Annotated in this window: 66 protein-coding genes (2 of these 66 running past the window's edge); 57 read left to right on the top strand and 9 right to left on the bottom strand. The window is 54.5% G+C overall.

What is annotated here, in order from left to right; translation table 11 throughout:
- The 4 genes from V3851_RS01430 to V3851_RS01415 form a co-directional block, all read left to right on the top strand.
- A protein-coding gene (locus tag V3851_RS01430; RefSeq protein WP_331844708.1) for a cytochrome c biogenesis CcdA family protein crosses the window boundary here: on the top strand, positions 1-672 show its 3' portion. 42 nt of this gene lie to the left of the window's left edge; only the last 672 of its 714 coding nucleotides appear in the window; its start codon lies off the left edge, out of view; it ends in the stop codon at positions 670-672.
- A 99-nt stretch (positions 673-771) separates the two neighbouring features.
- Positions 772-1,197 (top strand): transcriptional regulator MntR, encoded by a 426-nt coding sequence (mntR, locus tag V3851_RS01425; RefSeq protein WP_331844707.1) that lies wholly within the window; start codon positions 772-774, stop codon positions 1,195-1,197.
- Between the two features lie 185 nt (positions 1,198-1,382).
- Positions 1,383-3,023, top strand: a complete 1,641-nt coding sequence (locus V3851_RS01420) for a family 10 glycosylhydrolase (RefSeq protein WP_331844706.1) — start codon at positions 1,383-1,385, stop codon at positions 3,021-3,023.
- Positions 3,024-3,092: 69 nt separating this feature from the next.
- Positions 3,093-4,061, top strand: coding sequence for a patatin-like phospholipase family protein (locus V3851_RS01415; RefSeq protein WP_331844705.1), 969 nt, complete (start codon positions 3,093-3,095; stop codon positions 4,059-4,061).
- On the opposite strand, the gene V3851_RS01410 is transcribed toward V3851_RS01415, so the two are convergent.
- Positions 4,058-4,384, bottom strand: coding sequence for a hypothetical protein (locus V3851_RS01410; RefSeq protein ID WP_331844704.1), 327 nt, complete (start codon positions 4,382-4,384; stop codon positions 4,058-4,060). The two genes, V3851_RS01415 and V3851_RS01410, sit on opposite strands and share 4 nt — an antisense overlap.
- Positions 4,385-4,390: 6 nt before the next feature.
- Positions 4,391-5,389 (bottom strand): DUF1385 domain-containing protein, encoded by a 999-nt coding sequence (locus V3851_RS01405; protein WP_331844703.1) that lies wholly within the window; start codon positions 5,387-5,389, stop codon positions 4,391-4,393.
- A 158-nt stretch (positions 5,390-5,547) separates the two neighbouring features.
- Between V3851_RS01405 and V3851_RS01400 the strand changes: the two genes are divergently transcribed.
- From V3851_RS01400 to V3851_RS01235, 34 genes are all read left to right on the top strand, one after another.
- The gene (locus V3851_RS01400; protein WP_331844702.1) at positions 5,548-6,042 is read left to right on the top strand and encodes a YqhR family membrane protein; all 495 of its coding nucleotides are present in this window, start codon (positions 5,548-5,550) and stop codon (positions 6,040-6,042) included.
- A gap of 127 nt (positions 6,043-6,169) precedes the next feature.
- Positions 6,170-6,625, top strand: a complete 456-nt coding sequence (gene aroQ, locus V3851_RS01395; protein WP_331844701.1) for a type II 3-dehydroquinate dehydratase — start codon at positions 6,170-6,172, stop codon at positions 6,623-6,625.
- A 39-nt stretch (positions 6,626-6,664) separates the two neighbouring features.
- A complete protein-coding gene (locus tag V3851_RS01390) occupies positions 6,665-7,738 on the top strand; it encodes a M24 family metallopeptidase (RefSeq protein ID WP_331844700.1) in 1,074 nt (357 codons plus the stop codon).
- Positions 7,739-7,769: 31 nt separating this feature from the next.
- Entirely contained in the window at positions 7,770-8,327 is a 558-nt protein-coding gene (gene efp / locus V3851_RS01385) for an elongation factor P (protein ID WP_331844699.1), read from the top strand.
- 260 nt (positions 8,328-8,587) lie between these two features.
- Positions 8,588-9,841 carry an aspartate kinase gene (locus V3851_RS01380; protein WP_331844698.1) on the top strand — a complete coding sequence of 418 codons (1,254 nt, stop codon included), beginning with the start codon at positions 8,588-8,590 and terminating at the stop codon, positions 9,839-9,841.
- A 358-nt stretch (positions 9,842-10,199) separates the two neighbouring features.
- Entirely contained in the window at positions 10,200-10,466 is a 267-nt protein-coding gene (locus tag V3851_RS01375) for a YqhV family protein (RefSeq protein WP_331844697.1), read from the top strand.
- 104 nt (positions 10,467-10,570) lie between these two features.
- Positions 10,571-11,563 (top strand): stage III sporulation protein AA, encoded by a 993-nt coding sequence (gene spoIIIAA, locus V3851_RS01370; RefSeq protein WP_331844696.1) that lies wholly within the window; start codon positions 10,571-10,573, stop codon positions 11,561-11,563.
- Complete coding sequence (gene spoIIIAB, locus V3851_RS01365) at positions 11,556-12,074, top strand: stage III sporulation protein SpoIIIAB (RefSeq protein WP_331844695.1); 519 nt, start codon at positions 11,556-11,558, stop codon at positions 12,072-12,074. Before spoIIIAA ends, spoIIIAB begins: the two co-directional genes overlap by 8 nt.
- Positions 12,075-12,134: 60 nt before the next feature.
- Entirely contained in the window at positions 12,135-12,338 is a 204-nt protein-coding gene (spoIIIAC, locus tag V3851_RS01360) for a stage III sporulation protein AC (RefSeq protein WP_009225775.1), read from the top strand.
- 10 nt (positions 12,339-12,348) lie between these two features.
- Positions 12,349-12,738 carry a stage III sporulation protein AD gene (gene spoIIIAD / locus V3851_RS01355; RefSeq protein ID WP_331844694.1) on the top strand — a complete coding sequence of 130 codons (390 nt, stop codon included), beginning with the start codon at positions 12,349-12,351 and terminating at the stop codon, positions 12,736-12,738.
- 23 nt (positions 12,739-12,761) lie between these two features.
- Positions 12,762-13,952 carry a stage III sporulation protein AE gene (spoIIIAE, locus tag V3851_RS01350; protein ID WP_414859255.1) on the top strand — a complete coding sequence of 397 codons (1,191 nt, stop codon included), beginning with the start codon at positions 12,762-12,764 and terminating at the stop codon, positions 13,950-13,952.
- A 34-nt stretch (positions 13,953-13,986) separates the two neighbouring features.
- Positions 13,987-14,817 carry a stage III sporulation protein AF gene (spoIIIAF, locus tag V3851_RS01345; RefSeq protein ID WP_331844692.1) on the top strand — a complete coding sequence of 277 codons (831 nt, stop codon included), beginning with the start codon at positions 13,987-13,989 and terminating at the stop codon, positions 14,815-14,817.
- A gap of 13 nt (positions 14,818-14,830) precedes the next feature.
- Positions 14,831-15,472, top strand: coding sequence for a stage III sporulation protein AG (gene spoIIIAG / locus V3851_RS01340; protein WP_331844691.1), 642 nt, complete (start codon positions 14,831-14,833; stop codon positions 15,470-15,472).
- A 29-nt stretch (positions 15,473-15,501) separates the two neighbouring features.
- Complete coding sequence (locus tag V3851_RS01335) at positions 15,502-16,323, top strand: SpoIIIAH-like family protein (protein ID WP_331844690.1); 822 nt, start codon at positions 15,502-15,504, stop codon at positions 16,321-16,323.
- Positions 16,324-16,540: 217 nt separating this feature from the next.
- On the top strand, positions 16,541-17,029 hold the full coding sequence (accB, locus tag V3851_RS01330; protein WP_331844689.1) for an acetyl-CoA carboxylase biotin carboxyl carrier protein: 489 nt from the start codon (positions 16,541-16,543) through the stop codon (positions 17,027-17,029).
- Positions 17,030-17,091: 62 nt separating this feature from the next.
- Positions 17,092-18,435, top strand: coding sequence for an acetyl-CoA carboxylase biotin carboxylase subunit (gene accC / locus V3851_RS01325; RefSeq protein ID WP_331844688.1), 1,344 nt, complete (start codon positions 17,092-17,094; stop codon positions 18,433-18,435).
- 115 nt (positions 18,436-18,550) lie between these two features.
- On the top strand, positions 18,551-18,958 hold the full coding sequence (locus V3851_RS01320; RefSeq protein WP_331844687.1) for an Asp23/Gls24 family envelope stress response protein: 408 nt from the start codon (positions 18,551-18,553) through the stop codon (positions 18,956-18,958).
- A 105-nt stretch (positions 18,959-19,063) separates the two neighbouring features.
- Positions 19,064-19,603 carry an alkaline shock response membrane anchor protein AmaP gene (gene amaP, locus V3851_RS01315; protein WP_331844686.1) on the top strand — a complete coding sequence of 180 codons (540 nt, stop codon included), beginning with the start codon at positions 19,064-19,066 and terminating at the stop codon, positions 19,601-19,603.
- A gap of 11 nt (positions 19,604-19,614) precedes the next feature.
- Positions 19,615-19,848, top strand: coding sequence for a DUF2273 domain-containing protein (locus V3851_RS01310; protein WP_331844685.1), 234 nt, complete (start codon positions 19,615-19,617; stop codon positions 19,846-19,848).
- Positions 19,849-20,046: 198 nt separating this feature from the next.
- Positions 20,047-20,502: a transcription antitermination factor NusB gene (nusB, locus tag V3851_RS01305; RefSeq protein WP_331844684.1), complete on the top strand. Its 456-nt coding sequence runs from the start codon at positions 20,047-20,049 to the stop codon at positions 20,500-20,502.
- A gap of 61 nt (positions 20,503-20,563) precedes the next feature.
- Positions 20,564-21,421, top strand: coding sequence for a bifunctional methylenetetrahydrofolate dehydrogenase/methenyltetrahydrofolate cyclohydrolase FolD (gene folD / locus V3851_RS01300; RefSeq protein ID WP_331844683.1), 858 nt, complete (start codon positions 20,564-20,566; stop codon positions 21,419-21,421).
- 93 nt (positions 21,422-21,514) lie between these two features.
- Positions 21,515-22,843, top strand: coding sequence for an exodeoxyribonuclease VII large subunit (gene xseA, locus V3851_RS01295; RefSeq protein WP_414859254.1), 1,329 nt, complete (start codon positions 21,515-21,517; stop codon positions 22,841-22,843).
- Positions 22,818-23,075, top strand: coding sequence for an exodeoxyribonuclease VII small subunit (gene xseB / locus V3851_RS01290; protein WP_331844681.1), 258 nt, complete (start codon positions 22,818-22,820; stop codon positions 23,073-23,075). Before xseA ends, xseB begins: the two co-directional genes overlap by 26 nt.
- Entirely contained in the window at positions 23,068-23,970 is a 903-nt protein-coding gene (locus V3851_RS01285) for a polyprenyl synthetase family protein (RefSeq protein WP_414859241.1), read from the top strand. The genes xseB and V3851_RS01285 overlap by 8 nt, the downstream gene beginning before the upstream one ends.
- A gap of 89 nt (positions 23,971-24,059) precedes the next feature.
- Positions 24,060-25,958, top strand: coding sequence for a 1-deoxy-D-xylulose-5-phosphate synthase (dxs, locus tag V3851_RS01280; protein WP_331844680.1), 1,899 nt, complete (start codon positions 24,060-24,062; stop codon positions 25,956-25,958).
- A 96-nt stretch (positions 25,959-26,054) separates the two neighbouring features.
- The gene (locus V3851_RS01275) at positions 26,055-26,903 is read left to right on the top strand and encodes a TlyA family RNA methyltransferase (RefSeq protein WP_331844679.1); all 849 of its coding nucleotides are present in this window, start codon (positions 26,055-26,057) and stop codon (positions 26,901-26,903) included.
- A 127-nt stretch (positions 26,904-27,030) separates the two neighbouring features.
- Entirely contained in the window at positions 27,031-27,531 is a 501-nt protein-coding gene (locus V3851_RS01270) for a hypothetical protein (protein ID WP_331844678.1), read from the top strand.
- On the top strand, positions 27,528-27,977 hold the full coding sequence (ahrC, locus tag V3851_RS01265; protein WP_331844677.1) for a transcriptional regulator AhrC/ArgR: 450 nt from the start codon (positions 27,528-27,530) through the stop codon (positions 27,975-27,977). Before V3851_RS01270 ends, ahrC begins: the two co-directional genes overlap by 4 nt.
- A gap of 55 nt (positions 27,978-28,032) precedes the next feature.
- Positions 28,033-29,757 carry a DNA repair protein RecN gene (gene recN, locus V3851_RS01260; RefSeq protein ID WP_331844676.1) on the top strand — a complete coding sequence of 575 codons (1,725 nt, stop codon included), beginning with the start codon at positions 28,033-28,035 and terminating at the stop codon, positions 29,755-29,757.
- A 114-nt stretch (positions 29,758-29,871) separates the two neighbouring features.
- Positions 29,872-31,200, top strand: a complete 1,329-nt coding sequence (gene spoIVB, locus V3851_RS01255) for a SpoIVB peptidase (RefSeq protein ID WP_331844675.1) — start codon at positions 29,872-29,874, stop codon at positions 31,198-31,200.
- A gap of 205 nt (positions 31,201-31,405) precedes the next feature.
- A complete protein-coding gene (spo0A, locus tag V3851_RS01250; protein WP_331844674.1) occupies positions 31,406-32,206 on the top strand; it encodes a sporulation transcription factor Spo0A in 801 nt (266 codons plus the stop codon).
- A gap of 239 nt (positions 32,207-32,445) precedes the next feature.
- Positions 32,446-32,775 (top strand): ArsR/SmtB family transcription factor, encoded by a 330-nt coding sequence (locus V3851_RS01245; protein WP_331844673.1) that lies wholly within the window; start codon positions 32,446-32,448, stop codon positions 32,773-32,775.
- On the top strand, positions 32,768-33,787 hold the full coding sequence (locus tag V3851_RS01240; RefSeq protein ID WP_331844672.1) for a cation diffusion facilitator family transporter: 1,020 nt from the start codon (positions 32,768-32,770) through the stop codon (positions 33,785-33,787). The genes V3851_RS01245 and V3851_RS01240 overlap by 8 nt, the downstream gene beginning before the upstream one ends.
- An 84-nt stretch (positions 33,788-33,871) precedes the next feature.
- Positions 33,872-34,084, top strand: a complete 213-nt coding sequence (locus V3851_RS01235) for a hypothetical protein (RefSeq protein ID WP_331844671.1) — start codon at positions 33,872-33,874, stop codon at positions 34,082-34,084.
- Between the two features lie 45 nt (positions 34,085-34,129).
- On the opposite strand, the gene V3851_RS01230 is transcribed toward V3851_RS01235, so the two are convergent.
- Positions 34,130-34,423, bottom strand: coding sequence for a DUF2627 domain-containing protein (locus V3851_RS01230; protein WP_331844670.1), 294 nt, complete (start codon positions 34,421-34,423; stop codon positions 34,130-34,132).
- Between the two features lie 151 nt (positions 34,424-34,574).
- Here V3851_RS01230 and lpdA point away from each other — a divergent pair, with 151 nt between their 5' ends.
- The 5 genes from lpdA to lipB all read left to right on the top strand — a co-directional run bounded on the left by lpdA (position 34,575) and on the right by lipB (position 40,241).
- Positions 34,575-35,999, top strand: a complete 1,425-nt coding sequence (gene lpdA, locus V3851_RS01225) for a dihydrolipoyl dehydrogenase (protein WP_331844669.1) — start codon at positions 34,575-34,577, stop codon at positions 35,997-35,999.
- A 123-nt stretch (positions 36,000-36,122) separates the two neighbouring features.
- Entirely contained in the window at positions 36,123-37,145 is a 1,023-nt protein-coding gene (locus V3851_RS01220) for a thiamine pyrophosphate-dependent dehydrogenase E1 component subunit alpha (RefSeq protein WP_331844668.1), read from the top strand.
- 3 nt (positions 37,146-37,148) lie between these two features.
- On the top strand, positions 37,149-38,135 hold the full coding sequence (locus V3851_RS01215) for an alpha-ketoacid dehydrogenase subunit beta (RefSeq protein WP_331844667.1): 987 nt from the start codon (positions 37,149-37,151) through the stop codon (positions 38,133-38,135).
- Positions 38,136-38,202: 67 nt separating this feature from the next.
- Complete coding sequence (locus V3851_RS01210; RefSeq protein ID WP_331844666.1) at positions 38,203-39,555, top strand: dihydrolipoamide acetyltransferase family protein; 1,353 nt, start codon at positions 38,203-38,205, stop codon at positions 39,553-39,555.
- A gap of 20 nt (positions 39,556-39,575) precedes the next feature.
- Entirely contained in the window at positions 39,576-40,241 is a 666-nt protein-coding gene (lipB, locus tag V3851_RS01205; RefSeq protein WP_331844665.1) for a lipoyl(octanoyl) transferase LipB, read from the top strand.
- Between the two features lie 23 nt (positions 40,242-40,264).
- Here lipB and prli42 read toward each other — a convergent pair whose 3' ends face one another.
- A complete protein-coding gene (prli42, locus tag V3851_RS01200) occupies positions 40,265-40,363 on the bottom strand; it encodes a stressosome-associated protein Prli42 (RefSeq protein ID WP_331844664.1) in 99 nt (32 codons plus the stop codon).
- A gap of 89 nt (positions 40,364-40,452) precedes the next feature.
- Between prli42 and V3851_RS01195 the strand changes: the two genes are divergently transcribed.
- Positions 40,453-41,583 carry a M20/M25/M40 family metallo-hydrolase gene (locus V3851_RS01195; protein ID WP_331844663.1) on the top strand — a complete coding sequence of 377 codons (1,131 nt, stop codon included), beginning with the start codon at positions 40,453-40,455 and terminating at the stop codon, positions 41,581-41,583.
- A 41-nt stretch (positions 41,584-41,624) separates the two neighbouring features.
- On the opposite strand, the gene V3851_RS01190 is transcribed toward V3851_RS01195, so the two are convergent.
- Both V3851_RS01190 and V3851_RS01185 read right to left on the bottom strand, forming a co-directional pair.
- Complete coding sequence (locus tag V3851_RS01190; protein WP_331844662.1) at positions 41,625-42,449, bottom strand: tetratricopeptide repeat protein; 825 nt, start codon at positions 42,447-42,449, stop codon at positions 41,625-41,627.
- A gap of 72 nt (positions 42,450-42,521) precedes the next feature.
- Positions 42,522-42,662 carry a Z-ring formation inhibitor MciZ gene (locus tag V3851_RS01185; protein ID WP_331844661.1) on the bottom strand — a complete coding sequence of 47 codons (141 nt, stop codon included), beginning with the start codon at positions 42,660-42,662 and terminating at the stop codon, positions 42,522-42,524.
- Between the two features lie 83 nt (positions 42,663-42,745).
- On the opposite strand from V3851_RS01185, the gene V3851_RS01180 reads away from it, so the two are divergent.
- From V3851_RS01180 to spoIIM, 3 genes are all read left to right on the top strand, one after another.
- Entirely contained in the window at positions 42,746-43,309 is a 564-nt protein-coding gene (locus V3851_RS01180; protein ID WP_331844660.1) for an NUDIX hydrolase, read from the top strand.
- Positions 43,306-44,520 carry an endonuclease Q family protein gene (locus V3851_RS01175; RefSeq protein ID WP_331844659.1) on the top strand — a complete coding sequence of 405 codons (1,215 nt, stop codon included), beginning with the start codon at positions 43,306-43,308 and terminating at the stop codon, positions 44,518-44,520. Before V3851_RS01180 ends, V3851_RS01175 begins: the two co-directional genes overlap by 4 nt.
- A 79-nt stretch (positions 44,521-44,599) precedes the next feature.
- A complete protein-coding gene (gene spoIIM, locus V3851_RS01170) occupies positions 44,600-45,238 on the top strand; it encodes a stage II sporulation protein M (protein ID WP_331844658.1) in 639 nt (212 codons plus the stop codon).
- A 269-nt stretch (positions 45,239-45,507) separates the two neighbouring features.
- Here the strand turns inward: spoIIM and V3851_RS01165 are convergent, their stop codons facing one another.
- A complete protein-coding gene (locus V3851_RS01165; RefSeq protein WP_331844657.1) occupies positions 45,508-46,203 on the bottom strand; it encodes a transcriptional regulator in 696 nt (231 codons plus the stop codon).
- A gap of 284 nt (positions 46,204-46,487) precedes the next feature.
- Here V3851_RS01165 and fur point away from each other — a divergent pair, with 284 nt between their 5' ends.
- The 10 genes from fur to sigF all read left to right on the top strand — a co-directional run bounded on the left by fur (position 46,488) and on the right by sigF (position 54,881).
- Positions 46,488-46,964, top strand: coding sequence for a ferric iron uptake transcriptional regulator (gene fur / locus V3851_RS01160; protein ID WP_331844656.1), 477 nt, complete (start codon positions 46,488-46,490; stop codon positions 46,962-46,964).
- A gap of 212 nt (positions 46,965-47,176) precedes the next feature.
- Positions 47,177-47,413, top strand: a complete 237-nt coding sequence (locus V3851_RS01155) for a DUF4227 family protein (protein ID WP_331844655.1) — start codon at positions 47,177-47,179, stop codon at positions 47,411-47,413.
- Positions 47,414-47,503: 90 nt separating this feature from the next.
- The gene (locus V3851_RS01150) at positions 47,504-48,409 is read left to right on the top strand and encodes a site-specific tyrosine recombinase (RefSeq protein ID WP_331844654.1); all 906 of its coding nucleotides are present in this window, start codon (positions 47,504-47,506) and stop codon (positions 48,407-48,409) included.
- A 65-nt stretch (positions 48,410-48,474) separates the two neighbouring features.
- A complete protein-coding gene (locus V3851_RS01145) occupies positions 48,475-49,662 on the top strand; it encodes a phosphopentomutase (protein WP_331844653.1) in 1,188 nt (395 codons plus the stop codon).
- Between the two features lie 19 nt (positions 49,663-49,681).
- The gene (locus tag V3851_RS01140; RefSeq protein WP_331844652.1) at positions 49,682-50,509 is read left to right on the top strand and encodes a purine-nucleoside phosphorylase; all 828 of its coding nucleotides are present in this window, start codon (positions 49,682-49,684) and stop codon (positions 50,507-50,509) included.
- Between the two features lie 26 nt (positions 50,510-50,535).
- Entirely contained in the window at positions 50,536-51,867 is a 1,332-nt protein-coding gene (locus V3851_RS01135; RefSeq protein WP_331845236.1) for a pyrimidine-nucleoside phosphorylase, read from the top strand.
- A 164-nt stretch (positions 51,868-52,031) separates the two neighbouring features.
- The gene (locus tag V3851_RS01130; protein ID WP_331844651.1) at positions 52,032-53,222 is read left to right on the top strand and encodes a D-alanyl-D-alanine carboxypeptidase family protein; all 1,191 of its coding nucleotides are present in this window, start codon (positions 52,032-52,034) and stop codon (positions 53,220-53,222) included.
- An 89-nt stretch (positions 53,223-53,311) separates the two neighbouring features.
- Positions 53,312-53,665, top strand: coding sequence for an anti-sigma F factor antagonist (spoIIAA, locus tag V3851_RS01125; protein ID WP_331844650.1), 354 nt, complete (start codon positions 53,312-53,314; stop codon positions 53,663-53,665).
- Complete coding sequence (spoIIAB, locus tag V3851_RS01120; RefSeq protein WP_331844649.1) at positions 53,662-54,114, top strand: anti-sigma F factor; 453 nt, start codon at positions 53,662-53,664, stop codon at positions 54,112-54,114. Before spoIIAA ends, spoIIAB begins: the two co-directional genes overlap by 4 nt.
- Before the next feature lie 11 nt (positions 54,115-54,125).
- A complete protein-coding gene (sigF, locus tag V3851_RS01115) occupies positions 54,126-54,881 on the top strand; it encodes an RNA polymerase sporulation sigma factor SigF (RefSeq protein WP_331844648.1) in 756 nt (251 codons plus the stop codon).
- A gap of 137 nt (positions 54,882-55,018) precedes the next feature.
- On the opposite strand, the gene V3851_RS01110 is transcribed toward sigF, so the two are convergent.
- Both V3851_RS01110 and V3851_RS01105 read right to left on the bottom strand, forming a co-directional pair.
- Positions 55,019-55,558, bottom strand: coding sequence for a chromate transporter (locus tag V3851_RS01110; protein WP_331844647.1), 540 nt, complete (start codon positions 55,556-55,558; stop codon positions 55,019-55,021).
- Positions 55,558-55,698: the final stretch of a chromate transporter gene (locus tag V3851_RS01105; protein WP_331844646.1), read on the bottom strand. 465 nt of this gene lie beyond the right edge of the window; only the last 141 of its 606 coding nucleotides appear in the window; its start codon lies beyond the right edge, outside the window; the stop codon is at positions 55,558-55,560. Before V3851_RS01105 ends, V3851_RS01110 begins: the two co-directional genes overlap by 1 nt.

Below are 55,698 nucleotides of genomic sequence, written 5' to 3'. Positions count from 1 at the left end.
GCCTCCTTCATTTCGCCGTGCTGCCTGCCTTTATATCCGTCCTACCTATCATATATTACCGGCATGTCGGTACATACGCTGAAGACCGAGCAGAACAAGCGGGAGGTCCGTTTCCGGACGATGACCCATACGCTGGCGTTCATTCTCGGCTTTTCCGCCGTTTTTTATACGCTGGGGTTCGGGGCCGGTCTTTTCGGCGAGTTTTTCAATCAACACCGCGGACTCATCCGCCAGCTTTCCGCGCTGCTGATCATCCTGATGGGCCTGTTCCTGATGGGTGTTTTTCAGCCGAAATTTTTGCTCCGCGAACGGAAAATCAATCTCAAATTCAAGCCGACCGGGTATGTGGGCTCCTTCATTTTCGGCATCGGCTTTTCGGCGGGCTGGTCTCCTTGCGTCGGCCCGATTCTGGCCGCGATCATCGCGCTGGCGGTCAGTCAGCCGGGGGCGTGGCTCCCGCTGATCACGGCATATACGATCGGCTTCGCGCTGCCGTTTTTCGCGCTGGCCTTTTTTATCGGCTCCACCAAATGGATCCTTCGTTATTCGGGCGCCATGATGAAAATCGGCGGAGGGATTATGCTGCTGATGGGGATATTGCTGTTTACCAACCGGATGGCGCAAATTACGATCTGGCTGCAGCAGTTGACGCCGGAGTGGCTGAAATTTTGATAGACTTGCAAATGGACGAGTATACCATGTATCATTATAAGGTAGCGGGTTTCCTTGCGAGTGTGCCGCTTGAACTCATGGAAAAGAGGTTATACCAAGATGCCAACGCCCAGTATGGAAGATTATTTGGAGCGTATTTACAAATTGATCGACGAGAAGGGATACGCCCGGGTCTCCGATATCGCGGAAGGGTTGGAAGTACATCCTTCATCCGTCACGAAGATGATTCAAAAGCTGGATAAAGACGAATATTTAATTTACGAAAAATACCGGGGACTGGTTCTGACCAACAAAGGAAAGAAGATCGGAAAACGGCTCGTCGACCGCCATGAGCTGCTTGAGGAATTTTTGGAGATGATCGGCGTCGCCCGGGAGAACATCTACAAGGATGTGGAAGGGATCGAGCATCATTTGAGCTGGGATTCCATCACCTGCATCGCCGGCCTGGTCGAATATTTCAAACGGGACGAGTCCCGGACCGAGGATCTGCGCAAAATTCAGCAGGAACTGTTGGGAGAATCGTGAAGCCGTCAGCATACCAAACTCCATAACGCGAACGCCAACTTAGAAGCATCTGTCGGGTGAGACAGATGTTTTTTTAATGGACATTTTTCGGAAAATTGTCCGTTTCTCCGCAACTCTTGCAGGGTGGGTGGCGTTTACAAGTAATAGAGTCATAATGTTCTATTATTTTAAAATGGAGGTTGCTGATGAAACATTTACGAACCTGGATGATCCCTCTGTTGATCCTGATGCTGGTCTGGCCGTTTGCCGCATCGGGGAAAACGCAGGCCGCCGCGGAGAGCGGCATTCAAATTTTTCTGGACGGCGTACTGCTGAAGAGCGATTCCGCCCCTTATATTAAGTCCAAGGAAAATGTAACGATGGTACCGATGAGAGTGATCAGCGAAGGGCTGGGGGCTCAGGTGGAATGGTCCGCGGCATCCCGCAGCGCAGTGATCCGGAAGGACGGCAATGTGCTTACGCTTGGGATCGGGAAGGAAACGGCGCAGGTGAACGGCACGGCGGTGGCGCTCGACGTATCCGTGGAAAATAAAAACGGCCGGACGATGGTGCCGCTCCGTTTTGTCGGCGAGCAGCTCGGCCTGGTTGTCGACTGGGATCAAACATCGAAGACTATCTCGCTGACCTCGGCGGAAGGGGCAAGCGGATGGCCGGTGATTACGGAACCGCCTGTGGAGCCAACCAGCCCGGCTCAGCCGGGGCAGAGCGCAAACAGTGACGGGTTGCGCGGCGCCTGGGTCTCGACCGTATCCAATCTGGATTGGCCGAGCAAAGCCTCTTACGGGAATGCGGACGCCCAGAAACAAGAATATGTCAAACTGCTGGATGAGCTTCAGGATATGGGCATAAATGCGGTCTTTGTTCAGGTTCGCCCTTCGGCCGACGCGATTTACCCTTCTTCGCTTGTACCGTGGAGCTCTTATTTGACAGGCACGGCAGGGAAAGATCCGGGCTACGATCCGCTGCAATTCCTGATCGAAGAGACTCACCGCCGGGGCATGGAGTTCCACGCCTGGTTCAACCCGTTCCGGGCCAGCACGGGCAGCGATGCCGGCAAGCTTCCCGCCGGCCATGTGGCGAACCTGCATCCGGAGTGGATCGTGAAATTCGGCGGCAAATTGTACATCAATCCGGGGATTCCCGCGGCGCGCGAGCATGTGATCGAGGCGATTATGGAAGTGGTTCAAGGCTACGATATCGACGGCGTCCATCTCGACGACTATTTCTATCCGACCGGCGAGACGGCTTCCGCCAAGTTCGACGATGACGGCACGTATCAAACGTACAACGCCAATTTCGTGGCGAACAAGGGCGACTGGCGGCGGGACAACATCAACGAGTTTGTACGCGAGCTCGGTACCCGCATCCACCAGCTTAAGCCGGCGGTTTCCTACGGCATCAGCCCCTACGGCGTATGGCGCAACCAAGCCAGCGATGTGACAGGCTCGGCTACGAGAGCGAGCGTAACGGCTTACGACAGTACTTACGCCGATGTCCGCTCCTGGATTAAGAACGGCTGGATCGATTATGTCGCGCCGCAAATCTATTGGAGTCTGACACGGCCGGAGGTCCGTTACGATATCTTGGCCGACTGGTGGGCCGGTGAGGTCAAAGGGACGGGCGTGAAGCTGTATATCGGACATGCGCCCTATAAAATCGGTACGCCCGAGGTCGGCTGGGACAGCGCCCGGGAAATCATCAATCAGCTGGAATACAATCGCGGCATTCCGGAAATTTCGGGCAGCATCTTTTTCAGCGCCAAAGATTTAAGAAGAAACCCGCTCGGACTGATTCCGCTTCTTCAAACCTATTACGGCAATTATTGAATTTAGCATAGAGACGACCCCTGTCATCATACATAAGCAATAGACTTGTGTATGGGATGGGGGTTTTTTATGCTCATCAACGGGGTGTTCGAGGGGGGCGGGGTCAAGGGAATATCGCTGGCGGGCGCGGTGAAGGCGGCGGAACGGCATGGCGCCCGCTTTCATCAGGTAGCCGGCACTTCATCGGGCTCGATTGTCGCGTCGATGATCGCGGCCGGATATCATGCCGAGGAAATGAAAGAGATTATTTTGGAGACCTCTTTTGCAAGTTTCCTGAAAAGAGCCGCCATCTTTAACATGGCGTTCATCGGCCCCGCGCTGCGGGTGATGCTCAAGAAAGGACTATACTCCGGCGAAGCGCTGGAGGCCTGGATTCGTCAGGTTTTGCTGGAGAAGGGAGTGCGGACGTTCGGCGATCTGAAAGAAGGGGGATTGCGGATCATCGCTTCGGACATTACCGGAGGAAGAATACTGGTGCTGCCGGACGACCTGCCGAAGCTGGGCCTCCGTTCCGATACGTTTGAGGTGGCCAAAGCCGTGCGGATGAGCTGCAGCATCCCGTATTTCTTCGACCCCGTCTTGCTTCGGCTTCCGGCCAAACACGCCAAGGGAAAGAAATTCCCCGACCAATTTCTTCATATCGTCGACGGCGGGCTGCTGAGCAATTTCCCCTTATGGCTGTTTGACCGCAAACAAATCACGCCTGACGGGAAGAGGATCCCGACGGTCGGATTTCAAATGGTCGGCAAGAACGGCAACAAACCGCATGAAATCCGCGGACCCTTTTCCATGCTGCAGGCGCTGGTGGAGACGATGTTGTCCGCCCACGATGAACGCTATATCGAACAATCCAACCGCTACCGGACGATCAAAATACCGACGCTCGGCGTCTCGACCACGCAATTCGACCTCGGAAAAGAAGAAAGCCTGCTGCTTTATGAATCCGGACTAAGATCCGGCGACCGCTTCTTCGGGGACTGGAATGCCCAGTACTACGAAGAGCAGTTCATAAAGTATCAGCAGGCGCAGTTGCATTAATGATATTTGGGTAAATCGTCCTCATTTTTGCCCTTTTGTCCCTCAATGACACGAAACGGATATGATTTGCGTTTGGCTCCGGAAGCGGTCCGGCGTTCGGCGGCGACTTTGGCCATGGTGCGCGCCGACGGTTTGATCTTCGGGGCCTTTTGGCGTCGATATTTCCGTGGTGGAAATTTGTAGAGCAGGAACACGACGCCCACGATGATGAGCGGGATAATGATCGTCGCCAGCTCCAAAGGTCCTCTGCCAAACAGTCCGTTAATAATGCCCAATAGAGCAAAGGCGATGACAATCCAAAACAGGACGCCCTGTTTCCTCATATGAGATCATCCTTTCACGGGATCAAGAGAAGCGCTGACCGACTCATCGGCCACCATGGAGCGCTCCATTTCAGCGTCCAGCTCGCGCATCCGGTTAAAGGAGGCGATGGATACTTCCACCTGATCGTCGTTTGGCTCCTTCGTGGTGAGCAGTTGCAGCCACAGCCCCGGATATCCGAGATAACGCAGCACCGGAATGTCCCGAACCGCATTCGTAAAGCGGAGCAATTCGAAGGAAACGCCGATGACCACGGGGAGCAGCAGCACCCGGATATACATCCGTTCCCAAACGCTGTCCCAACTGAAGATGGGCAAGGAATAGATAATGACGCCGACGATAACCGTCAAAATAATGAAGCTGCTGCCGCAGCGGTAATGCAGGCGGCTGTATTTCTGTACGTTCGCCGGGGTCAATTCCTCGCCGGCTTCATAGGCGCTGATGACTTTGTGCTCCGCGCCGTGGTATTGGAACAGCCGTTTGATAATCGGCGTTTGGGTCATAAGCCACAGATAGCAGAGCAGGAGCGCGATTTTGATCACTCCTTCAATCAGCGTATGCAGCGTCTGGTTGGCAAATGCATGCTGAAACAGGAACTGCTCCAGCAGGGCCGGGACAAGCGTGAAGATGAGCTTGCCGACGATAAAGGACAAGACGCCGACGACGGCCACGCCCAAAATCATGGACAGGGACAGGCCGGATTCTTCTTTCTCCTTCTGTTTGGCGCGTTCTTCCGGGTCGGTCTCGTCATCGGCCATGGCCTCGGCCGAATAATTCAAATGCTTGGAGCCTTTGGCGCTGGAGTCGATGATGCTGACCAGGCCGCGGACCAACGGTATTTTACGAAGCTTCTTAACCCAGTCCTTATCCTCTTTGGGGACTTCCAAGAAGGTAATCTCTCCGTTTTTGCGGCGTACCGCGGTGACATTCACGTATTTTCCTCCGAACATGACGCCTTCCATTACGGCTTGGCCGCCATAAATCGATGGTTTTGATTGCTCAGGCAAATATTTCACCTTCCTAGAGTTGTGATTAAGATAGTTCTTTGTCTTGAATAATTCTATTGTAACGAACTTCAAGAGCAAATTCTAGTTTGTTTAGGCTTTTTGGATTTGCATATACTAACCAAAACAGCGAGGGATATTCAAGGAAAGGAACGAATGGCATGGATCAGCATCAACATAGACGTCAAAAGAGAACGAACATTTGGATTTTTACGCTACAGACCGGGTTGTTTGCCGGGCTAATCTGGGGAGGGCTCCACGGGCTGTGTTATTATTTGGGCTTCACGTCGATTGTGCCGGGGTATTTGGTGGAGCCGTTTTTCCGGCACGCGTTTCTGCAAACGCAGCGGGGATATTATGTTGGATGGCTGTTTTTTATCGTATTTTCCATAATAGCCACCTTAATTTATACGCTCGCTTTCCGCAAGCTGAAGGGTCCGTTTCCCGGGTTGGTTTACGGTATCGTTTGGTGGGTGATCATTTTCATCGCCGTCGGCCCGCCGCTTAGAATGATGCCGCCCACATCGAAGCTGCCCTTCGATACAACCTTCACCGAATTTTGTCTATATTTGCTCTGGGGGCTGTTTATCGGATATACGACGGCGGAAGAGTATACGAACGAGCGGATTCGGGAGCCGAAGAAAGCGCTGCAGTAAGGACAAAAAAGCTTCTCAACCTCCTCTCTCCTATGTTAAAATAAATTTTGGTTATTTTTGCGGAGATTGTTCAAAATGCTCGGTTTTCAGCCGTTTTGAACGACCTTAGACAGGAAGGGTGAGCGGAATGGTTCGCATCCTTGTGCTGAACGGACCGAATTTGAATATGCTCGGGGTGCGCGAACCCGGGATATACGGCTCCGAAAGCTTGAGCGATATTGAAGCAAAGCTGAACAAGCTCGCCGGGCTGGAAGGGATTGAACTTGCGTTCTTCCAATCCAACCATGAAGGGGAGTTGATCGACCGGATTCATGCCGCATACGGGGTTTGCGACGGCATCCTGATCAATCCGGGTGCCCTGACCCACTACAGCTACGCGCTGCGGGACGCCTTAACTACCGTCAGTATCCCGGCGGTGGAGATTCATCTGTCCAACATTCATGCCCGCGAGGAATTCCGCCATCATTCGGTGATCGCCGGGGTTGCCGTCGGGCAGATCGCGGGATTCGGATCTTACGGATATGAGATGGGGCTGCTGGCGCTGAAGCGCGAACTGGAGCGGCGCCGCGGCGTCCAAGCCTAAGAGAACCGGTTCGAAAGTTAATGATAAGGGGAGTTAATTATGGGGAGCACACGCGTTGCCGGGCTTCGCGAAGCGATGAAGCTTCAGCAGCTCGAAGCCGTCTGGATTACCGGTGATGTGAACCGCCGCTATTTGACGGGTTTTACCGGATCTTCGGGTTATGTATTGATTACGCAGAATAAAGCGATCCTGCTGACGGATTTCCGTTATATGACGCAAGCCGCCGAGCAGGCCGCGGGCTTTGAAATTGTGGAGCACGGACCGTCGGTAACGGAAAGCCTGAAGTCGCTGCTTGCGGCGGAAGGCATCACCTCGCTTGGTTTCGAGGAGGAAAATGTAGTATTCTCCACCTATCGTGCCTACGAGCGCGATCTTCAGCCTTGCCGGCTCGTTCCGGTCAGCGGGCTTGTCGAAGGCCTGCGGATGTTCAAGGACGAGGGAGAGCTGGCTTTGATGAAGGAAGCGGCCGATCTCGCCGACAGAACATTCCTGCATATGCTGGATATTCTTAAACCGGGCGTATCGGAATGGGATATGGCGCTTGAGCTGGAAACATTTATGCGCAAGAATGGCGCTTCCGGGCCGTCCTTTGAGACGATCATCGCTTCGGGAGAACGGTCGGCGATGCCGCACGGCGTTGCGAGCAGCCGGATTTTGCAGCAGGGCGATTTCGTCACGATGGATTTCGGCGCGCTGCTGAACGGCTACTGCTCGGATATCACGCGCACCGTGTTTATCGGCGAGCCTACGGCAAAGCACCGGGAAATTTACGATATCGTGCTTGAGGCGCAGATGCATACGCTGGAATTTATGAAGCCGGGCATGACCGGACGCGAGGGCGACGCCCTGGCCCGCGACATCATATCCCGCTACGGGTACGGAGACCGGTTCGGACACAGCACGGGTCACGGACTCGGCATGGAAGTGCACGAGGCGCCGAGAGTGTCCAAACAGAGCGATACGGTGCTTCAGCCGGGCATGGTCGTCACCGTGGAGCCTGGCATTTATATTCCGGGATTCGGCGGGGTGCGGATCGAAGACGACGTCGTGGTGACCGAGACCGGGGTTCGCCGCTTGACCGAATCGACGAAGGAATTTATCATTTTAAAATAAAATAGTTTAACCCACTTGAGGAGGTTCTTTTGTGATTTCAGTAAACGATTTTAAAACAGGCTTGACCGTCGAGGTTGACGGCGATATTTATACGGTGCTTGATTTCCAGCACGTAAAACCGGGTAAAGGCGCGGCCTTCGTCCGCTCCAAACTGAAAAACCTCCGCAATGGCAATACCGTGGAGAAAACTTTCCGCGCCGGCGAAACGATCGGCCGGGCGATGATCGAAAACCGCGATGTGCAATATCTGTACGCCAGCGGACAAGAGCATGTATTTATGGACAATGAAACTTACGACCAATTCAGCTTGACCGAAGATCAACTGAAATGGGAGCTGAATTTCCTGAAAGAAAACATGAACGTGAAAATCGTCAGCTACCAGGGCGAAATCCTCGGGATTAACCTGCCGAACAGCGTCGAGCTGCGCGTCGTGGAGACCGAGCCGGGGATCAAAGGCAACACGGCAACCGGCGCTACCAAAAACGCCAAAGTCGAAACCGGACTCAACGTGCAAGTGCCGCTCTTCATCAATGAAGACGATGTGCTGCTGATCGATACGCGCGAAGGCAAATACATTTCCCGGGCGTAACCGGCTTCCGGATGCCCGTTCCCTGGAAACCGGCGGGGATATCAACGTTAGCAGGCTCCTCCATCCTTTATCGGATGGAGGATTTTTTGCACATATTTTTGCGTGAACGACGTATTTTTGGGGCGATGTCGCCAAAAGCATTGACTTCCTTCCGGGCTTCCGTATTATACTGGTTTAAAGCGTTAGCGATAGAAATGCAAATAATACTCCATTGGGCAAATTTGCGAAGATTGGATGGAACACATTAGGGAGGGTCTCAGTTGGCTTTATATGTGATGAAATTCGGAGGAAGCTCCGTAGGGGATACGGAACGCATGCAGCGGGTCGCCCGCCGCGTCGTGGAAAAACAGGATGAAGGTCACCGGGTGATGGTTGTCGTCTCCGCGATGGGGGACACCACGGATGATCTGATCGATCAGGCGAAGCTGCTGAACAATGATCCGCCGCTGCGCGAAATGGATATGCTGATGACGACCGGAGAGCAGATCTCGATCGCCCTGTTGTCCATCGCCATCCACCAGCTCGGCCGCAAGGCCATGTCGTTTACCGGCTGGCAGGCCGGGTTCCGGACGGAGCCGGTTCACGGCAAAGCGCGGATTACGGATATCGATCCAAAGCGGGTGCTCCGCGCGCTGGAGGAAGGCAATATCGTGATCGTGGCCGGCTTCCAGGGAATGACGGAGGACGGGGAGATCACCACCTTCGGACGCGGCGGCTCCGATACGACGGCCGTGGCGCTGGCTGCGGCTACGTCCGCCGATTATTGCGAAATTTACACGGACGTGGACGGCATTTATTCCACCGACCCGAGAATCGTCAAGAATGCGCGCAAGCTGGAGGCCATTTCGTATGACGAGATGCTGGAGCTGGCCAACCTGGGGGCGGCCGTGCTTCATCCCCGCGCCGTGGAATATGCCAAACATCATCAGGTTCGTCTCGTCGTCCGCTCCAGTTTCAATCATAATGAAGGTACAGTTGTCAAGGAGGAAGTCAAAATGGAACAAGGTGTAGTTGTCAGCGGGATTGCTTACGATAAAAACGTGGCCCGGATCAGCATTGTCGGCGTATCCCACGTTCCCGGCGTGCTGGCCAAGGTGTTCGGCTCGCTGGCCGAGGCCAAAATCGACGTGGATATTATTGTCCAAAGCGGCATCACGGACGGAAAGGCGGACTTTAGCTTCACCGTGGCTTTATCGGATCGGGAAAGAGCCTTGCAGGTGCTGGAAGGCATTCGCGGCGAATTGCCGTATGAGGAAATCACCTCCGAAGACAATCTGGTGAAGGTTTCGATCGTCGGCGCAGGGATGGTCAGCCACCCGGGCGTTGCCGCGCAAATGTTCGATGTGATTTCCAAGGAAGGCGTGAACATTAAAATGGTCAGCACCTCGGAAATCAAGGTTTCCTGCGTGATCGAAGCCGGGAAGCTGAACGAGGTCGTCAAGGCGCTTCATACGGCTTACGGACTGGATACCGAAAGCCAGGTATTTGTCGGCGGACCGCAAGACCGGCGTTAATAGTAGTCCCCAATTAATCAGACGGGAAGTTCATTCGTTACATCGATATCGGCATAGAGCTGTCCTTAAGCATTTCATTGCTTAGGGACAGCTTTTTTTCGATTCGAGGCTCCTATTATGAAGGCAGCGAAAAAGTAGCGTCCGATCACGCTTGTTGAGGGGTTCCGCAAAGGCGGTAGGCCTCCTGCTATAGCGCAAGTCTCTCGGCCATAGGCCAGGGAACTTGCGCTTTTGCTTTTTGATTGAGACAGCTGTAAAAGACGCGGGTGACCGTTAAAAAGCGATAAAACAACCGTTACTAAAATACGATTTTCCGGCATATCGATAAGAGAGCACATTGGACAAGAAGGAGGGCATTATGCTTGATAAATATGTTACCGGCATGGCATCGCTCCGGCTGATATCGGGGACGATCGAGATACTGGCCGCATTGCTGATGCTGAAGCTGGGACGCGTCGACAAGGCGCTTGCGGTCAATTCTTTGTTGGCCTTGGTAGGCCCCAGCATCCTGATTTTAACCACCTCCATCGGACTTGCAGGGATGGCGGATAAGCTATCTTGGGGGAAGATGGTTTGGATCGCATGCGGGGTTACGTGTCTCTTAATCGGTATTTTAAAGAAATGATAGATTTACCGTCATAAAGACGAAGTACAGGCATAAACATGAGGTATACCGTGAAGTTGGAAGACATATGACATTTTAAGAGAGAAAGTTTTGGGGGAACGCTTATGGACCAAAGCTGGCTAACCGTATTTCCCGACAATATCCGCTCCTTGCTGGTCAAGCTTCCGCCTACGCTGTTCACCGGGCTGGAGGAGGTTCGGATCCGGGAGGGGCGACCGCTTGAAGTGAATGCCGGAGGCCGCTATTATTTTCTGACCCCGGAAGGCGGATTGACCCGCGACGGCGGGGCCGCGTTCATCCCGGGGAAGCAGGAAGGGAACCGGCTGCTTGATCTCATCACCAACCACTCGCTCTATACGATGGAAGAGGAGCTGCGTAAGGGCTTCATCACCATCGGAGGCGGCCACCGGATCGGACTAGCCGGAAGGACCGTGCTGAGCGGCGGCAAAGTGGAGCATCTGCGCGATATCAGCGGATTCAATATCCGCATTGCGCGGGAAGTCCGCGGTATCGCCGATCCGCTGCTGCCGCAGCTGCTGGACTTCAAGCATCACAGCGTATACCATACGCTGATCCTGTCTCCGCCGCAGCAGGGCAAGACGACGCTCATTCGCGATTTGGCGCGTCAGATCAGCGCCGGAACCTGGGGGCATCCCGAAGCGAGATGGCCCGGCCTGAAGGTCGCGATCATCGACGAGCGGTCCGAAATCGCGGGCAGCAGGCGGGGAGTGCCCAGCTTTGATGTAGGGCCGCGGACCGATGTCATGGACGGATGCCCCAAAGCGGAAGGCATGATGATGATGATCCGCTCCATGTCCCCGGAGGTGCTCATCGTTGATGAGATCGGCAGAGCGGAGGATGCGGAGGCGCTGGCCGAAGCGCTTCACGCCGGCGTCCGCGTCATCGCAACGGCGCACGGCTCGAGCGTCGAGGAGCTTTCTTCCCGTCCCGCGCTGTCCAAGCTGTTCGCCTCCTCCTTCTTTCAGATGTACGCGGTGCTGAAGCGTACCGAACAGGGAGCGGCGTTCCGGCTATGGGACGGTAAACGGCGAAGGGTCCAGGACCCCGGCTGGAAAGGCAGGGAAGAGCATGCTTAAAATGCTGGGGGCCGTGCTTGTCATCGCGGCCGCGACGATGGCCGGCTGGCTTCAGGCCAGGCAGTACGCGAACCGGCCGAACCAGATCCGCAAGCTGATTCTGGCGCTGCGGCGGCTGCAAACGGAAATCATGTACGGCTTCACCCCGCTGCCGGATGCGCTTGTACGGATCGGCGAGCAGAGCGGAGAACCGATTAAATCGATATTCCACGGAGCCGCGAAGAATATGAACCCGCCCTGGAACCGGACCGCACAGGACAGCCTGCAAACCGCCATCGAGGAAGGGTGGAGATTCACCGCCATGAAAGCGGCGGAGAAGGATGTTCTCAAAGGGCTCAGTTTCAATCTGGGGACAAGCGACCGAAAGGACCAGCTCAGCCACATTATGGCGGCGGTCCATCAACTGGAAAGCGAGGAGGCTTGCGCACGAGAAGAGCAAAACCGCTATGAAAAAATGTTCAAGAGTCTGGGGCTGCTGTGCGGAGCGTTCATCGTCATACTGTTCTATTAGAACTTACCCCTCTCTACTCCTGTTACCCGCCTGTGAATATGATAGCGAGGTGCCAAATCAATGAACATAGAAGTGAACGCCATTTTTCAAATCGCGGGCATCGGAATCATCATCGCCATGATCCATACGGTGCTGAAGCAGATGGGGAAAGAAGACATGGCCCACTGGGTGACGCTGATCGGCTTCGTCGTTGTGCTGTTTATGGTCATCCGGCTGCTGGACAGCCTGTTTCAGGAAATCAAATCGATCTTTCTGTTCCAGTAGGTGAGAAGCCGTGGAAATGATTCAGATCGTAGGGCTCGGACTCTTGGCGACGGTGCTGATTCTGGTGATCAAAGAGCAAAAGCCGCTGTTCGCTTTTTTGATCGCCGCAAGCACCGGTATATATATTTTTTTGTTCCTGATCGGCAAGATCGGCGGAATTATCGAGGTGCTGGAGCAGCTCGCCGAATCCTCAGGGGTGCAGATGATCTATCTGAAAACCATTCTCAAAATCATCGGCATCGCCTATATCGCCGAATTCGGCGCGCAAATCGTCCGGGATGCCGGACAGGAAAGCATCGCTTCCAAAATCGAGCTGGCGGGAAAAGTGTTAATCATGGTACTGGCTATTCCGATCATCAGCATCGTCATCGAGACGGTCATTAAACTGCTGCCGGCATAAGCGAAGGTGGGACAAGAATGAGAATGAATTCCGCATCCGCATGGCGGCCTGAAACAATGCTTCTGCTCATCTTCGGATGCCTGCTCTTTTGGATGCCGTTAACGGCGCTGGCCGAAGGACCTGCCGACGAATGGATCGAACGGCAGGCGAAGGAGCTTCCCACGGATCAGGTGGAATCTTACTGGCAGAGTCTGATGAAGGATTATGGGGGCTTTTTTCCGGACGGGAATATGCCGTCCTTTATGGATATGCTTTTATCTCAAGACCAAGGGTTTTCTTTGAAATCCGGCTTAACCGGCCTGCTCCGGTATATGTGGCAAGAAGTGCTGTACAACGGACATATCCTCGTTACGATCGTGCTTCTCTCCGTGTTCAGCATGATCCTGGAGACATTGCAGACGGCGTTCGAGCGGAACCAGGTCAGCAAGGTGGCTTACTCCATCTGTTACATGGTCATCCTCGTGCTGGCGATCAACAGCTTTCATGTAGCGGTAACTTATGCGACCGACGCGATCACGCGCATGATCGATTTTATGATGGCGATGGTTCCGCTCTTGTTCACCCTGCTGGCGTCGATGGGCAATGTAGTCACCGTATCGGTCACGCATCCGCTTGTCGTGTTCATGGTCCACGCCGTAGGCACGGCCGTCCATACGATCATCTTTCCGCTGCTGTTCTTCTCGGCCGTGCTCCATATCGTCAGCACCTTGTCCGACAAATATAAATTGACGCAGCTCGGGAATCTGCTGCGGACGGTAGGAATGGCGATGCTCGGCGTCCTGCTTACCGTCTTCCTCGGAGTGATCTCCGTCAAGGGCATATCCGGTTCCGTGGCCGACGGAGTGACGCTGCGGGCGGCTAAATATCTGACCGGCAACTTCGTTCCGGTCGTCGGCAAAGTGTTCGCCGATGCGACGGATACCGTGATCTCGGCATCCCTGCTTGTCAAGAACTCGATCGGCCTGGTCGGCGTCATCATTCTCCTGTTCCTGTGCGCTTTTCCGGCTATCAAAATTTTGACGCTGGCGCTGATCTTCAATTTATCGGCAGCGGTCATGCAGCCGCTCGGGACCTCGCCGATCGTCACTACGCTCGAGACGATCGGGAAAAGCATGCTGTACGTATTCGCGGCGCTGGCCGCGGTCGGCATGATGTTCTTCCTGGCGATCACGATCATGCTGATGGCCGGCAATGTGACGGTGATGATGAAATGATCCTAAGCAGCAAGGGCAAGGCGGTGAGTGCGGAATGACATTCCTGGGTGAATGGCTGAAACAGATCATCACGATAGTGTTGATAGCGGTATTTATTGACTTGCTGCTTCCCAACCGGGCAATGGAGCGATACGTGCGATTCGTGGTCAGCCTGCTGATTCTGCTCACCCTGTTATCTCCGGTCATGCGCTTGTTTTCCTCCGACGCTCCGCAAAGAATAGTGGCCGCTTTAACCGACGATTGGGGCGATGCGGATGGTGGAACGGAAGCCAGCACCGAAGCCATTCTCAGGCAGGGCGAAGAATTGAGGAAGCAGCATGAAGCGGAGGCTTTGAAGTGGACGGGCGAGGAGGCGGCAAGGCAGATGAAGGACCAAATCGAACGGGAAACCGGACAGCCGGTGGAACGGGTAACGGTGACCATGACCGGAGCGATATCTTCCGGACAGAGCGGCTTAAGCGACAAGAGCGCCAAAGAGGAGACCGCGCCGTCCATCAAATCCGTGGAAGTGATCATAAAGAAGGACGAACAGGCCCGGGAGGAAACCGGAAACGGACGCGAGGACGGTAAAATCGAAATCGAACCCGTTGAAAAAATAAAAGTCGATCTCTCCAGCAGTCCGGACGAAGAATCCGGGGCGGAAGACGAGCAAACCCAGCCCGCCCAAGAGGAGAGAGGAACGGCTGAGGAGGTGGCGGCATCCGTACAGTATAGCGGTACGGGGGGGAGCGGGGACGCGCTGGTGGAGGAACAGAAAAGAGCGCTGCTGACAAACCAAATCGAAGCCCTGCTGTACCGGGAGTGGGGAATCGCGCAGGAAGCCGTCGTCGTGACGACGGGGAAAGAAGCCGGGGGATCAGGATAAGGAGGTGAGGCCGATGCCGGGTTGGCTGAAGAAACTGGAGCAATGGATCGGCGGAGAAGGCGGCAAGAAGCGGATTCAAACCTTTCGTCTGCTGCTGATTATCGGTTTGGTGGGACTGGCGATCATGCTGTTCAACTCCTTCGTCAACGTCAAAAAGGTGGAGCCCGAGGGGGCGGTAAGGGAGCCGCCGGTGATGCAGGAGATGACGTCTTCATCTTATGACGAAGGCGGGGGGGAGGACGGCCAGTTTGCGAGGATCGAAGCGTCACTGGAAAATAAAACGAAAGAAATTTTGGAGAAAATCGTCGGTGTCGGCGCGGTTGACGTGCTTGTAACGATCGATTCCACCGAAGAAGTTATCGTGCAGCGGAATATGAAGGATACCCAAGAGATTACGGAGGAAACCGATGCCGACGGAGGAAGGCGAAACGTCACGCAATATTCGCGGGACGGCGAGATTGTGACCTACGACGCTTCCGGGAATGAGCAGCCGATCATTACGAAAAAGATCAAGCCGAAAGTGCGGGGAGTGCTGGTTGTTGCCAGGGGCGCCGAAAACAAAACCGTCAAGGGTCTCATCGTGGACGCCGTCGAAAAAGGCCTGAATGTTCCGGCTTACCGAATATCCGTCGTACCGCGTAAGCAATCGCAATAAATCAATTTATTTCTAGGAGGAAAAGAATAATGAAAACGAAAAGACAAACCGTGTGGCTGGTATCGATGCTGAGTTTGATGGTGATCTTATCCGCTTATTATCTCTTTACCGAAGACAGCCCGGCCAAGAATCAAGCCGCCGACGGCCAGCAGGTGACGACGATGGATAACGCGACTACGGAGCAAACCGCAACCGACGGCGACTTGAACACAGGGGACGATGTGATTTTGTCGGAAGTAACGGGCGACGGAGATGAAGATGCCGTAATTACGGATGAAGGGACGGCAGGGGAGGATGCGGCCATACAGGATAGTGCCATTGAAGATGCCGCCGATACGGCGGGCAATGCCGGAACGGAAGCCGATGCCAAGGGCAACGCTGACGGCAGTTCGGAAAATGCATCGCAAGACAAAACGGGAACCGGCGCTTCTTCGGCGGAGAGCGGCGCGGCGGCCAACGACGAAGATGTTTTGAAGCAACTGGAAACCCAAGGCGTATCCGCAGCCGACTCGCTGACAGCTTACCAATTCCAACGCACCGAAGAAAATATGAGAAAATCGGACGAATTGATGCAAATCATCAACGACAGCGATAAGACGCTAGATGAGGCGGTAATAGCCCAGAAGGAACTCAGCGCACTTGAAGAGAAGGAAGAAAAAATATTTGATATCGAAGAAAAATTGCAGCAAAAATATGCGAATGCTGTCGTAACCGAAAGCGAGGAGAAATACAAAGTGCTCGTCGAAACCGAAAAATTGGCCGCGAGCGAAGCGGTTGACATTATGGATCTGGTCATTAAAGAGCTCGGAATCTCGCAGGATAAAGTCAGCGTTCAATACGTAACGAAGTAATTCACCGGTGCGGGAACAGGGAAATAATCCGGCGCGAATTATGGCGAACGGCCGAGCGTACGGGGGATAGCGACAAGAGTCCAAGGAAGCCTTGGACTCTTTCCATTTTAATCGATTGTGATATAATACATAAAGTTACGGTCTGGTGTTACATTTTTGAGGCGTTAATTTAAGCTGGCCAAGGCTTTGTTTGAAAAAGCTGAAGGAGTGAAAAAGTATGTTTAAATTGAATGAGATCAAAGAATTGATTGAATTGGTGGACAAGACGTCCGTACATGAACTTGAGATCGAAAACGAAGGCGCACGCCTCTCTATCCGCAAGCCGGGCAAAACCGAGGTCGTGCAAATCCAGCCTAGTGCTGTAACCGGGCTCGTTCCCGCGGTGGATCCGGCCGTTCAAGCTCCGGTACCTATGGAGAACGCAGGCGGAAACGCGGCTGCAAATCCTGCGGAAACGGCGGCGAACCTACATACGATCGCATCCCCGATGGTCGGGACATTCTATCGTGCGGCCTCGCCGGATGCGAATCCGTTTGTGAACATCGGCGACCGGGTCGGGGAGAAAACGACGGTGTGCATTATCGAGGCCATGAAGCTGATGAACGAACTGGAGGCCGAAGTCAAAGGCGTCATTACCGATATTCTCGTAGAAAACGGACAGCTCGTTGAATACGGACAGCCTCTCTTTCTGGTGAAGCCTGAGTAATCCGCCTACCCTTCGCCTTCCCCGTAAGGCGCGGGTAAGCTTTCCAAGGAGGATGGGAACAAGTGAAATTTAACAAAATATTGATCGCGAACCGCGGAGAAATTGCGGTTCGCATTATTCGCGCCTGCCGCGAGCTCGGAATCTCGACCGTTGCGGTATATTCCGAAGCGGACAAGGATTCGCTGCATGTCCGGCTTGCGGACGAGGCTTATTGTATCGGTCCGACCTTATCCAAAGACAGCTACCTGAACTTTACCAATCTGATGAGCGTCGCGACCCTGACCGAATGCGACGCGGTCCATCCGGGATACGGCTTCCTGTCGGAAAACGCGGACTTCGCGGAAATTTGCGGCTCCTGCAATATCGCTTTCATCGGTCCTTCGCCGGAAGCGATTACCAAGATGGGCGATAAAGCCGTGGCCAAGCAAACGATGAAGGCGGCGAATGTGCCGGTCATACCGGGCTCCGACGGCTTGATTCACGATTTGGACGAAGCGGTGATGGTCGCCCGCGATATCGGATATCCGGTCATCATCAAAGCGACAGCCGGCGGAGGCGGCAAGGGAATCCGCATCGCCGAGGACGAGGAATCGCTGATCAAGCAGATCACGACCGCGCAGCAGGAAGCGCAAAAAGCTTTCGGCAATGCCGGGGTTTATCTGGAGAAATATTTGACCGGCATGAAGCACGTCGAAATTCAGATTATCGCCGACAAGCACGGCAACGCGGTCTATCTGGGCGAACGCGACTGCTCCGTACAGCGCCGCCGCCAGAAGCTGGTCGAGGAAGCGCCTTGCCCGGTTCTGTCGCCGGAAAAGCGCAAGGAAATGGGCGAAGCCGCCGTCAGAGCGGCGACCGCGGTCAATTATTCCGGCGCGGGTACGCTTGAATTCTTGCTCGGCCCGAACGGCCAGTTTTATTTCATGGAGATGAACACACGCATTCAGGTGGAACATCCGGTAACGGAAATGATCACGGGCATCGATCTGATTCAAGAGATGATTTCGGTGGCCGAAGGCAATCCGCTGTCGTTCACCCAGGACGATGTGAAGCTGAACGGATGGGCGATCGAGTGCCGGATCAATGCCGAAGACCCGTTCCGCAATTTTATGCCTTCGCCGGGCAAGATCGGATTTTACCTGGCGCCGGGCGGTCCGGGGGTTCGCGTTGACAGCGGAGCTTATCCGGGTTATACCATTTCTCCTTATTACGACTCGATGATCGCCAAGTTGATCGTCTGGGGGGCGACTCGCGAAGAAGCGATCGCCAAAATGAAGCGGGCTCTGTCCGAATTCGCGATCGAAGGAATCCACACGACGATTCCTTTCCACCAGAAATTGATGGAGCATCCTGTGTTCATCAAGGGCGATTTTGACATAAAATTTTTGGAAGAACACGAGATTTGAGCGGCGGGTCTTGCGTTTGTCATAATGAACCCGAAATGATATAGTATGTATAATAAGTGCGCTTTCTTCGGGCTTTCCGAAGAAGCGTCCTGCTTATTGAGAGGTGGATGATAGAATGAGTTCTTTACCTACGGAATTCGAGCGAACGGACATCGGCGAGATTCAGATCGCCCCAGAAGTCATCGAGGTGATCGCGGGTCTGGCGACCGTGGAAGTGAAGGGCGTAGCCGGAATGAGCGGCGGTTTTGCCGGCGGGATCGCCGAGCTGCTCGGAAGAAAGAATTTGTCCAAAGGCGTGAAGGTGGAAGTAGGCCAGCGTGAAGCGGCCGTTGACGTGTCCATCATCGTTGAATACGGCAACCGTTTGCCGGAAGTGGCTACGGAAGTTCAGCGCAATGTCAAGCGCTCCATCGAGACGATGACCGGACTGACTGTGGTGGAGGTCAACGTACATATTCACGACGTTATTTTCAAAACAGCGGAAAAAACCGAAGAAACCGATTTGACCCATAGGGTGAAATAATGCCCGGCACTAAACCCCCGACCGACTTGCGTCAGGGGTTTGCTATAGTTTCCAGAGTATTAAGCAATAGAGAATGAGGTAGAAACGAAGGAGGCTGTTCCTCACGTGGCCAAAATTTTGGACAGACTTTTGCTGTTTATTTACAGCTTGAGTATCGGAATACTATCCGTAATCGCCATCCTCCTGCTGACGGGAGCCGTGCCTTTCTCGCTGGAATTCGTTGACGACAATCGTTTTGTCATCGCCGCGATCGTAGTTTCGGCGGTCCTTTTCCTGCTCAGCATCCGCTTATTTTACATTTCGGTCCGCCAGGGCCGGGGTACGCTTCATTCGATCGACCAGCGGACGGATTACGGAGATATTCAAATTTCCGTCGAAACGATTGAGAACTTATCCTATAAAGCGGCATCCCGCGTGCGGGGGATCCGGGAAGTGAAAACGAGAATCCGGATTACGGATTCGGGCCTTGAAATTATGGTGCGCGCCATCGTCGACGGAGAGACATCCATCCCGTCCTTGACGGAAGAAGTGCAGAAGCAGGTTCACGATCATGTTGAGGAAATTACAGGAATTCCGGTATCCTACGTATCGGTGTATATCGCTAACCTTGTCCAGTCGCCTGTCATGAAAAGCCGGGTTGAATAGGGGGGGACGCCGTGTTTTGGAAACAGTTGTGGGAGAGTCACAGGGGGCGCTTGCTAGGGGTGGCGGCGGCCGTGTTTTTATGCCCGATTTATCTGTTTTTCGGATTTTGGAATATGCTGTTCTGCGCGCTCCTGCTGTATGTAGGTTACACTTTCGGCAAGTATAAGGATTTGGAGCAAGGTTCGTTCCTTCCCTGGGGCGAGCTGAAGGACTGGCTTGGGTCGCGCTGGCGCCTGTTTAAATGATTCCTGTGATATGCTTTCTCCGGAAAAGAGCACCTTTTTTACCTTGCCCATTTTGTGGAGAGAGCATGTTACAGGTTTTTTTTGCGTAGTCAAGCAAAACGATTTATCAAAAGAAGTACGGAATTCGTGATGATGCGGACGTTTTTGGCTCATGATGTTAATGAAACGTTCTTAGCGATATTGTCAAGGAGGAAACCCATGAAACGAAGATTGGCCAGAGAAATTGCAGTGCAAAGTCTGTATCATATGGAAATGAACGAGGTGGAAGCGGAGGAAGCGGTTACGATGCTGCTTGCCGAAGCGGCCGGCGAGAATGAGGGAAACGTGGAATTGGCCGACGCGGAAGGAGCCGACGCCAAAGCGTTTATTCTGGAATTGATCAACGGCACCTGGACTCGGAAGGAAGCGATCGACGATCTGCTGTCCGATTATTTGAAGGGCTGGCAGGTCAGCCGCCTGTCCAAGGTGGACCGGCAGGTGCTCCGTCTGGCCGTGTATGAAATGATCTTCCGCGACGATGTTCCCGGAAAGGTGGCCGTCAATGAGGCGATCGAGCTGGCCAAGCATTTCGGCACCGCGGATTCGGGGAAATTCGTCAACGGGGTACTCGGAAAAATGATCCACGACGTGGATCGCTTGAAGGAAAAACTGTAAGTTAGAGCTCGGAAATAGGCAGACGCGAATAACCGAAATCGAACAAAAGGAGAGGATTCCCATGTCAGCACCACTTATCAACGGAAAGCAAGTTTCGGAAGAAATCAGAGGAGCACTGCGCGAAGAAGTCGAGCGGTTGATGAAACAGGGGCTTACGCCGGGACTCGCCGTAGTTTTGGTCGGCGAAGATCCGGCTTCCCAGGTATACGTCCGCAATAAAGAGAAGGCGTGCCAGGATCTCGGCTATTATTCGGAAGTGCACCGGCTTCCGGCCGCAACTTCCCAGGAGGAGCTGCTGGCGCTGGTGGACAAGCTCAACAACCAGAACAATATTCACGGAATCCTTGTGCAGCTTCCGCTGCCCAAGCATATCGACGAGAAATCTGTCATCGATGCCATCGCTGTAGAGAAGGATGTCGACGGTTTCCATCCAGTCAATGTGGGCAACCTCGTGATTGGCGACGATAGCTTGTTGCCATGTACACCGGCCGGGGTCATCGAACTGATCAAACGGACCGGCATCGAGATCGCCGGCAAGCATGCGGTGGTGATCGGGCGCAGCAATATTGTCGGCAAACCGGTATCGCTGCTCCTGCAGCGCGAGAACGCCACCGTCACGATGTGCCACTCCCGGACCGCCAATATGAAGGAACTGACGAAGCAGGCGGACATTCTTGTCGTGGCGATCGGGCGGGCCAATTTCGTGGACGCCTCCTATGTCAAACCGGGCGCCGTCGTTATTGACGTCGGCATGAACCGGTTGGACACCGGGAAGTTGGCGGGCGACGTCGACTTTGCCAGCGTCAGCGAAGTTTCGGGTCCGATTACCCCGGTTCCCGGCGGCGTCGGCCCGATGACGATCACGATGCTGATGCAAAACACGCTGATCGCAGCAAAGCGGCTGAAAGGATTGGCATAATAATTGCAATCGAAAGGCTTTGGAGGCGGAAAGGGGGGAAGTCCCGTGGAACAGCGGATACTGTCGATCAAGGAGCTTAACCGGTACATCCGGATGAAAATGGAGTCAGACGCGCTATTATCCGAGGTATGGATTCGCGGCGAGATTTCCAACTTTACGCATCATTCCAGCGGACATATGTATTTTACGCTAAAAGACAAGGACAGCCGGATCAAGTGCATCATGTTCGCTTCGCACAATCAGCGGCTGCCGTTTATGCCGAAGGAAGGCGCTCGGGTCATCGCCCGCGGCAATGTGTCGGTGTATGAACGGGACGGACAGTACCAGTTCTATGCCACCCATATGCAGCCGGACGGTATCGGCAGCCTGTATCTCGCGTACGAGCAGCTCAAGAGCAAGCTCGAAGCCGAGGGGCTGTTCGCCCCGCAGCGGAAGCGGGCGCTGCCGCGCTTCCCGTTCGTGATCGGCGTCATCACTTCGCCGACCGGGGCGGCGGTGCGCGACATCCTGACGACGCTACAGCGCCGCTATCCGCTGGCGTCCGTCGTCCTGCACCCCGTTTTGGTGCAGGGCCAAACTGCGGCGCCGTCGATCGTCCGGGCGATCCGGACGATGAATCAAATGGGCGAGGCCGACGTGCTGATCGTCGGCCGGGGCGGCGGCTCGCTCGAAGAGCTGTGGGCGTTCAACGAGGAGGCGGTCGCGCGGGCGATCTATGAATCGGATATTCCGGTTATTTCGGCCGTCGGCCATGAAACGGACTTCACGATCGCCGATTTCGTCAGCGACCTGCGCGCCGCCACGCCCACCGCCGCCGCCGAGCTCGCCGTGCCGCACGCGGCCGAGCTGAAAGCGCAGCTGCGCCAGCGCGAGCAGTCGCTGCGGCAGAGCCTGCAGCACCGCCTTGAGCAGGCGCGCCAGCGGCTGCGCCGGCTCCGGCAATCGCCGGCGCTCCTGCAGCCGCAGCGGGCCCTGCTCCAGCACGCCGAGCGGCTGGACACGCTTTCGGCGCGGCTGACGGCGCGGGCGGTGTCCCGCAGAGAACTGGCGTCGTCGGCGCATGACCGCCTCCGCGGCCGTTTGCTGCGGTACCATCCCGAGGAAAGCCTGCGCTTCGCGAAGCGCCGCTTGAGCGAAGCCGAGCGGCTGCTGCGCCAGACGATGGCTTCCCTGCTTAAGGGGAAATCGCAGGAGCTTGCTTACGGCATCCGCCAGCTCGATGCCCTGAGCCCGCTGAAAGTCATGGCGCGGGGCTACAGCCTGGTCTATGACGATGAGGGAAAACGGCTTATCAAATCGCTGAATGACGTGGAACCCGGAGATATGGTAAAGGTGAAGGTAACCGACGGAGAACTGGATTGCCAAGTTTGGGGCATGCGGAAAGGAGATAACGACGATGACGCAGGAACAGCAGGAGCTTAATTTTGAAGAGGCGATGAGCCAGTTGGAGGATATCGTGTCCCAGCTGGAACGCGGCGATGTGCCGCTCGAGCAGGCGATCGATTTGTTCCAAAAGGGCATGCAATTGTCCCAGCTGTGCGGCCAGAAGCTGTCACAGGTAGAACGGAAGATCGAAATGATTGTGGGAGCGGACGGGGAGCTTGCCAAGAAACCGTTTCAGCCGCTGAGCGAGGAGAGCGATACCCTTGGATAAGTCTTCGATACGAACCTATATTTCGGAAGTTTCCGAGCAAGTCGGCTCCCGCCTGCAAGACTTTCTGCCGGAAGGCTGGGCGGTGCCGAAGCAGCTTGGCGAAGCGATGAAGTACTCGCTGATGGCCGGGGGCAAGCGGCTGCGGCCGCTGCTCGTCATTGCCGCGGCGGAGTCGCTGGGCGGGAGCCGCGAAGCGGCGCTGCCCGTCGCCTGCGCCGTGGAAATGGTACATACGTATTCGCTGATTCATGACGATTTGCCGGCGATGGATGACGACGATTACCGCCGCGGCAAGCTGACGAACCATAAAGTGTTCGGGGAAGCGATGGCGATTTTGGCGGGCGACGGGCTGTTGACCCATGCGTTCTACAGCGCCGTCCAGGCGTCGCGGCGGTATGGAGTCGCCGCCGAAGCCGTGCTGGCGATTATCGAGGAGCTGTCGGTATATGCCGGACCGTCCGGCATGGTCGGCGGACAGGCCGCGGATATGGAAGGGGAGCAGGGGCTGACCGACCTAAAGCAGCTTCAATATATCCATGAACACAAAACCGGAGATCTGATCGTGTTTTCGCTGAAGGCAGGAGGGCGGGTCGCCTCGGCTTCCTCTGAGCAGCTCGCCGCCTTGGAAACGTACGGCCGGGCGATCGGGCTCGCTTTTCAAATCCAGGACGATATCCTCGATTTGACCGGCGATGAAACGAAGCTCGGCAAGAAAACGCAGAGCGATGTGAAGCAGGGCAAGGTGACTTATCCCTATTTCCTGGGACTCGAGGCCTCAAAGGCCGAGGTTGACCGACTCACCCGAATCGCGAAGGAAGCGGTGACGGGGGGGAGTATTCCGCACCCCGACAACCTGCTGGCCATCGCCGATTATTTATTGCAGCGCGATCACTGACGGGTCGATTTCGACAACGCCGGTGGATGTGATATAATTAAAGCTATTATCAACAAGAGAATCCATTTAGGAAAGCGGGGGAGTGTTTAGTGCTGCTTTCGCAAATTCAGGGCCCCGGCGATTTGAAGTCGTGCTCCATCGAGGAGTTGACTCCGCTGGCGGCCGATATCCGAAAATTTTTAATCGAGAAGCTGTCCGTAACCGGCGGCCATCTTGCGCCCAATCTGGGTGTGGTTGAGCTCACCATCGCTTTGCACTATTGCTACAATAGCCCTGAGGATAAATTTATTTTCGATGTGGGGCATCAGGCTTATGTTCATAAAATTTTAACCGGCCGGATGGACCGGTTCGACACGCTGCGCAAGCATAACGGGCTGTGCGGCTTCGTGAAGCGCTGCGAAAGCGAGCATGACGTCTGGGAAGCGGGGCACAGCAGCACATCGCTGTCGGCAGCGATGGGGATGGCTTTGGCCCGCGATTTGAAGGGCGAGAAGCACAAGGTTATCGCCATTATCGGCGACGGCGCCCTCACAGGCGGGATGGCTTTCGAGGCCTTGAATCACATCGGTCATGAGAAGAAAGACCTTATGGTGATTTTGAACGACAATGAAATGTCGATTGCTCCGAACGTCGGAGCGATGCACAATTACTTGACCAAAATTCGCTCCGACCGCAATTATTTGCGGGCCAAGGACGAAGTGGAGCAACTGCTGAAGAAAATTCCCGCCATTGGCGGCAAGCTGGCCAAAACGGCCGAAAGGCTGAAGGACAGCCTTAAATATTTGATGGTTTCCGGGGTGTTGTTTGAAGAGCTCGGCTTTAAGTATTTGGGCCCGGTCGACGGTCACGATCTTCCTGGACTTATCGATTCCTTTAAACAAGCCAACAATGTCAGTGGACCGGTACTCGTGCATGTGCTGACGACGAAGGGCAAGGGCTACACGCCGGCGGAAGAAGATGCCCATAAATGGCACGGAATTACCCCGTATAAGATCGAATCCGGCCAGGTGCTTAAAGCGGTGGGAAACCCGATGTACACGGAGGTATTCGGTCAAACGCTGATCGAATTGGCCGAGCAGGACGAGCGGATCGTCGCCGTCACGCCCGCCATGCCGGGAGGCTCGGGTCTCCTCAAATTCGCCGAACGGTTTCCGGACCGGATGATCGATGTAGGCATCGCCGAGCAGCACGCGGCGACAATGTGCGCGGCGATGGCGCTGGAAGGAATGAAGCCGGTATTCGCCGTCTATTCGACATTTATGCAGCGCGCCTATGACCAGATCGTGCATGATATCTGCCGGCAAAATGCGAACGTCATGTTTGCGATCGACCGCGCGGGCTTCGTAGGAGCGGACGGGGAAACGCATCAGGGCGTATTCGATATCGCCTACCTGCGCCATATTCCCAATATGGTGCTGATGATGCCCAAGGACGAAAACGAGCTGCGCCATATGATGAAGACGGCGCTGGAATATAACGACGGGCCGATCGCTTACCGGTATCCGCGGATCAATGTGCCTGGCGTGCCGCTTGACGAGAAGCTGGTTCCGATTCCGATCGGCAGCTGGGAAATGGTCCGCGACGGGGAAGGTCCGGTCATCGTTGCCGTCGGCCCGATGGTTCAAGTCGCCGAGGAAGCCGCGGAAATGTTAAAGCGCGAGGGCACTCATACGGCGGTCGTCAACGCCCGCTTCCTGAAGCCGCTCGATGAGAGCATGCTGCTGAGCCTGGCTCAGCGCGCGGGCAAAATCATCGTGCTGGAAGAAGCGTCACAGGCGGGAAGCTTGGGCAGCGCGGTACTGGAATTCTATGCCGAGCACGGGCTGTCCGGCCTCGATGTCAGCCTAATGGGCGTACCGGACCGCTTCATCGAGCACGGCAGCATCAAAGAACAGCTGCAGGAAGTCGGACTGACGGCGGAAGCGGTTGTACGCGAAGTGCAGAAATACCGCTCCGGCCAGAAGTATGCATTCGGAAAGAAAGCATAAACCTTCGGGTATCATAAATTTAAGCAAGGTGAAAAGCTCGCTGACGGGATTACGTCCGCGAGTTTCTCCTTTCACCGGGAAAGTCAGGAGAATTTCATGTCCGTGTCCAAAGAACGTATCGACGTCCTGCTTGTGGAGCAGGGGTATTTTGACAGCAGAGAGAAAGCGAAAGCCGCCATCATGGCCGGGCTGGTGCTCAGCGGGACGGAGCGCATCGAAAAAGCCGGAACCAAGGTGCCCCGCGATGTCCCGATCACGGTCAAAGGAGCCGTTCATCCTTATGTCAGCCGCGGAGGATTGAAGCTGGAAAAGGCGCTCAAGGTGTTCGACATCGACTTAAACGGCAGGGTCATGCTGGATATCGGCTCATCCACAGGCGGGTTTACCGATTGCGCTTTGCAAAACGGGGCGAGCTATGTGTATGCGATCGACGTCGGCTACAATCAGCTCGATTGGTCGCTAAGAAACGATGAACGCGTCAATGTCAAAGAGCGGACCAATTTCCGCTATATGACTCCGGCCGATCTTGACGGGCCGGCCCCGAATTTCGCCAGCATCGACGTCTCGTTTATTTCGCTGAAAATCATTTTGCCACCGCTGCTTGAGCTGCTGAATCGTCCGGCCGACATCGCGGCCTTGATTAAGCCTCAGTTCGAGGCGGGGCGGGAGAAAGTGGGGAAATCGGGCGTCGTCCGTGATCCCAAAGTCCACATTGAAGTGTTGGAAACGGTGCTGACTTATGCCTTGGAGCTCGGATTTTCGCTTCAAGGGCTTACTTTCTCGCCGATCACCGGCGGAGAAGGGAATATCGAGTTCCTGGCGCATTTTCGGCTGGACGAAAATGCGGCGGAAACCGGCAAACCGGCTCCTCTGGAAATTCAAAAAATCGCCCGGCGCGTCGTCGAAGAAGCCGGACAAACCTTTCATGCGGGCCCGTCGAAATGACGGGTTTTTGCATGTTTCGAGCTTGAAATTAGAACAGATGTTCCCTATAATAATATTAATTTACTGTTCCGCAATCGACAGGAGCCGGTTGTGTCCGCGTCGAATAAGTCATCTGAGGTGATTTTTGATGGGGGAACATTCCGACGGTCTGCTGATGATTCTAATCGCGGGGCTTGCCCTTTTTCTCGGTTACCGCGGATTTCGCTCCTGGGTGCGCAAGCCGTTTACGCTCCGCTCCGGAATCGGCTTTGAAATGAACGAAGAGATCGTGGAGCATCCGGCGGTGAACTTGCTGGAACAAGCGGGATATGAAGTGGTCAGCGACAAGTTGAAGGTACCGCTCGCTTTTAGGGTTGACGGCTCGATTTTGCACAGCCGGTTGTTTATCGACTATATCGCCGTCAAGAATAGGGAATTCTATCTCGTAAGAACCGCACGGGAGCGTTTGCCGATCGAATGGACGGGCAGCGGCCTCAGGAAGGAGCTATTGCCCTATCTCCTGTTGTATCCGGAATGCGCGGGTTTGTTGTATGTGGATGCGGAGCAGGGTATCCTCAAAGAAATCGCCTTAACAACCGATGAAGATGAAGACGAATCTGCCCTCGAGGGGACATGGAGGACATTATGAAGGGTCAAAGACATATTAAAATACGCGAAATTATCGCCAACCAGGAAATCGAAACCCAGGATGAGCTGGTGGAAGCGCTGCGGAAAGCCGACTTTCAGGTGACGCAAGCGACGGTATCCCGGGACATCAAGGAGCTCATGTTGATCAAAGTGCCGACGGACGAAGGCAAGTATAAATATTCCATGCCGACCGTACACCGCAGCAATCCCGTTCAGAAGCTGCAGCGGGCTCTGATCGACAACTTTGTGAATATCGATCACACCGGCAATCTGGTCGTGGTGAAATGCTTGCCCGGCACGGCGAACTCGGTCGCCGTACTGATCGACAACATCGAGTGGCCCGATTTGCTCGGGACGATTTGCGGCGACGATACGATATTGATGATTTGTCGTAATGAGGAGTATAGCCAGTTCATTATCGACCAAATCATGGGTTTTATTTCTTGAACATAGACAAGTTTATTCTTTATTTATTTTGCTGTCGAAGGGAGTTGCCGCTAAATTGTTGGTCCATTTATCGATTCGTAATTTGGCCGTGGTGGAAGCGGTCGATATCACTTTTCATTCCGGATTTCATGTGCTTACCGGGGAGACGGGCGCCGGCAAATCGATCATTATCGACGCTCTCGGTTTGATCGCCGGGGGGCGCGGCTCCGCGGATTTGATCCGCTACGGCTGCGACCGTGCTGAGATGGAAGCTTCTTTTGATTTGCCGGAAGGCCACCCGGTTTGGGGGAGCCTTGCCAATTTCGGTATCGGCGGCGATCACACCGAGTCGCTAATTATCCGCAGGGAAATCAGCGCCCAGGGGAAGAGCACGGCCCGAATCAATGGACAGCTTGTCAATTTATCGATGCTCCGGGAAATCGGCGAGAGCCTGATCAATCTGCACGGACAGCATGAGCATCAAACTTTGCTTCGGCCGGAGCGGCATTTGGAGCTGCTTGACGCATATGGCGGCGACGATATCGGAACCGCCAAGGCGAGCTATCAGGAATCGTATGCGGCCTTCGTCAAAGTCAACAAAGAATGGAACGAACTGCGGAATACGAGCCAGCAGACGCTGCAAATGCTCGATTTGTACCGGTTTCAGCTAGAGGAAATTTCGGCCGCTGGCTTAAAATCGGGGGAAGATGAATTGCTTGCCGAAGAAAAGGTCAGACTATCCCATAGCGAGAAAATGATGGATTCCGTCTCCAAGGCATATGAACTGCTATACGGCTCCCAAGGCCTCGAAGCCGTCGCCAAGGCGATCTCCAGGCTCAATGAAGTGGCCGCTTACGACAGCAAACAAGTGAATCCGCTGCTCGAACAGCTTCAGTCAGCGTATTACCAATTGGAGGACGCATCGTTCGGACTCCGGTCGTACCGTGAGAATATTGAATTCAATCCCGAGCGGCTGGAAGAGGTCGAAGACCGTCTGAACCTGATTACCACGCTGCGCCGCAAATACGGTGACAGCGTGGAGGGGATTTTGGAATATTACGAGAAGATTTCCCGCGAAGCGGATACGCTGGAGAATAAAGACGAATTGCTGGAACAGCTGCAAGAACGGCGTAATGAGCTGTTGTCGGAATTGATGGCGAAAGCCGTCAAGCTGAGCGATATTCGCAAGGCCAAAGCGGAGGAACTCGCCGCGCAAATCGAGAACGAGCTGAAGGATTTGCAAATGGATCGGACTTCGTTCCAGGTGAAGCTGGCCAGGAACGAGGACCCGAGCGGCATCGAATGGGAAGGAAGAAGGATCCGCCCAAGCAAGCACGGCATCGACAACGCGGAGTTTCTGATCTCCCCGAACCCCGGAGAACCGCTTCGGCCGCTTGGCAAAATCGCCTCCGGCGGGGAGCTGTCTCGGATCATGCTTGGACTGAAAAGCATTTTCGCCCGGCATGATGAAGTTCCCGTGCTTATTTTCGATGAAGTCGATACCGGGGTCAGCGGCCGCGCCGCCCAATCGATTGCCGAGAAATTATACCGGTTATCCCGGACATGCCAAGTGTTCTCCATCACCCATCTTCCGCAGGTTGCCTGTATGGCGGATCAGCAATATTTGATCGAAAAGGTCGTTGAAGACGGCCGGACGATGACCCGCGTGCAGCAATTAAACGACGTGGAGCGGGTAAATGAGCTGGCGCGCATGCTCGGAGGCGTGGAAATCACGGAAAAAACACAGCATCATGCCCAAGAAATGCTCAATCTTGCCAAGGCACAAAAGGAGTCAATTTAAGTACCGGGTCAATGATTGACAGTAATAAAAGGCCTGACCGGGGGTATCTTATAGGTACGCAATTGGCGACCACCTTTTCGTCAAGCGAAAGAAGCTAAGGGAGCGTGACAGCCATTGAACCCGAACCTCAGGAAAAGACTGCTCGGCCTTTTATTAACCTTCTTCTTTTGTTTTCTCGGTACCTCCGCCGCGGAAGGCCGCCTGCCCGAACTGCCTGATGAACTTCGGCTGTTTCAGGGACAGGGCCGGGAAATTCATTTGGCCTTGCCCGTACAGGCGAGCGTCAGCGTGGACCGGCCGGATGTCGTAATGTTGAATGGACAGACGGCGTCTTCCATGACCGTATCGCTGGGAAATCCGCTGCAATTATCCCCTTTGCACAGCGGTGAAGCCAAGCTTCGCATGAAATTATTCGGTCAAATCCCTCTTAAAACGGTTAAAGTGAATGTGATTCCCGATTTGAAAGTGATCCCCGGCGGTCAAACCATCGGCGTAAAGGTAAAGTCAGCCGGGATTTTAGTGGTCGGCCATCATCAAGTGACCGAAAACAACCGAAAAATATCGCCCGGAGAAACCGCCGGAATTCAGGTCGGCGATTTAATCACGCACATGAACGGCATTCAGTTGAAGGATGTCAAGGATGTGGCCGAAATCGCCGGACAAGCGGGAAAAGCGAATAAGCCGCTCAAAATCACTTATAAGCGGAATGGCAAATCCTTTACGACTTCGCTAAAGCCATCTTTTGACGAACAGGATCGGGCCTGGAGGTTAGGCCTTTATATCCGCGACTCCGCGGCAGGCGTCGGAACATTGACTTTCTACGCCCCCGATCAGGGTGTATACGGAGCGCTTGGCCACGTAATAACGGATATGAATACTCAAACGCCGATCGTGGTCGGCAGCGGCCAAATCTTGCAATCGAGCGTTACCTCGATTTCCAAAAGCGAAAGCGGGGATCCCGGAGAGAAGAGAGCGCATTTCATCAAAGAAGGGAAAACGCTGGGCAACATCGAACGAGACACGCATTTCGGGATCTTCGGCAAAATGGAGCAAAACCCGGATCACAGCGTATATAAATCGGCGGTCCCTGTGGCCTTTGCCGATGAGGTCAAAGAAGGGCCGGCGGAAATTTTGACGGTCGTGGAAGGGCAGAAGGTGGAGAGATTTAAAATCGAAATCGTTCACGTCTCCAAACAAAGCGTACCCGAAACCAAAGGTATCGTACTGCGAATTACCGATCCGAAGCTGATCGAGAAAACGGGCGGCATCGTGCAAGGGATGAGCGGCAGCCCGATTATCCAAAACGGCAAGCTGATCGGAGCGGTAACCCATGTGTTCGTGAATGATCCGCGATCCGGCTACGGCTGCTTTATCGAATGGATGCTTCAGGACGCCGGAATATTGCAAAATAACCGTTCTTCCCAAAATCTTAAGGCGGGCTAAATCGCCTTAAGATTTTTTAAATTGTCGAATGAGGAAGAAATAATTGTTATTTTGTAAATAAATGTACTATTATATATCAACGCAATAAAAAAATAAAGAAAAATAATTTTCGACAGAAGGAATTTACTTTTATGTGTCGAATCCTTATTCTGGAAGAAGAGAAAAGAAAAAAACTTATTCAAATTACTTAAGGAGGACGTAGTCAGTGCAGAAAATCGAAGTGTTATTGGCGGATGATAATCGGGAATTTACAAATTTGCTCGCGGAATATATTTCCGGGCAGGACGATATGATCGTTTCCGGAATCGCTTATAATGGCGAAGAAGTACTCGAGATGATCGACAATGCCGCAAAAGTACCGGATGTATTGATTTTGGACATTATTATGCCGCATCTTGATGGACTCGGTGTATTGGAGCGCTTGCGCGATCTCAATTTGAATCCTCAACCGAAGATCATCATGCTGACCGCTTTCGGTCAAGAAAACATCACGCAGCGTGCCGTGCAATTGGGGGCATCTTACTATATTCTCAAACCGTTTGACATGGATGTGCTCGCGAACCGGATCCGTCAGCTCGTCGGCGTACAAAGCTCGACCGGAACAACTTCTATGCCGTATACCAAATCCAATGTCGTACCTTTGGGCAAAGGAAAAAATTTGGACGCCAACATTACATCGATCATACATGAAATCGGAGTTCCGGCGCATATTAAGGGATATCAATACCTTCGCGAAGCGATCACAATGGTGTACAACAACATCGAAATTTTAGGGGCGATCACCAAGACGCTGTACCCGGCCATCGCCGAGAAATTCAAGACAACGCCTTCCCGGGTAGAACGGGCGATCCGCCATGCCATTGAGGTGGCCTGGACACGCGGCAATATCGACTCCATCAGTCATCTGTTCGGGTATACGATCAACATCAGCAAATCGAAGCCGACCAATTCCGAATTCATCGCGATGGTGGCTGACAAGCTGCGGATTGAGCATAAGGTGTCTTGAAAGGATAAGGATTAAAGCATAGCAATGAACATCATGATCAGGGAATATACACCAAGAATCTTGCCATTATACCTGCCAATAATCGCAAACTAATGCCGCTCTTTTATTGGTTTTACACGGACCAATGAAGGAGCGGTATTTTTATACTTAGGAGATGAATTGCCGGATTGACAGAATATGCCGATAGCGTTATTCTGTATATGAACATATGCTCATATACTAGTTTAGGGGTGTTATAAATGGATAAGTCGATCCATACCTTTTTGACGGAACCCACGATTGAGAGTGTTTCTACCATTTTTAAAGCTTTGTCCGACCCTACACGAATCCGGATTTTATACTTACTGGCCGAGGAAGAGTGCTCGGTCACCCATATTTCCGAGGTATTGGGGCTGTCGCAATCCGCCGTGTCGCATCAGCTCAGCTTCCTGAGAAATATTAGACTCGTCAAATTCAGAAGATCGGCCAACACGCTTTATTACAGTTGCGACGACAATCATGTCATCTCTTTGCTAAGACAGGCGGTTGAACATGCGTCATGCGAAATGGGAGGGGAAGCAAATGCATAAGGAGGAGAAGGATCATTCCCATGCTTGCGCTCATGAGCATGAACATAGCCATGAACATAATCATGGACAGAAACGCGGACATGGGCACGGACACGGCCATCAGCATAGTCATGCACATGGACACCATCACCACGGAGACATTAGCTCGGGCAATAAAAAAGGGCTGATTATCGCGCTTATCATTACAGCTTCGATCGCCGTTCTGGAATTCTTCGGCGGATTGTTCACGAACAGCTTGGCGCTGCTGTCCGACTCCGGTCATATGCTCAGCGACACCAGTTCCCTGGCGTTCAGCCTGCTGGCGATCTGGATTGCCGCGCGCCCTGCGTCCGCCCGTAAAAGCTACGGTTTCTACCGCACGGAAATACTGGCCGCACTGCTGAACGGCGTAACCTTGTTCGTCATTGCCGGCTTTATTATTTGGGAAGCTTACGGGCGGTTGTTAGACCCGCCGACCGTGTCGAGCGGTCCGATGATGCTGATCGCGGCGATCGGCCTGATCGCCAATCTGGCCAGCGCTTGGGCGCTGTTGAGCAAAGGAGATGTGAAGGGGAATATCAATTTCCGCAGCGCCTATCTGCACGTCCTGGGCGATGCGCTCGGTTCGGTGGGGGCCATTATCGGCGGGATCGCGATGTGGGCGTTTGGCTGGTATATTTTTGACCCGATCGTCAGTGTATTGGTTGCTTTGTTGATCCTGAAAGGGGCCTGGGGCGTCATATCCGAATCGGTGCATGTCCTGATGGAAGGGGCGCCCGATGGCATTAGCCTGGAAGAAGTCAAACGGCATCTGGAAAATTTAAAAGGCGTCCGGGAGGTGCATGACCTCCATTTATGGTCGATCACTTCAGGCATGGATTCGTTCAGCTGCCACCTGCTTGTCGGCGAAGAGGAGGATCAGCAGCAAATTCTGCAGGCGGCGATCACCATGCTGGAGGGCGAATTTCAAATTACGCACGCGACGATTCAAATCGAAACATCGCTGATCCGCCATCCCGCACTGCAGATCTAGGCTTATCTTTTGCCTACAGATTCATTTCCCTTGGAGAACATGGTACAATGGACATGTTTTGAGCTTGGATAGGAGGGGATAGACTTGCCGGGCAATAATTTCAATCCGACCCCTTACAGGCAGTTGCTGCTGCATCCCGGGCTGGGGGAAGAGGAGCGGGCATTGGTTCGCGAGCTTCTGGAGAAGGCGGAGCAGATAAGCGCGGAGAATTTGAGGCTGCGGAAAACGATTCAACGTTTATCTTCCGCCAACAGTCCTAAAATGTCCAGCAAATTGCGGGATGCCCTTTACGAATAATCCATAAAAAAATCTTTCCCGGGTGAACGGGAAAGATTTTTTGGTTTATGATTGCGGTTTGGCGGCGGTGTCGCGGGCTTTTTTTCTCGGGCCTGCATAATTGCGCTTCTTGTCGCGGAAAAATATCCAGCCTCCGAGAAAGCCGATGCCGGCGACAAAGAGCAGTAATCCGATGGCGAAATTAAGCCAGTCGAAGGTGACGGTCGCGAGCGAATCGTCGCCGTGCTGGTACATATATTGGAACAAGGCGTCCTTCATTTTCAGGAAGCCGGTCATGGCGGCGATGCCGGGGATGACCAGAATGATGATGGCGATAAACCGGGAGATCATCAACTTCATCGGAATGAGCTACTTCCTTTCCTTCGGAGTCATTTTATTCATCATACCCGTTTCTTCAAATTCTGTCTATTTCGCCGTTTATTTGTATTGGCACGAAAACAAGGTACAATAATGAAAGGCAATTATTCTATACGAATGGTGGAGAGAACCAATGGCAATTACATGCGATGTGGCGATTCTCGGCGGCGGAACCGGGGGATATATCGCCGCGATCCGGGCGGCTCAGCTCGGTAAGGAAGTCGTAATTATAGAACAGGACAAGCTGGGAGGCACCTGCCTGCACCGGGGCTGCATTCCGAGCAAGGCGCTTTTGCGCAGTGCGGAGCTGTATGCCCAGATGAAGGACAGTGCAAGTTTTGGCATCGAAACCAGCGGGGTGTCGCTTGTTTTTCCGAAAGTGCAGGAGAGAAAGCAAGGGGTCGTGGATCAGCTTCACCGCGGCGTGCAATATTTGATGCGTAAACATAAAATCACGGTACTAGAGGGAAAAGGACGCATTATCGGCCCGTCCATCTTCTCGCCGAAAAGCGGGGCGGTCGCGGTGGAATTAAGCGATGGAGAAATGGAGACCGTCGTGCCGACGAACCTCATTATCGCCACGGGCTCGCGTCCCCGCACGCTTCCGGGACTCACCCCCGACGGCTTGCATATTCTAAGCAGCGATGAAGCGCTCGTCTTGGAGGAGCTGCCGGCTTCCATGCTGATCATCGGCGGCGGCGTCATCGGCGTGGAATGGGCGTCCTTGCTCAATGACTTCGGCGTTTCAGTGACGCTGGTGGAAGCCGCCGGGCAATTGCTTCCGGCCGAGGACAAGGAAGTGGCCCGCGAACTGCAAAAGCAGCTGACCAAACGCGGAATTACAGTGCTGACGGGGATGAAAGTACTGACCGAAACGTACGAAGCGAAAGAGGGCCAAGTACATATTTCCGCCCAGCGCCAAGATGGAGAAGTGACGGCACTGCAAGGGGATAAGCTGCTCGTGTCCGTCGGACGCCAGGCCAATGTGGAGAATATCGGGCTTGAAAACACCGATATCGGTGTAAGTCAAGGATTCATTTCCGTAAATGAGCATATGCAGACGACGGAGCCGCATATTTATGCAATCGGCGATTGCATCGGCGGTTTGCAGCTCGCGCATGCGGCGAGCCACGAAGGGCTCGTCGCCGTCAACCATCTCGCCGGCGAGCCGTCCCACGGCTACAATGCCGCACAGGTTCCGCGCTGCGTTTACACCCGGCCGGAGGTCGCGTCGGTCGGGCTGTCCGAACAGGAAGCGAAGGCCCAGGGCCGCGAAGTCAAAACGGCAAAGGTTCCATTTTCCGCCATCGGCAAAGCGCTGGTGCAGGGAGAGCGGGAAGGGTTCGTCAAAATGGTGGCCGACGCCAAGACGAACGATCTCGTCGGCGTGCAAATTATCGGGGCCCATGCGACGGAATTGATCGCCCAGGCGGCGTTGGCCCAATTGCTCGACGCTACGCCTTGGGAAATCGGACAAGCGGTATTCGCCCATCCGTCCCTTTCCGAAATTATCGGGGAAGCCGCTCTGACGATCGAAGGAAGATCCTTGGCTCTTTAAACGCAAGTAATATTTTCTTTTTGCGGCAAAAGGGATTATAATAAGGTTATCCCAAGTCTTAGTACCAGGTTTTAAGATGAGATTAAAATTTGACGAGGGTACTAATTGAAGGAGGTAACTCCCATGAATGCAAAGAGTTCAACAACAACTCAGCCAAAACATGAGCAGCTCGGATTGTCGGATGCCGAAGTGGTGGACATGTACAAATATATGCTGCTCGCGCGGAAATTCGATGAACGGAATTTACTGTTGCAGCGGGCGGGCAAGATTAATTTTCACGTCTCCGGAATCGGCCAGGAAACGGCGCAGGTGGCTGCGGCGTTTGCGCTTGACCGGGAACGGGATTACTTTTTGCCGTATTACCGCGATTACGGCTTCGTGCTTGCGGTTGGCATGACGCTGACGGAATTAATGCTTTCGGCTTTTGCCAAAGCGGACGATCCCAACAGCGGCGGCCGGCAGATGCCGGGGCATTTCGGCTCCAAGCGGCTAAGAATCGTTACCGGCTCCAGCCCGGTGACGACGCAAGTGCCGCATGCCGTCGGCGTGGCACTGGCGGCCAAAATGAAGAAGGAGGACATCGTATCCTTCGTTACTTTCGGGGAAGGCTCAAGTAACCAGGGCGATTTCCATGAGGGCTTGAATTTTGCCGGAGTACAGAAGCTGCCGGTCATTTTCATGTGCGAGAATAACCAGTACGCCATTTCCGTTCCGGTCAAAAAACAGCTCGGCGGGAAGGTGTCCGACCGGGCGCAAGGCTACGGGTTCCCGGGGATACGCGTCGACGGAAACGACGCGCTCGAGGTATACCGGGTCGTTAAGGAAGCTCGCGAACGCGCGGTTCGCGGCGAAGGCCCGACCTTGATCGAAGCGATGATGTACCGGTTATCGCCTCACTCGACTTCCGACAATGATCTGGCTTACCGGACCAAGGAGGAAGTCGATGAGAACTGGAAGAAGGACGGCATTCCGAAGTTGAAGCAGTATCTGGTCGAGCATGGTTTGTGGAGCGAGGAGCAGGACGAGGCGCTGCTTAGAGAGATTTCGCAGCAGTTGAAAGACGCGATCGGAGCGGCCGAACTGGCTCCGTTTCCGCAGCCGGAAGATACGCTCAAGCATGTTTATGCCAGCGAAGGGGAGGAATAGGACATGCCGGTTATGGAATATATCGACGCGATTCGTCTGGCGATGAAGGAAGAGATGGAGCGGGACGAAAACGTGTTTGTGCTAGGGGAAGACGTCGGCGTGAAGGGCGGCGTATTTACGACAACGAAAGGCCTGCAGGAACAGTTTGGGGAAACGCGGGTCATCGACACGCCGCTGACGGAATCGGCGATCGCCGGGGTGGCCATCGGTGCCGCCATGTACGGCATGAAGCCGATCGCGGAAATGCAATATTCCGATTTTATGCTGCCTGCGACGAACCAGATCATCAGCGAAGCGGCCAAAATCCGCTACCGCTCCAACAATGACTGGAATTGTCCGGTGGTTGTCCGCGCGCCGATCGGCGGGGGGATTTTCGGCGGGCTGTACCACTCCCAGTGCCCGGAATCGATCTTTTTCGGAACGCCTGGCCTGAAGATTGTGGCGCCGTATTCGGCTTACGACGCGAAGGGCTTGCTGAAAGCGGCCGTCAGAGATCCCGATCCGGTCCTGTTTTTCGAGAACAAGAAATGCTACAAGCTGATCAAAGAGGATGTGCCTGAAGACGACTATGTCGTACCGATCGGCAAGGCGAACGTGCTGCGGGAAGGAACGGATATTACCGTCATCGGTTACAGCCTGCCGCTGCATTTTGCAATGCAGGCCGCGGCGGAGCTGGAAGCGGAGCAGGGAATCAGCTCGCATATTCTCGACCTGCGGACGATTCAGCCGCTGGATCGCGAAGCGATTATCGCCGCTGTGAGAAAGACGGGCAAGGTGCTGATCGTACACGAGGACAACAAAACGGGCGGCGTGGGTGCGGAAGTATCGGCCATCATCGCCGAGGAATGCCTGTTTGAGCTGGATGCTCCGGTGCAAAGACTTTGCGGACCGGACGTGCCGGCGATGCCGATCAGCCCGCCGATGGAAAAATTCTTTATGCTGAACAAGGACAAATTGAAGGAAGCCATGCTGCAGTTGGCTCTTTTCTAGGATATGTGCGCGCGCGTTCGTAGGCATTAAGCCTACCCGGACAACCTCTTATGGGAGTGAGTGAATTATGCCATCCAATAAACAATTAACCGACGTCGTTATGCCTCAGCTTGCGGAATCGCTAGTATCCGCGACAATCGGCAAATGGCTGAAAAAGCCGGGCGACACCGTGGAACAATACGAACCGATTTGCGAAGTCATTACCGACAAGGTCAACGCGGAAATTCCGTCGACGCTCGACGGGGTGATGGGCGAGCTTCTGGCCGAGGAGGGCCAGGAGATATCGGTCGGGACCGTGATCTGCCGGATCGAGACGGAAGTTGCGGCCGAAGGGCCGGCCGCTTCCAGTACTCAGCCAGCCGCAGCCGCCGTGAGCGCGGCGCCTGCGGCCGCCGACGGTGCGCAGCGCAGCCGGTTCTCGCCGGCCGTGCAGACGCTTGCCGCCGAGCACGGCGTCGATCTGCGGTCCGTGCCGGGCACCGGCCTGGGCGGCCGCATCACGCGCAAGGATGTGCTCGCCTACATCGAGCGCGGCGGAGCCGCAACGGCCGCCGCGACAGCAGCTGCACCAGCTCCGCAGCCGCCGGTGCAGCTGCAGGCCAATTTGGCCGCGCAGCAATCCGCCGACATGAGCCGGGCGGCGTTCGAGCCGGTGCGCCATTCCGGCCTGCATTTGACCGAGACGCCGCGGATCCCGACGATCGAAGTCGAGGAGGGGGACCGTTCCGAATATTTTATCGACGTGACCCCGATCCGCAATACGATCGCCACCCGGATGCGGCAGAGCGTATCGGAAATTCCGCACGGCTGGATGATGATCGAAGTCGACGTCACCAACCTCGTGCAGCTGCGCAACAAAATCAAGGACGAGTTCAAGCGCAAGGAAGGCGTCAACCTGACTTACCTGGCCTTCCTGCTTAAAGCGGTGGTCAGCGCGATTAAGGATTACCCGATCATGAACTCGGTCTGGGCCGTGGATAAAATTATCGTCAAGCGCGATATCAATATTTCGCTGGCAGTCGGGACGGAGGATTCCGTATTGACCCCGGTCATCAAGAAGGCGGACCAGAAGAACATCGCCGGTCTGGCCCGGGAAATCGAAGAGCTCGCTACCAAGGTGAGAGCCGGCAAGCTGAAGCTCGACGACATGCAGGGCGGGACTTTTACCGTAAATAATACCGGCTCGTTCGGGTCGATTTTGACCCAGCCGATCATCAACTATCCGCAGGCGGCGATTCTGACCTTCGAATCGATCGTGAAGAAGCCGGTCGTCATCAACGACATGATCGCGGTGCGTTCGATGGCCAATCTGTGCCTGTCGCTGGATCACCGGATCTTGGACGGGGTCATCTGCGGACGTTTCATGCAGCGCGTGAAAGACAATATGGAGAGCTATTCCTTGGACACTCAAGTTTATTGAGAAGAAAGGGCGAAAGCAAAATGACGAAATCCTTAACAATTACGTATATTCCCGAAATCGAATACGGGGTGGCCTGGGACAAACAGAAGCAGCTCGTTAAGGCGATCGATGAACAGCAGCAGGATGAACACCTGCTGCTGCTTCAGCATCCGCCGACTTATACGATCGGCTCGCAGCGCCATCCCGAACATTTGCTGCTCGGACCGGATCAGCTTCGCGAACGGGGGATTTCCGTATTTGAAATCGACCGGGGCGGAGACATTACATATCATGGGCCCGGGCAGCTCGTCGGTTATCCGCTGATTTGGCTTGACGGCGGGAAAGGTTTGGATTTGCACGGGTATTTACGCAGTCTGGAGCAGGTCGTTATCGATTATTTGCGGCAATACGGGATTGAAGGATCGAGAAAGCCGGAATATACCGGCGTTTGGGTCGGGGATGAAAAAATATGCGCCATCGGCGTGAAATTCAACAAATGCCGCCACCGCAAAGGCTTCATCACCAGCCATGGCTTTGCCTTTAACGTAAAGTCCGGCATTCAGGAGGAAGGCTTCCGGGGGATCATTCCTTGCGGGATACAGGAATACGGCGTTACGTCGCTGGAGGACGTTACCGGCCGGCCGTTCACCGTGGAGGAGACGGCGCAGGAGATCGTGCCTTTTTTTAAACGCGTGTTCGGTTACTAAACGGGGAACACTACGCTTGGAATTTAGCGCAGCAGTAAAGGCTCCAGTAAAGCGAGCAGCGTGGAAGCGACCATCGCGAACAGCATCACGTAAACAACAATTTTAAACCATTTTTTTTGCATAGCTCATAAAACTCCTTAACTAACATAATTTTTGAACATGCATCTATATTAATTCATATTAACGTAAAAATGAAAGCGGGGAAAGTCCGTTGATCAACAAGGAGAGAGTCATCGAACAATTTCTGGAGCTGGTACAGATCGACAGCGAGACGAAGCACGAGCGGAAAATCGCCGATGTGCTTAAAAGCAAATTTACCGAGCTGGGACTGGAAGTCGTGGAGGATGACACCGCGTCCAAAACCGGCCACGGTGCGGGTAACCTGGTGGCCACACTCAAAGCCAGCGGCGAGGAGACGGCCAGCGTCGCTCCATTCCTGTTCACCTGCCATATGGATACGGTTGCGCCGGGCAAGGGGGTAAAACCGGTTATCGGCGAAGACGGTTGGATCCGCAGCGACGGCACGACGATTCTCGGCTCGGATGACAAGGCCGGGGTCGCGGCGCTGCTGGAAGTGATCCGTACGCTGCGGGAGAACAATCTGCCGCACGGTCAAATCCAGTTTGTCATCACCGTCGGTGAAGAGATGGCCTTGACCGGTTCGCGGGCGATGGACGGCAGCTTGCTGGACGCCAAATACGGCTTTGCGATCGATTCCAACGGGGACGTGGGCACGATCTGTATCGGAGCGCCGACCCGGGCCCAGATCGATATCGAAATTTACGGCAAATCGGCGCACGCGGGAGTGAATCCGGAAGATGGCATCAGCGCCATCCAGGTGGCCGGCAAAGCGATTGCCCGCATGAAGCTCGGGCGGATTGACGAGACAACGACGGCGAATATCGGAAAATTCGAGGGCGGGGGCGAAACGAATATCGTGCCGGACTACGTCAAATTATACGCCGAAGCCCGCAGCACCTCGCAGGAGAAGATCGAACGGCAGATCGAAAGCATGAAGGAAGCGGTGGAAGCCGCCTGCCGCGATGTCGGGACGAAATATACCTTCCACAGCGAGCTTGCCTATCCGGCCTTCCATTTTACGGAAGATGACGATGTGGTTATACTGGCGAAGCGAGCCGCGGCCCAGCTCGGCTTGTCCGGCGATACCTTCGTCTCCGGCGGAGGCAGCGATGCCAATGTGTTTAACGGACTGGGGATTCCGACCGTCAACCTGGCCGTCGGATATGAGAATATCCATACGACCGAGGAGCGCATTAAGGCGGCGGATATTGTAAAAGTGACCGAATTTGCATTAGAAATCGTCGCTCAGTCTTTAAAATAAACGTTTAAACGCCCGGTAGGCCTTGCGGCAGCCGGGCGTTTCTATTGCAGCGTACCGGAGGTAGAGGCCGGCAAATTCCGGCTTTGTGCGACGGACCAGACGGTGTGCCAATTCGTACTGTCAATGATCCGCAGCGCTTCCGTAATATTATTTAAATATTGTTCGATTTTGCGCTGCTCTTCTTCCCCGGGACGGTACAGTTCGACCCGACCGAGCAAATGGTTCATCGTCGTCTGCAAATAACAGGAACATGCCGCAAACCGGGCGCGGGCCATTTCCGGCGAGCCTTCGGCAAGCCGCTCGAAAATCGGGGCCGCCTCTTCGAACCTGCCCTCGTCATGCAGTATCTCCGCAAAAATAAAGGCCACATTCCTGAAAGAAGGGCGGTCTCCCGCGAGCAGTGAAAGGTCCAGGCCGCTAAGCCCGGCTTTGGCTTTCTCCGTATAACCTTCCTCATATAGCGATTGAATGAATTCACACCAAAAGTATGTATTGTCCGCTTCCACGGCGAGCTTCCGAGCGGCCTCAAGCAGGCCGAGCCCGACGGCGCGCCGGATCACGCCTTGATTCAAAAGCCTGGCATCTACCGGTATTCGCGTTTTTCCTGAACCGGTTTCGAGACAGGCCTGTCCAAGGAAGGACAGTTCCTCCAATGATACCAGGAATGGTTCCGAGCTTTGCTGCCCTCGCTCCGATTTCCAGTCCCGGATGACCTGGAGGGCGGTTTGAATCTTGCCGCAGTGGAAGAGGCATTCCAGATATATGAGACAAAGCTCTTCATCCTGCGGCAAAGCGGCGGAGAAAGTCGACAAAGCGTTTTTATATTCTCCAAGCCGGTATAGGGTCTTAATATCATCATATTGCACATGAAATCCCTCCTTTACCCATTAACCAGAATTTTGACGAATGAATAATGAAATTGTCGTAAAATTCGAAAATTATTTGCCGCGATGCGATTGGATGAAATCCTTCAGCTTCGTCTCGGCCCCAGCTTCCTTTTTCCATTGCGACAACAAAATGCGGACCTGCCAGGCTTTGCCCTGGGCGCGCAACCGGTCATGGGAAAAATAGCTTTTCATGAATGCTGCTCCTTTTTCTAAGGGTTTGGTATAATAACACCATATGTTCGCAACGGACAAGTTATGACAGGGGGAAGAATTCAATGACAAATGATCGTTTGATCGAAAAAACAATCACCACCGAGCCGGTATTCAGCGGCAAGGTGATCTCGTTGCAAATCGACACGGTTGAACTGCCCGACGGTAGCCGGGGAACGCGGGAAATCATTCGGCATCCTGGGGCGGTAGCCGTATTGGCCGTACATGAAGGGCGCCTGCTTCTGGTGGACCAGTTCCGTCAGGCGATGGGACGCTGCGAGCTGGAAATTCCGGCGGGGAAGCTGGAGAAGGGCGAAGATCCGATGGAGGCCGCGCGTCGGGAGCTGCAGGAAGAAACCGGCTATCGCTGCGGTAAAATCAAGCTGCTTCATTCCTTTTACACGTCTCCGGGTTTTGCGGACGAAATCATTCATTTATATTTGGCGGAAGAGCTTACAGCCGGGGAGATGGCGCCGGACGAAGACGAGTTTCTTGAAGTGATCGAAGCTTCGTTCGAAGAGGTGCAGAGCTATATCGCGGATGGCCGGATCGCCGATGCGAAGACGATCCTGGCGGCTTATATCTGGCAGCTCCAATTGGCGAAACCGGCAGGTTCGGTGCTGAAATGACAAATCAGACTCAGACCCTGGCTCCAGAGTTGACCTCCGTTTTCGCCGATCTGCACATCCATATCGGACGGACCGGCAAGGGAGCTCCGGTGAAAATCAGCGGCAGTCGCGATCTCACTTTCGCCAATATCGCCAAAGAAGCGGCCGAGCGGAAAGGCATCCATCTTATAGGCATCATCGATTGCCACGCCCCCGGGGTCCAAGAGGATATTATCGCCAGCTTGGATCAGGGGGAAATGCGGGAGCTGGCGGAGGGGGGCATCGCTTACAAGGAAACGACCATATTGCTCGGCACGGAACTGGAAATCCGCGAGCCCGGGATGGGACCGGCCCATTTGCTGGCGTTCTTCCCCGACTTGAAGACGATATCCGCTTTTACCGGCTGGCTGGAAAAACGGATGAAGAACGTTTCGCTTAGCTCCCAACGGGTGTATGCGCCTGCCCACGCGCTGCAGGAGGAAGTATATGCGCGAGGCGGGATGGTGATCCCGGCGCATATTTTCACGCCGCATCGCAGCATTTACGGCAGCTGCGCGCCGCGGATCGCCGATGTGCTCGATCCGGAGCTAATCAGCGCCGTCGAGCTCGGCTTAAGCGCCGACAGCGAGATGGCGGGGCTCATTAGCGAGCTGGACCGCTACACGATCCTGACCAATTCGGACGCACATTCGCTCGGCAAAATCGGCAGAGAGTACAATGAGCTGCTCCTGCAGGCACCGAATTACCGCGAGTTCGAGAAGGCGCTGCAGGGGATCGAAGGGCGGAAGGTCGCGGGCAATTACGGCCTTAATCCGCGGCTCGGCAAATATCACAGAACCTATTGCGGCGGGTGCAGCTATATTATCGACGAGTCCGAGGCGGCGGTGGACCGCTGCCCTTATTGCGGAAGCCCCAAGCTCGTCCGCGGCGTGCTCGACCGGATCCGCTCGATCGCCGACCGTCCGGCGCCGCAAATTCCGCCGCATCGTCCAGCCTATCATTACCAGGTGCCGCTCGAATTTATCCCCGGCCTCGGACCGGCCAAGCTCAAGCTGCTGCTGCAAAACTTCGGCACGGAGATGAACATTTTGCACCGTGTGCCGGAGGAGGAGCTGGCGCGGGTTGTCGGCGAGGAGCTGGCCGGTCATATATCCGCCGCGCGCGGCGGGAAGCTGCGTCTTGAATCCGGCGGCGGCGGAATTTACGGCAAAGTGGCCAAATCCCAAAACTGACCCTTTGGGCTAGCATACGGGGAACGGCTTGTTCATAGATTGGTATAAAGATATCGATGAACAAGTTGGGAGGCCCGCTATGCTTCAACCTTTTCGCCACACGCTTAAGGATCAGACGCCGCTCTATGTATTTGTCGCCGCGTTGTTTTTGATGGGCGTCGTATTTGGAGCATTGATGGTTAATGCGCTGACGCTGGAGCAGCAGCAGGATCTGTCGCGGTATTTGGGCAATTTCTTCCTCTCGGTGAACGAAGGCGGAGATGAGTTTCAATTAATGTCTTATTGGGAAATCGCCGCCCTCCATTTAAAATGGTTAGGACTAATCTGGTTGTTCGGACTGTCCGTCATCGGCCTGCCGGGAATCCTGATTTTGGACTTCTTCAAGGGGGTTCTGATCGGGTTTACCGTCGGATGTCTGGTGGGCCAGTTTACGTGGAAAGGACTGCTGTTTGCGCTCGTATCCGTGGCTCCGCACAATCTGATCGTCATACCCGCGCTCGTGGTCAGCAGCGTCGCGGCGATCGGTTTCTCGCTCGGGATCATCCGCAACCGGGTGCTGTTAAACCGCGGGGGAAGCTTCGCCCGTCCGTTCTGGTCCTATACCGGGCTAACCCTGACGATGGCTGTTCTGCTGATGGCGGTCGCCTCGTTCGAAACCTTTGTGACTCCGGCCTTAATGAGCTGGGTGACACCTATGCTGGCTCAGAATACGCTGTAGCTTTTGCAAATAATAAGAGCCGGTGATTGCCAGCTCACTTATAACCCGCATCCCTGGCGCGAACCCCTGGAAAGCGGGTTGTTTTCGTTGTGGCCCCAATTTTAACGGACATAGATGTCCGCTAGTGCCGAAATTCTGTGAAGTTTACTTTCTGACGGACATTCGTGACCATTAGCGCTTCAATTCACCCGTTTTGGTTTGAATTGGAGCCCCTAACGGACAAATGTGTCCTTTAAAATCCAAATGAGCGAATGTTCAAGCTTTTACAGTCACGGATGTCCGTTAAACCCTGTAAACCCACTTTTCAAATCGGCAACGAACTGATAAGTACGATAACGTTGCTGCCCGTTGGTCACGACCAGTAAATTCTGGTTCACCAGTTTGTTCAGAATTCGTCTTGCCTGTCTGTCGGAGCGCTGCAAATGTAACGCCAATTCTTTGGATGTGAAGGAGCGCATGATCCCGCGTGCATACCGCAGCGTTTCCGTTTCGCACCAATCGAGCGATTGGCTTGCGCTTGCACCGGATATAGAAATGAACTTGCCGATAAAAGTAAGCACCAGTTGTTTGCAAACTTCCGGTTCTTCGACAATCGACAGATAAGCTATGGGCAGAAACAACCATCCGTCCAGCGTTAAGTATGCTTGCTTCATGCACAAATCTTTAAATCGCCATGTTTCAATGTCCCTGGCATGGGAACGGTAACCCTGGATTTCGATGCATCCTTTAGCTCCTTTCGGCATATAGGCAAGGTCCAAATATCGATATCGGTTTCCGAAGTCTCTAACTTCCCATTCCGCATACAAATGATCCAAATTGCCCACAGCGGGGTACCAGACGGTTCGCAAAAATTCAATCGTTCCGTGACCCAGCCCTTTTTGAAGCAATTCGCGCCTTCTCGGATTGGTTTCTTCAACAATCTGTCTGTTCATCCATTCGTTCATTTTGGTTTCAAAAACAATCAAAGATAACTACCTCTCTTTCCTCGGATAATTATAAAAAATGCCGCCTTGATCACGAAACATTCCATGTTTCATGAACAAAGCGGCATGTGCTTCACGCCAATTTAATTAGCTTCAGTATAATTCAAGAAATAAAGCCTCGACAAGCGAGTTTTTAAATCGTCAATTCCTATTGTATTACGAATCGCGTGGTTCGCCAGAAATGTTTGACTTTGTTGATTCGCTCCCCCTATAATGAAAGAAGTGATTTATTGTTGCTAGTTGCGGCATATCCTGGGGGGGAGAACATGGAAGCAAAGATCGATAAAATTAAACAGCAGCTGCAATCCCACGGTTATAAGTTGACGCCCCAACGGGAAGCGACAGTTCGAGTTCTGTTAGAGAATGAAGATGACCATCTCAGCGCGGAAGATGTTTTCATGCTGGTGAAAGATAAAGCTCCGGAGATCGGCCTGGCCACGGTTTACCGTACGCTGGAGCTGCTTAGCGAGCTTCATGTCGTGGAAAAGATCAATTTCGGGGACGGCGTTGCCCGGTATGATCTAAGAACGGATACGACCAAGCACCATCATCACCACCTGATCTGCGTACAGTGCGGTGCCATGGACGAAATCCGGGAGGATTGGCTCGGACCGCTCGAGGAGCGTCTGGAGAAGGAATACAATTTTACCGTTCTGGATCACCGCCTCGATTTCCAAGGCATTTGCTACCGCTGCAAAGACAAGGGCGGAGACCGGCCGGGAAACGGCAACAAGAAAGAATAGAGCAAAGCTCCAAACGGCACGGCCGTTAGGGGCTTTTTTAGTCCGTTGTTTTTGCGGTGATCCGTCTCGATTGACAAAGACCACGGAAGAGAGCAGTCGGTCTTCATATCCCGCATACTTGTCGTTCTCTCCTTATATACTGATACAAAAGGTGTCCAGGCTCCTTTAATAACGCCTAATAACGCCGTCAAACGGGCAAAGGGAGAGAGAGAATGGTTATTTCACTGCGGAGAATGCTGAGAACGCTCAAATACTTGATCGTATTTGTCGGGCTGGCCTATTTTTTGTATAAAGGTATGGGCTTGCTGGACGCGTATGTGTTTCCGCTGGATAAATACCGGATTCCGGAGGGATCGGCGGTCAAAGTGTTTATGGCCGGAAGCCATGAGGGAATCGAAGCGGAAAGTATGGCGGAGCGGCTGATCTTATTTTTCTGGTACGGAGAGTAAAGGCAGGGAAAACCGGTGGATATGTGGAATTGAGAATAGTGTAGTGTGAATAGGGAAATTTCGACAAAACCGATGAAGGGAGGCGGGAGCATGGAAAAAATCGCGGCCTCTTTTATCGCCTATATGTCGGGGCAGAAGAACTTGAGCGGTTCGACGCTGGAAAGCTATGGACGGGACGTGCGCCAGTTTCTGGCTTATTTGCGCGACAAGGGCACCCCTGAACTGAAGGATGTGACCCGGGCGGGCGTGCTTTTGTATTTCGGGACGCTCCGCGAGCTCGGAAAGGCTCCGGCTACGGTGGCGCGGGTGTCGGTTTCGCTTAGGGCGTTTTTTCAATATCTGCTGCGGGAGAGCATCATTGATTCGGACCCGTTCGTTTCCGTAAAACTGCCTGCGCCGGACCGAAATCTTCCTGCGGTACTCACCGTGGAAGAAACGCAAAAACTGTTGGGCATGCCGGATAGCGCTTCTACACTCGGTTTAAGAGATCGGGCGATGCTGGAACTCATGTATGCGACAGGGATCCGGGTCAGCGAGTTGATTTCCCTGGATATCGGGGATATCGATACGGGGGTCCGTTTTTTGCGCTGCTCCGGCGATGCCGGGAAAGAGCGGATTTTGCCGTTCGGGACGGTAACGGCCGATTGGCTTGACAGATATTTGGTCGAGGCTCGCCCGCAGTTCGGGCAAGCCTTACCGGAAGTTCCGCTTTTCCCCAACCGTTCGGGAGGAAGGATGAGTCGCCAGGGCTTCTGGAAGGTGATAAAGAAGTATGGCCATGCGGCCGGGATCAGCAAAGAAATTACTCCGCATACGCTCCGGCATTCCTTTGCCGTCCATCTGCTCGAGGGCGGCGCCGATATCCGCTCGGTGCAGGAGATGCTTGGGCATGCCGATTTGGCGACGCTGCAAATCTATTTGAACAATTACCGGCCGAATTTGAAATCGGTTTACGACTATGCCCATCCGCGGGCGAAGGAGCGAGGCGGGAAATAAAACGTCGGAATGTATTTACGGCCCGTCAGGGATAACTAATAGCAAAGATCGAAGGAGTGACTGACATGCAAGAAGAGACGCGTTTCGATAAAATCACGGTGATCGTTCTCGACAGCGTGGGGATCGGCGAATTGCCGGACGCCCTGAAATTCGGAGACAAGGGAGCCCATACGCTGGGCCATATTCTTGAGAAAGTACCCGGGGCCAATTTGCCGAATTTCCAAAAGCTTGGACTCGGCAATATCGCCGAGCTTCCCCATATGGCTCCTGCAGAATCGCCGACGGCTTATTTCGGGAAAATGGCCGAAATTTCTTCCGGTAAGGATACGATGACGGGTCACTGGGAGCTAATGGGCCTGAAGATCGAGACTCCGTTCCAGACTTATCCGAAGGGATTCCCCCGCGATCTGATCGCCCGGTTCGAACAGGAAACCGGACGGAAAATTATCGGCAACAAGCCGGCTTCCGGCACGGAAATTCTCGACGAACTCGGCGAGGAGCATATGAAGACGGGGGCTTGGATCGTGTACACGTCCGCGGACAGCGTGTTCCAAATCGCCGCGCATGAAGAAGTGATTCCGCTCGAGGAATTGTACCGCGCATGCGAAATCGCACGCCGGCTGACGCTGGAGCCGGAGCATTCGGTCGGCCGCGTCATCGCCCGTCCGTTCGTCGGGAAGCCGGGAGCTTTCACGCGGACGCCGAACCGCCACGATTACGCGGTGAGCCCGCCGGAGCCGACGGTGTTGAACGCGCTGAAAACCGCGGGCAAGGATGTGATCGCCGTCGGGAAAATCAACGACATTTTCTCGGGCGAAGGCATCACGGCGTCCTACCCGACCAAAAGCAACCGCCACGGCATCGACGAAACGCTCCGCCTGATGGAACAGCCGTTTAACGGATTGCTGTTTACGAATCTGGTCGACTTTGATTCGCTGTACGGACATCGGCGCGACCCGGAAGGCTATGCGCGGGCTTTGGAAGAATTCGACGCCTCCATTCCGGATCATCTGGCTCGGGTCGGCGAACGCGACCTGCTCGTCATTACGGCCGACCATGGCAATGATCCGATCCATACCGGTACGGATCATACCCGGGAATATGTACCGCTTCTCGTCTACGGCAAAGGTCTGAATGCGCCGGGCAGCCTGGGCGTAAGAGCCACCTATGCGGATTTGGCCGCAACGATCGCCGAAAACTTCGGCGTGCACGGAACCGACCACGGCAAAAGCTTTTTGCGGCAGTTGAAATAATTAAACGGGAGAGATGAACATGACGAATGTACTTACGATTGGCATGATACGGGAAGCGGCGGACTTTATCCGCTCCAAGACGACGATTAAGCCGAAGGTGGGGCTGATTCTCGGTTCTGGGCTGGGCGTGCTGGCCGATCATATTGAAGAGGCCGTAAGCATTGAATATAAAGATATTCCTTATTTCCCGGTGTCTACGGTAGAAGGACACGCCGGGGAATTGCTGATCGGCCATTTGAGCGGAACGCCGGTCGTGCTGATGAAGGGACGCTTCCATATGTATGAAGGCTATGGTCCGGAAACGACGGCATTTCCGGTTCGCGTCATGAAAGAGCTTGGTGTCGAGTCGCTGCTGGTCACCAACGCCGCCGGAGGCATCAACACTTCCTATCAACCCGGCGATCTGATGCTGATCTCCGATCATATTAACCTGACGGGCAGAAACCCGTTAATCGGACCGAACGATAACGAGTTGGGGCCGCGTTTCCCGGATATGTCCCAGGCTTACAGCCGCAGATTGCGCGAACTCGCGCGCACAACGGGCGAAGCTAACGGGGTTCCGCTCCAGGAAGGCGTATATGTAGGGCTCTTGGGTCCGACTTACGAAACTCCCGCGGAGATTCGGATGCTGCGGACGCTGGGCGGCGACGCGGTCGGCATGTCGACGGTTTCAGAAGTCATCGTAGCCAGACATGCGGGCATGGAGGTGCTGGGCATTTCCTGCATCAGCAATATGGCGTCGGGCATCCTGGATCAGCCGCTCTCCCATGACGAAGTGATGGAGACGACGGACCGAGTCCGGGAGAAATTCCTGAGCCTCGTGCTGGCGATCATTCCCAAGATGTAAAAGTTATCCGAAGGAGGCGAAGCATGATGAGAGCTGTGGATCTGATCCGCAAAAAAAGGGACGGCCTGGAGCTTACCGGGGAGGAAATCGGATACCTGATCAAAGGGTACAGCGAAGGGACGATTCCCGATTACCAGATGTCCGCATGGGCGATGTCCGTCTATTACCAGGGGATGAGCGCGCGGGAAACGGCCGATTTGACGCTCGCCATGGCCGCGTCCGGCGATAGGATCGACCTTTCGTCCATCCATGGGGTGAAGGTCGATAAACACTCCACCGGCGGCGTTGGGGACAAAACGACGATCGTGATCGGTCCGCTCGTGGCTTCATGCGGAGTGCCGGTCGCGAAAATGTCCGGGCGGGGACTTGGCCATACCGGCGGAACGATCGACAAGCTGGAGGCGATCTCCGGCTTCTCGGTCGAGCTTGGACAGGAGCGGTTCTTCCGCCAAGTGAACGAGATCGGCCTCTCCGTCGTGGGGCAGAGCGGAAACATGACCCCTGCGGACAAGAAGCTGTACAGCCTGCGCGATGTCACCGCGACCGTGGAATCCATTCCGCTGATCGCCAGCTCCGTCATGAGCAAGAAAATCGCCGCCGGAGCGGACGCGATCGTGCTGGACGTCAAAACCGGCAGCGGCGCGTTCATGAAAACGCTGGACGATTCGATCCGGCTCGCCAAGGCAATGGTCGATATCGGCACCCAGGTTGGGCGGAGCACGATCGCTGTGATCAGCGATATGGACCAGCCGCTCGGATACGGGATCGGGAATGCGCTGGAGATTCAAGAGGCTGTCGCGACCCTGCGCGGGGAAGGGCCGGAGGATCTGGAAGAGGTATGCCTGATTCTGGCTTCCCATATGCTGGTCCTGGGGGGTAAAGCCGCCGACGAAGAGGAGGCCCGGGCGATACTGCGGGATAAGCTGGACAGCGGAGCCGCGCTGGACAGGCTGAAAATGATGGTATCCGCTCAAGGCGGCGATATCAACCAGATCGAGCATCCGGAGCTGCTGCCTCAGGCCGAGCTTCACGTGGAAGTGAAGTCGGAAAAGAGCGGCTTTGTCGAATCGATTCAAGCCGAAGAAATCGGCATCGCCGCTATGCTGCTGGGCGCCGGACGGGAGACGAAGGATTCGTCGATCGATCTGGCGGCGGGTTTGACGCTGCGCAAGAAAATCGGCGATCCGGTGGAAGCCGGCGAGGTGCTGGCCGTACTGCACCTGAACCGCCCTTACGAAGACCGGCTGGAGGAAGCGGGCCGGAAGGTCAAGGAAGCCTACGGCATCACGGATGCCAAGGTGCCGAACAGGCCGCTCGTATTTGCGCTGGTAACGCCGGAGGGCGTCCGCAGATTCTAGCTGAAAATGTCGCGAATAAAATAGAGTTTGGATGTGGCGCAGCCGCCGGACGAGGATACCGGCGGCTGCGCCTTTTTCATCCCCCCGACTAGGAATATTTTTACAGAGATTCGTCCATACTAGGTTAGCAGAATCATGATTTTGGTTAAAGGGGGATTTTAGGCTTGAAAAAGGGGTTATTGATCGGATTGACCACGCTGGTTATAGCTCTGCCGCTCTGGCCTGCCGTCAGCTCCGCCAACCACGGCGGACCGCATGCAGCCGGTGACGAAGCGGCGCTCGCGGGGAATGCCGTTTCGGCCGTGCTGATCGATGCGGACACGGGGACGGTCATCTACGAGAAGAAAAGTCATGAAAAGCTGCCTCCCGCCAGCATCACCAAGGTAATGACGATGCTGTTGACGATGGAGGCGATCGATCAGGGCAGGCTCAAGCTGACGGACAAAGTAACGGCGAGCGAGCATGCTTCCTCGATGGGCGGTTCGCAGATTTTCCTCGAGCCTGGTGAAGAGATGACCGTCGACGACCTGCTCAAAGGGGTGGCGATGGCGTCGGGCAACGACGCATCCGTGGCGTTGGCCGAAAAGATCGGCGGCACGGAGCAAGCGTTCGTCAAGATGATGAATGAAAAGGCCGCCGAGCTGGGCATGAAAGACACTCACTTTTCCAATTGCAACGGCCTGCCGGTCGACAATCATTATTCGTCCGCCTACGATATCGCTTTGATGAGCCGAGAGTTGCTGAAATACGATGGGATTACGAAGTACACCGGCTCCTACCAGGATTACTTGCGCAAAAATACGGAGAAGCCGTTCTGGTTGGTCAACACGAACAAGCTGGTGCGGTTTTATAGCGGCGCCGACGGCTTAAAAACAGGCTACACCTCGGAGGCGAAATTTTGTCTGGCCGCTACCGCCAAGCGCGACGGGCTGCGGCTGATCGCCGTGGTGCTCGGCGAACCGAACACGAAAACGCGCAACAGCGAGGTTTCGGCCATGTTCGATTACGCCTTTTCCCAATACGCGCTGCACCCGATTTACAAAGCCGGGGAAGTGATCGGCAAAGTGAAGGTGCAAAAAGGCGAGGCGGCGCAGCTTGAATTGGCGGCTTCCAAAACGATGAGCGTGCTAGTCAAAAAGGGGACCAAGCCCGGGGCGATCACGCAGAAGCTCGAAGTTCCTGAAAAGCTGGCCGCTCCGGTGGAGAAGGGGCAAATCATCGGCAAGCTGGTCGTGTACGAGGACGGCAAAGTGCTGAGCGAATTTGAGCTTAAAGCGGCACAGACGGTTAAGAAAGCCGGCTGGTGGACGATGTTCAAACGCACGGCTTCCCGCTTGTTTTTTGTAGATTCGTAGCGGTTTTCTTCTAGTTTTGTCACCCGGAAGGAATCCCGGGACCGCCTGTAGAATTGTTGTGTTCATGTCAGGGAGGAGAGTGAACAGACGTGAATTTGCAAGTGGAAATGAAGAGACACCGGGATACGCTGATCGTTCGTTTGATCGGGGAACTGGATCATCACACGGCGGATGGGTTGCGGCTTTCGCTGGATGAAGAAATCGCCAAGGACGGCCTGCGCCACCTCGTGCTCAGTCTGGAATCGCTGCAATTTATGGACAGCTCGGGGATCGGGGTTATTTTGGGCAGATACAAGCTGATTAAGCAAAAAGGCGGGCGTATGGTCGTATGCGGCGTAAATCCGCCGGTGTACCGGCTGTTGGAGATGTCGGGCTTGTTCAAAATCATGTCCGTCTATGAGAACGAGAGCGCCGCTCTTTCGGAATTGGAGGTTGCGTTATGAACGGGAATGACCGCAATTTCATGAGCCTGCAGTTCGCCGCCAAATCCGAGAACGAGTCGTTCGCCCGCGTGACCGTCGCCGCCTTTGTGGCTCAGCTCGATCCGACGATGGATGAAATTACCGACCTCAAGACCGTGGTCTCCGAAGCGGTTACCAATTCCATCATTCACGGATATGACGGAGACCCGGAGGGCGTCATTTCGATCGCCTGCGCCATTGAAGGCGACACGGTAACCCTCACCATTGAGGACAAAGGACGCGGCATCGAGGATGTGGAACTGGCCAAGCAGCCGCTGTACACGTCCAAGCCCGAGCTGGAACGGTCGGGAATGGGATTTACGATCATGGAAAATTTTATGGATGAATTCGATGTAACCAGCGAGATGGGCAAAGGCACTTTCATTCGGATGAAGAAGAGGATTGTATCGAAGAAAGCTTTGTACAATTAGGGGTTGGAGATATGGATGCCGAAGTGAAGCAAGCCTCGAGAGAGTATTTGGACGACTCGGAAGTAAAGCGGTTGATCGCGCTCAGTCAAAACGGAGACACCGCGGCCAGAGACCGGCTGGTCAATTGCAACATCCGGCTGGTCTGGTCGGTCGTACAGCGGTTTATGAACCGGGGTTACGAGCCGGAGGATCTGTTTCAGATCGGCTGCATCGGTCTTTTGAAATCGGTCGACAAGTTTGACCTCAGCTATGACGTGAAATTTTCGACTTACGCCGTTCCGATGATTATCGGAGAAATCCAGCGCTTCCTGCGCGACGACGGAACGCTCAAAGTGAGCCGCTCGCTCAAGGAAATGGCAAACAGGGTGCGTAAAAAGAAGGATGAACTGTCAAAGCTGCTGAACCGCCTGCCGACGGTGAAGGAAGTGGCCGAGGAGCTGGGGGTGACGCCGGAAGACGTCGTTTTCGCCCAGGAAGCGAACAAGCCGCCGGCTTCCATTCATGAGACCGTATTTGAAAATGACGGCGATCCGATCACGCTGATGGACCAAATCGCCGACGAATCCCAGGAACGCTGGTTTGACAAGCTCGCGCTCCATGAGGCGATCGACGGTTTGTCCGAACGGGAGCGGCTCATCGTCTACCTGCGGTATTATCGCGATCAGACCCAATCCGAAGTGGCTACCCGGCTGGGGATCTCCCAGGTCCAGGTATCGCGCTTGGAGAAGAAAATCCTGCAAAATATCCGCGACCAGATCGCGCAGTAGCGGGCGATAGACTTTGGAGTGCCGATTCATCGTTCGTATGACAGCATCCCCTTCAAGCAAAAAACGGGCGTTTAGGACGTTTGTCGATTGCTTGGAGGGGATGCTGTTTTTCAAGTGATTGCCGGCCGCCACGCCGGCTACACGTAATAGCGAAGCACGAGTCCGCCGTAAGCGAATGCGGCCAAAATGACGAGTGCGGGGTGGATTTTGCGGCGCTCCATCGCCCAGAAAGCGACGGCGGCGATGCCAAGCGTTTGCCAGATGCCGATGGAAGCCATCGGCTCCTCGGCCATCTGCCAGGTCAAAGTGACCATCATGACGGCGACGACGGGCTGTACCATCAAGGTCATCCCCTTAACCACCTTCGACTGACGATACTTGTGAAGCAGGCGGAGCAGCAAAATCAGCCCGACGGCAGAAGGCAGCACGGTGGCCGCGAGTGCCAGCAGGACGCCGGCCCAACCCATAACCCCGTAGCCGACATAAGCCGCTATCTTTGTCGAAATCGGACCCGGGAGAGCGTTGGCCAGCGCCAGCATGCTGGAAAATTCGCTATCAGTCAACCAGCGGTAATGCGGGACGATCTCCTCGTACATCAGCGGGATGGAGGAAGGCCCTCCGCCATAGCCGAGCAAATTGGCGATCAGGAAGCCGAGCAGCAGATTCAGCCAATCCATTACGAATTTCCCCCTTCCCGCTTCCCATCCTTTTCACGCCTCCGCGTAAGTTTCGCCACCGCCCGATAATGAACCGCGCCATAGGCGAGAAACAGTACGATGACAAGGGCCGGATGAACGTGAAGAACTTCAAGCAGTAC

It is taken from the genome of Paenibacillus haidiansis, assembly GCF_036553665.1.
GTDB classification, from domain to species: Bacteria; Bacillota; Bacilli; order Paenibacillales; family Paenibacillaceae; genus Fontibacillus; species Fontibacillus haidiansis.
The sequence above is the reverse complement of the archived record's forward strand: the minus strand, read 5'-3'. Positions and strand labels throughout refer to the sequence as shown.

Excerpts from the sequence above, each read along its gene's own strand:
- V3851_RS01375 (WP_331844697.1), top strand. The coding sequence starts at position 10,200 with ATGCTTGATAAATATGTTACCGGCATGGCATCGCTCCGGCTGATATCG.
- spoIIAB (WP_331844649.1), top strand. The coding sequence starts at position 53,662 with ATGAACGGGAATGACCGCAATTTCATGAGCCTGCAGTTCGCCGCCAAA.
- fur (WP_331844656.1), top strand. The coding sequence starts at position 46,488 with ATGGAAGCAAAGATCGATAAAATTAAACAGCAGCTGCAATCCCACGGT.
- spoIIIAA (WP_331844696.1), top strand. The coding sequence starts at position 10,571 with ATGGACCAAAGCTGGCTAACCGTATTTCCCGACAATATCCGCTCCTTG.
- V3851_RS01415 (WP_331844705.1), top strand. The coding sequence starts at position 3,093 with ATGCTCATCAACGGGGTGTTCGAGGGGGGCGGGGTCAAGGGAATATCG.
- lipB (WP_331844665.1), top strand. The coding sequence starts at position 39,576 with ATGACGAAATCCTTAACAATTACGTATATTCCCGAAATCGAATACGGG.
- xseA (WP_414859254.1), top strand. The coding sequence starts at position 21,515 with ATGAAAATGGAGTCAGACGCGCTATTATCCGAGGTATGGATTCGCGGC.
- mntR (WP_331844707.1), top strand. The coding sequence starts at position 772 with ATGCCAACGCCCAGTATGGAAGATTATTTGGAGCGTATTTACAAATTG.
- sigF (WP_331844648.1), top strand. The coding sequence starts at position 54,126 with ATGGATGCCGAAGTGAAGCAAGCCTCGAGAGAGTATTTGGACGACTCG.
- V3851_RS01220 (WP_331844668.1), top strand. The coding sequence starts at position 36,123 with ATGAATGCAAAGAGTTCAACAACAACTCAGCCAAAACATGAGCAGCTC.
- V3851_RS01215 (WP_331844667.1), top strand. The coding sequence starts at position 37,149 with ATGCCGGTTATGGAATATATCGACGCGATTCGTCTGGCGATGAAGGAA.
- V3851_RS01410 (WP_331844704.1), bottom strand. The coding sequence starts at position 4,384 with ATGAGGAAACAGGGCGTCCTGTTTTGGATTGTCATCGCCTTTGCTCTA.
- V3851_RS01400 (WP_331844702.1), top strand. The coding sequence starts at position 5,548 with ATGGATCAGCATCAACATAGACGTCAAAAGAGAACGAACATTTGGATT.
- V3851_RS01275 (WP_331844679.1), top strand. The coding sequence starts at position 26,055 with ATGTCCGTGTCCAAAGAACGTATCGACGTCCTGCTTGTGGAGCAGGGG.
- V3851_RS01135 (WP_331845236.1), top strand. The coding sequence starts at position 50,536 with ATGAGAGCTGTGGATCTGATCCGCAAAAAAAGGGACGGCCTGGAGCTT.
- V3851_RS01270 (WP_331844678.1), top strand. The coding sequence starts at position 27,031 with ATGGGGGAACATTCCGACGGTCTGCTGATGATTCTAATCGCGGGGCTT.
- V3851_RS01230 (WP_331844670.1), bottom strand. The coding sequence starts at position 34,423 with ATGAAGTTGATGATCTCCCGGTTTATCGCCATCATCATTCTGGTCATC.
- spoIIIAE (WP_414859255.1), top strand. The coding sequence starts at position 12,762 with ATGAATTCCGCATCCGCATGGCGGCCTGAAACAATGCTTCTGCTCATC.
- nusB (WP_331844684.1), top strand. The coding sequence starts at position 20,047 with ATGAAACGAAGATTGGCCAGAGAAATTGCAGTGCAAAGTCTGTATCAT.
- V3851_RS01180 (WP_331844660.1), top strand. The coding sequence starts at position 42,746 with ATGACAAATGATCGTTTGATCGAAAAAACAATCACCACCGAGCCGGTA.
- spoIIIAF (WP_331844692.1), top strand. The coding sequence starts at position 13,987 with ATGACATTCCTGGGTGAATGGCTGAAACAGATCATCACGATAGTGTTG.
- spoIIM (WP_331844658.1), top strand. The coding sequence starts at position 44,600 with ATGCTTCAACCTTTTCGCCACACGCTTAAGGATCAGACGCCGCTCTAT.
- V3851_RS01145 (WP_331844653.1), top strand. The coding sequence starts at position 48,475 with ATGCAAGAAGAGACGCGTTTCGATAAAATCACGGTGATCGTTCTCGAC.
- V3851_RS01175 (WP_331844659.1), top strand. The coding sequence starts at position 43,306 with ATGACAAATCAGACTCAGACCCTGGCTCCAGAGTTGACCTCCGTTTTC.
- V3851_RS01335 (WP_331844690.1), top strand. The coding sequence starts at position 15,502 with ATGAAAACGAAAAGACAAACCGTGTGGCTGGTATCGATGCTGAGTTTG.
- spoIIIAC (WP_009225775.1), top strand. The coding sequence starts at position 12,135 with ATGAACATAGAAGTGAACGCCATTTTTCAAATCGCGGGCATCGGAATC.
- V3851_RS01420 (WP_331844706.1), top strand. The coding sequence starts at position 1,383 with ATGAAACATTTACGAACCTGGATGATCCCTCTGTTGATCCTGATGCTG.
- prli42 (WP_331844664.1), bottom strand. The coding sequence starts at position 40,363 with ATGCAAAAAAAATGGTTTAAAATTGTTGTTTACGTGATGCTGTTCGCG.
- V3851_RS01110 (WP_331844647.1), bottom strand. The coding sequence starts at position 55,558 with ATGGATTGGCTGAATCTGCTGCTCGGCTTCCTGATCGCCAATTTGCTC.
- accB (WP_331844689.1), top strand. The coding sequence starts at position 16,541 with ATGTTTAAATTGAATGAGATCAAAGAATTGATTGAATTGGTGGACAAG.
- V3851_RS01320 (WP_331844687.1), top strand. The coding sequence starts at position 18,551 with ATGAGTTCTTTACCTACGGAATTCGAGCGAACGGACATCGGCGAGATT.
- spoIIIAB (WP_331844695.1), top strand. The coding sequence starts at position 11,556 with ATGCTTAAAATGCTGGGGGCCGTGCTTGTCATCGCGGCCGCGACGATG.
- V3851_RS01155 (WP_331844655.1), top strand. The coding sequence starts at position 47,177 with ATGGTTATTTCACTGCGGAGAATGCTGAGAACGCTCAAATACTTGATC.
- V3851_RS01140 (WP_331844652.1), top strand. The coding sequence starts at position 49,682 with ATGACGAATGTACTTACGATTGGCATGATACGGGAAGCGGCGGACTTT.
- V3851_RS01185 (WP_331844661.1), bottom strand. The coding sequence starts at position 42,662 with ATGAAAAGCTATTTTTCCCATGACCGGTTGCGCGCCCAGGGCAAAGCC.
- aroQ (WP_331844701.1), top strand. The coding sequence starts at position 6,170 with ATGGTTCGCATCCTTGTGCTGAACGGACCGAATTTGAATATGCTCGGG.
- V3851_RS01150 (WP_331844654.1), top strand. The coding sequence starts at position 47,504 with ATGGAAAAAATCGCGGCCTCTTTTATCGCCTATATGTCGGGGCAGAAG.
- V3851_RS01245 (WP_331844673.1), top strand. The coding sequence starts at position 32,446 with ATGGATAAGTCGATCCATACCTTTTTGACGGAACCCACGATTGAGAGT.
- ahrC (WP_331844677.1), top strand. The coding sequence starts at position 27,528 with ATGAAGGGTCAAAGACATATTAAAATACGCGAAATTATCGCCAACCAG.
- lpdA (WP_331844669.1), top strand. The coding sequence starts at position 34,575 with ATGGCAATTACATGCGATGTGGCGATTCTCGGCGGCGGAACCGGGGGA.
- V3851_RS01240 (WP_331844672.1), top strand. The coding sequence starts at position 32,768 with ATGCATAAGGAGGAGAAGGATCATTCCCATGCTTGCGCTCATGAGCAT.
- xseB (WP_331844681.1), top strand. The coding sequence starts at position 22,818 with ATGACGCAGGAACAGCAGGAGCTTAATTTTGAAGAGGCGATGAGCCAG.
- folD (WP_331844683.1), top strand. The coding sequence starts at position 20,564 with ATGTCAGCACCACTTATCAACGGAAAGCAAGTTTCGGAAGAAATCAGA.
- V3851_RS01390 (WP_331844700.1), top strand. The coding sequence starts at position 6,665 with ATGGGGAGCACACGCGTTGCCGGGCTTCGCGAAGCGATGAAGCTTCAG.
- spoIIIAG (WP_331844691.1), top strand. The coding sequence starts at position 14,831 with ATGCCGGGTTGGCTGAAGAAACTGGAGCAATGGATCGGCGGAGAAGGC.
- V3851_RS01210 (WP_331844666.1), top strand. The coding sequence starts at position 38,203 with ATGCCATCCAATAAACAATTAACCGACGTCGTTATGCCTCAGCTTGCG.